This is a genomic window from Chitinophaga sp. LS1, from assembly GCF_034274695.1.
In the GTDB taxonomy this organism is placed as follows: domain Bacteria; phylum Bacteroidota; class Bacteroidia; order Chitinophagales; family Chitinophagaceae; genus Chitinophaga.
The window spans coordinates 4,695,299-4,752,969 of sequence record NZ_CP128362.1; the positions used below are offsets into that span (position 1 = coordinate 4,695,299).

The following is a 57,671-nucleotide window of genomic DNA, read 5'->3' on the forward strand; positions in this document are numbered from 1 at the left end:
TATTAATCTCGAATTGGCAATGTCAGCTACTACAACAAAGCATCAGCGCCGGATGACGCGCAGTCTGTATTTATTCGTATTATTATTCAGCAACCAGGTCTGGGCACAAGCAGTCAACAAATCTTCTCCACCGTTCACTGCCAGATTGATGAACATCGAGGCCGCGGCCAACACCACGTTTAACTACAATACCAAACTAAAAAACGTTGCGCCCGTATCCAGGGTATTCCAGCTCTTCGCAGGATTGCCTCCCGGATGGAACGCGAATTTTAAGGTGGAAGGAATGTCGGTGACTTCTGTAAACATTGATTCTAACAGAACCGCAGATGTTTCCATCGAAATCGTTCCTACACTGGATACCAAACCAGGTAAGTACGAAATCCCTATAACCGCACTGGTCGGCTCAGATTCCCTGAAACTAAACCTGGAAGCGGTGATCAAAGGTACCTATGGCGTTACCCTGACCACCCCCAGCGGCAAACTGAGTGAAGATGTAACGGAAGGCAGTACGAAAGAACTGCAACTGGTCATTAAAAACACAGGCACCATCGCACTGGACAACCTGGATCTCTCTGCACAGAATCCGTCTCAATGGCAACTCACCTTTGCGCCTGCTAAGATCCTCCACCTGGAAGCCGGTGCCGACACCACTATCGTAGCGACCCTGCAGGTGCCAGACAAAACACTGGCCGGCGACTACATGACCAACGTTACCGTAAGGAATAACAATGCCAATGCGAAAGCAGATTTTCGTATCACCGTCAAAACTTCTGTATTGACAGGCTGGCTGGGTCTGGTCATTATCCTGATCGCCCTGGGCGCTGTTTATTTCCTTATCCGTAAATATGGCAGGCGATAGTACATTATGGAACAACCAATCATAGAGATACATGGGTTATCCAAAACCTATGGGTCTTTGAAAGCCGTTGATAATCTCAACCTCACCATTCAGCAGGGAGAGATCTTCGGACTGCTGGGACCTAATGGCGCCGGAAAATCTACCACTATATTAATGCTGCTGGGGCTCACAGAGCCTACAGCTGGTACCGCACATATCTGCGGATTGAATGCTTCCCGCAATCCAATTCCCGTAAAGCGAAAGGTGGGTTACATGCCGGACAACGTTGGGTTTTACAACGAACTCTCTGCTCTGGAAAACCTGAAATACATCGGCCGGTTGAATGGCATTCCCGAAGATGAAGTGGAAACTGCTGCCCGGGAAATGCTCATTTCCGTGGGCCTGGAAGCCGCCATTCACAAGAAAGCCGGCACCTTTTCCCGGGGTATGAAACAGCGACTGGGACTGGCAGATGTATTGATCAAACGCCCGGAAGTGATCATTCTCGATGAACCTACTTTGGGAATTGATCCCGCAGGTGTAAAAGATTTTCTGGAACTGATCAGAAGGCTGAACCAGGAGCAGGGCATCACCATCCTCTTATCTTCTCATCACCTGCACCAGGTACAACAGGTATGCAGCAGAGTAGGCATTTTCGTAGGAGGACACCTGTTAGCCGACGGAAGTGTGGAAACACTGGCCGCTAACCTGTTCAAAGCAGATCCGCATGTAGTACAGGTCACGCTGCAAACCGCAGCAGGAGTTTCGGAACAGGACCTGCTGCAATTGCCGGGTGTAACAAAAGTAAACATCGTGGATGCCGCTGTGGAAATTTCCGGGCAGGCAGACATTACCCCCGACATTGTACGATACTTTGTACATAAAGGGTATGATGTAACCGGCGTGCAAAAACGGACGTATGGTCTGGATGAGATTTATCAACGTTATTTTGAAAATAATTTAAAGGAAAACGAGGTACAAAATGAAAAGTCTACTGGCTTATTCCAAAGGTCATTCCTTGGCAGGTTCAAAAAGCGTTAGTCCTTTTTGGGTCATGGTAAAAAAGGAGGTGGCTGACCAGGTGCATAGCTGGCGGTTCATCATTATGGCCCTGTTGATCCTGCTCACCTGGATAGGATCGATGTATGTTTCGTTGTCCAATATCAGGGCGGCGATGGAGAATGTACGGGAGCATGATACCGTGTATTTTTACCTGAAATTACTGACTACAACAGACCGGTCATTACCACCATTTCATGTATTCATCGGTTTCTTAGGACCTTTGCTGGGCATTGCATTAGGCTTTGATGCGATCAATGCTGAGCAGAGCAATGGTACGCTGATCCGGTTGATGGCGCAACCTGTTTACAGAGATTCGTTGTTGAATGCAAAATTCACCGCTTCACTGATCGTAGTGAGTATCCTGTTCTTTTCGCTGAACATGCTGATGGTAGGCGGGGGCATGCTGATCACCGGCGTACACATAGAAGGCGCTGAGTTTGTACGCATACTTTGCTTTGTAGTATTGAGTGTAATTTATGTGGCGTTCTGGCTGAACCTCTCCATTCTATTATCAGTGAAGTTTAGGCAATCGGCTACTTCGGCATTGACAGCGATTGCCATCTGGTTGTTCTTTACGGTGTTTTATCCTATCCTGGTACAGATTATCCTAAAAGGCATTTTGCCTGATCCGAATAGTCTGAGTCCGGAGCAAATGGTGATCTACAACCAGATCAGGCACAACTTCCTGCTTGTGGTACCAGGTCAGATGTATGCAGATGGAACGACAACGTTGTTAATGCCGGTGGTAAGGAGTATGGGACCTTTGTCGATGGAACAGATGGCGATGGCGGTGCCGTCACCCTTGCCATTGAGAGAGAGTCTGTTGATCACATGGCCGCAGGTAAGTGGGCTGATAGCGGCTACCGTGGCTTGCTTTGCCGTGTCTTACTGGTTGTTTATGAGAAGAGAAATCAGAACTTAATGGTTGTCATTGTTTTGCATCAACCTTCTATAAGCTTCCTTCGACTGTTGTTCGATTGTTGTTCGACCGTTGTTCGACGCTTCTTCGACGCTTCTTCGACTGTTCTATAACCTACTACTGATTTCCAAACTGTTATAATAAAAAAAAGAGAATGTATCATAAGTAACAGGGAGGCCATGAGAATGGCATGTATGAGAATTCTCTCCATCTGGTACCCGAAAAAAAGGGGCCGTATCTTATTTTGAGGCGGCCCCTTTTCTCTGAAAATGGTTTTCATCCCCCGTTGGTGAATTCCCTCTTTCATGACTTTTTTATTGTATATTTCATTTGAATACCTAATATTCATTTATCTCTCAAAATTAACCGGCATGAAAAGAACCCTTCTGCTACTTGGCCTATCCGTGCTCACACTCCTGCACGGCTGTACAAAGCCAGAATCTGAGCAAAGACTATCAGGTTCCTCCACGTTTAAAGCTGTCACCGCCGCCAGCACTTCGGTCATCTTTACAAATCCTTTACCATCACTCGACAACGGTAGTTACTACGATCCATGGGTGATTAACATCGGCGGGTATTTTTATTATTGTGGTTCCGACGGCGGGCGTTTATGGATTACAAAGTCGGCTACACTCGAAAACCTTTTACAGCAGACAAAGACTTACATTTTCACACCACCATCCGGCACGGGATATAGCGGGGAGCTCTGGGCGCCTGAGCTGCATTACCTGAATGGCAAATGGTATGTATACTTTGCTGCAGATGATGGTACAAATGCCAACCACCGTATGTATGTACTGGAAGGTGGTACGGATGCCAGCAATCCATTGAACGGCACCTACAGCTACAAGACGAAGCTGAATGCCACTACTGATCGTTGGGCAATAGACGGCCATCCGTTTGTATACAACAGTCAGTTGTATTTTGTATGGTCAGGATGGGAAGGTACGACGAACGTATCCCAGTACCTCTACATCGCGAAGATGAGTAACCCTTATACCATCGATGGGGAGAGGGTGGAAATATCCCGACCAGATTATTCATGGGAGCAGGTAGGCACACCTACGGTGAATGAAGGGCCTACTTCCCTGATCAGCGGCAGCACGGTGAACATTATTTATTCTGCAAGTGGCAGCTGGACGAATGATTATTGTTTGGGACGGATCACCTGTACAAACGGGAACCTGTTGTCCAAAGCTTCCTGGACAAAAAATTCAACGGCTGTATTTTCTAAGTTCGGGAATGTGTATGGTCCGGGTCATGCTTCTTTTGTGAAGTCACCGGATAATATCCAGAACTGGATCGTGTACCATGCGGCAAACAGTGATGGCAGTGGATGGGATAGAAGAGTGATGGCGCAGCAGTTTAGCTGGATAGGAGATGTACCTTTCTTTGGGTATCCGATAGAAAAAGGGATACCGGTACCTGCGCCTTCAATCGGACCTGCTTATGCAATGCCCATTGCGAATGGCACTTACCGGATCAAATCAAAAGTGACTTCACAGTGTGTGGATGTACCGAATGCCGCTTCTACAGCTGGTTTACAGATCCAGGAGTATACGGATAACGGAACGAATGCACAGAAGTGGGTGTTTACCTCATTGGGCAATGGGTATTATACTATTACAAGTGTGGCGTCAGGGTTGAACCTGGATAATGCAGGTGCGTCTACAGCTGCGGGGAATATTCTGATACAGTGGACGGACAATGGGAATGAGGCGCAGCATTGGAGAGTACAGGATATGGGTGGTGGATATTATAAACTCATCAATCAAAGGAGTTTGCTGGCGCTAAATGTACCGTATAGTAACCAGACCCCGGGTACGAAATTGGAGCAGTGGTATGAGAATCAGTATGACGCGGAGTTGTGGCAGATCATACCATAAAGTGATTTATGTAGGGAAAGGGATGTATCATTAGTACCAGGAAGACAATGAGAATTACATGTACGAAAATTCTCTCCTTCAGGTGTACCCAAATAAAAAGGGGGCGTCTCGAAGTTTTGAGACGCCCCTTCCTTTTTGTAAAAAAGATCGTCCCATAATAACTAATGTCTTTTTAATTGAATAGTAGTTACTTATAAATCCTGTAGTCGTTTTGTAGTCGCGCTTGTAGTCCTACTGTGACCATGGTTATTTGGAAAGATACCCTTGCTCCCGGACATTTGTGCCTACAAATTCTTTATATGAAATACCGATTACTAGCCAGCTGTTTGTTACTCCTTACCGGAAGCATTAGGGCACAGCAAAAATACGAAGGCGGCTCCCTCTTTGTGCAGGGGTTTGCCAGAGTAATAGACCATGGACAATCTATTTATATCGACAGCACTGGCAAAATAGCTTTTGACACCATTTATAATGATAGAAGTCTCTCAGATGGTTGGGTAGACATCGACACCGTATACCTGCCACAAGACATTCTGCAGGTAGGCTTAAAAGGTAAACAGGGGGTGATGACAGTGTTGGGCAAATGGATATTGCCTCCCGAATATGATACCATTGACACGCAATCCGCTGAACAATGGACTGTAAAAAAAGATAATAAAGTAAGTCTGTATACCGCTAAAGGCTTTATACTCCCCTTCCGTTTTGAAGACAGTAATCAACTGGACAGCGCCTGGTTTGCCGTAAAGGAAAACGGGAAATGGGGCGTATACTATAAGGAAAAGGATCAATTGACCGTCCCTTATACTTACGAGGACATAGATTACTGTTATGGTTGCAACACCAAAGGCAATTACGTATTTGCCCAAAAAGATGGCAAATGGGGGGTGGTGAGTTTCAAAAACGAGATATTAGTGCCCTTTGAATATGATCACGAGCATATCAATATGCGGAGTGATGAATGGATAGAATCCCTCTATAAGGATTCCCGGAAGTACAGCATCAATCTCAAAACAAAGAAAGCAGAGGTAGATACCTGCGAATGTCTGCCAACAGAAGATCAGTCAAGTCTGGATACAGAGCTGGGCACCTACACCGGACAGCGTAGAAATGGCAAATGGGGGTTGGTGAATGCACAGGGCAAATTGATCCTCGACCATGTATATGACGACATTAACAATTTCGGTGACAGCAGCGGGGTAGTGGGTATCGTCCGTAATGAAAAATATGGGGTGGCAGATAGTACCGGTAAGATCATTATTCCACTGGCGTATGATTATTGGGTGGAACCTCAATGTAATGGAGCTGTATTTTTAGGAGAAAAAAACGGGAAAGGCATTGCATTTGACAAAACCGGGAAACAGATCTTAACCCAATACAGCCATTTTAATACAATGACCCTGGAAGATGGGACTAAGTTGCTTGGGATTGTGCAGGGTAAGTTAATGGGCTTTTATAACCCCGCCAGCGGCAAACTGATAGCTCCTAAGTACACCACCCTCAGTTATTATGGTGATGCACATTACCTCACAATCGGGATAGGTGACAAATATGGATATATCGACAAAGAAGGTAAAACTATCGTACCACCTATCTACGATTACACAGATCTTCATTTCACAACAGGGAATGACCTGCTGGTAAAAGTGAACCTGAAAGATAAAATGGGCGTGTTTGATATCAAACAACAGAAAGTGATCATCCCGCTCGTGTACGATTACATTGCCAACTATACAGACAGCACAATCCTGCAGGTGACCAAAAACGGGTTACATGGATTGTATGATATTTCAGGCAAGCTGCTTTGTCCGGTGAAATATAAAGACATCATTGCTTTTGATACCGTGTATTCCTATTTAAAGGCGAAGGATACATCAAAAGTAGAACTATTTAACAAGCGTACACATGAGCTGACAAAACTGCCATGGGATACCGCGTTTGTAGCATATGAAGGCCATTTGATGCTGGTATGGGAGCATGGAAAGAGTTTCATCTATGATATAGAGAAAAAGCAGCGGGTAGAAGGCGCTTATTCAAAAGGAGGTTACCCTGAATACCTGGGGTATTTTGCAAATCACCGTGCGAATATCCTGAAGAACAAAAAGTTTGGTTATATCGATCCGAAAGGAGATTTCGTGATCCAGCCTAAGTATGATTATATTTCTAATTTCCACAAAGGGGTAGCAGCGGTGTATGAATGTCTGGATACGGCAAATCGCATTTACAAATACGGCTATGTAGATTCAACAGGCCGGGAAATCGTACCGCTTATTTATGATGTACCGCAGGAGATCGTGCAGCGATTTACAGAAGAAGCTTTCTTTGGCGAGGAAGATGCAGAAACGCTGGTGCTGATGAAAAACGATGGCCGGAGAGGTCTGGCAGGGTTAAATGGCAGGATTATATTGCCGGTGAACTACGATAACATCTCTCCTGAAAAACATGGCAAAGGTTACCTGGTTCAACAGGGAGATAAATTTGGTATCCTGGATACGAATGGCAACGAAATATTGAAAACCCAATATGTAAATATCATGCTCAATGAACTGGCAGGGTATGATGGCAGGGTATCATTTAGTTTTCCGGTAATGGCGAGAGAAGGTAATGATGATAACTGGATGTATATAAACGAGCATGGCAAATCGATTGGTGTGGATGTAGCAGCTTATGTAGATCTGAGATCATTGGATTGGGGAGAGTTACCGATGATAGACCCTCCGGTCGTGCCGGCGCCACCCGTGACAGGCGAAGATAAAGAGCCACAATAAAAAAATAGCACCTGGGAAGTGCTTAAATGACAACTGTGACCCGAATAAAAGGGAGTGTATCAAAAGTATGATACACTCCCTTTTATTTTTACCTTTGATCCGTTATGAAAAAGATACTCCTTTTCATCTGCTTATCCATCAGTATGGTGAGCCATGCACAGCAGGCCACTTACTGCAATCCTATCAATATTGACTATGGATATACACCTATTCCCGACTTTACGGAGTGGGGGAAACATAGGGCCACAGCAGACCCTGTCATTGTGAATTACAAAGGAACCTATTATTTGTTTTCGACAAATCAATGGGGCTATTGGTACAGCGCCGATATGGTGAACTGGACCTTTGTATCCAGGAAATTTCTGCGGCCCTGGAATAAAGGATACGATGAATTGTGTGCACCGGCAGTAGGTGTAGTGGGAGATACGATGATTGTATTCGGGTCTACTTATACAAGGAACTTTACTTTATGGATGAGCACTTCGCCGAAGGAGAATGTCTGGAAACCATTGGTGGATTCATTTGAAATAGGCGGTTGGGATCCTGCATTCTTTACTGATGATGATGGTCGCTTGTATATGTATAATGGGAGTAGTAACAGGTATCCTTTGTATGGCGTAGAACTGGATCGTACAAGTTTTAAACCGATCGGAACACGGCAGGAAATGTATTTGTTGGAGCCCTGGAGATATGGTTGGCAGCGGTTTGGAGAGCATATGGATAATACCTTCCTGGATCCGTTTATTGAAGGTGCCTGGATGACGAAACATCATGGTAAATATTATCTGCAATATGGCGCACCGGGTACAGAAATGAGCGGGTATGCAGATGGGGTGATTGCAGGCCCTGCACCACTGGGAAATATCTTCACACCCCAATCAGATCCATTGTCATTCAAAGCAGGTGGCTTTGCAAGAGGTGCAGGGCATGGTGCTACATTTACAGATAACAAAGGTGCATACTGGCATGTGAGCACAATGGGCATCAGTGTGAAAAATAATTTTGAACGCAGGATCGGGATCTGGCCTGCGGGATTTGATCAGGATGATGTGATGTATTGTAATACAGCCTTTGGCGATTACCCGCATTATACAAATGGTGATTTTACCGGGTGGATGTTGTTGAATTATAACAAGCCGGTAACGGTATCTTCTACATTAGGGCGTTATACTGCCAACAATGCGGTAGATGAGGATATTAAAACCTATTGGAGTGCTGCCAGTGGCGATGCCGGAGAGTGGATACAAACTGATTTGGGCGCTGTGGCTATGGTCAATGCAGTGCAGATAAACTATGCGGACCAGGATGCCACTTTTTTAGGGAAGCAGACGGATATTTATCATCAGTATAAATTGATGTATTCATTAGATGGAAAGAAATGGGTGTCATTAATCGATAAAAGTAAAAATAAAACGGATGTGCCGCATGATTATGTCGCATTCGTCACGCCCCTAAAAGCCAGGTATATCAGGCTGGAAAATGTACATATGCCAACCGGCAAGTTTGCCATCAGTGGTTTGCGGGTATTTGGAAATGCTTTAGGACGCAAACCCGCTCAACCGGAAAACCTTATCGTGCTGCGTACAGAAAAAGATAAACGGAGTGCATGGGTAAAATGGAAGCCAGCTACGGATGCTTATGCCTATAATATATACTATGGTACATCACCTGGTAAGTTGTATACAAATATCATGGTATACAATGCAAATGAATACTGGTTAAAAACGCTGGATACGGAAAAGATTTATTATTTTACAATAGAAGCCATTAATGAAAATGGGGTATCGGACAAGACCAATGTGCTGAAGGTCGAATAATCACCACAGGATGAGATGCTGAAGAACGCTCTTAAGTATATAAATACCCATTAAGAATGATACATCTCAGCTCCCTGCCAACCTTACATCATACATAATAGGTTGCTAACGATTTTGGACCGATTATCCTATTAATACGCCGTTTATTACAAGCTGAAAAACCATTTGAATTTCATCTTTGCATTGTTAAACAACACAATTGAAGATGAAACGAGCCTTCTTGTGTATCCTCGCGTTTTTTCCACTACTCATCTATGCGCAGGATACCATCAAAAAACGGCCTGCTCCGAAATTCTTACCACTGAATTACGAAGAAGATTACCACTATCTCTCCAATAAGGAGCTAAGAACCGGACTATGGGCAAAACTGAAATACATTCCTCTATGGAAGAACGGATACATTACTATCGGTGGTGAAATCCGTCCCAGGGTGGAATACAGAGAACATTTAAAATATGGTAAAGGCAATGAAGACCAGGGCTTCGACTGGCAACAACGCTCCCGCTTATGGGCCGATATCCATATCTTACCTAACCTCCGCGTATTTGGTGAAGTACAATCCGGTACTACCTACGAACTGGATTATAATCCCTCTCTGACGGACTATAACCCCGGCGAACTCCACCAGGCATTTGCTGAATATACGGTGAACTTAGGCGTTGCCAGTAAAGTCTATTTCAGAGCTGGTAGGCAGGAGATCCTATTTAACAAAGCACGTTTGTTTGATGTAAGACAGCCACCCAATAACCGTCACTCCTTTGATGCAGGCAGGATCGGTGTGAAATCAGGCGCGTGGAATTTCGGTGTGATCGGTGGTGAGGAAGTGCAGGACAAAGCTGGTTACTTCAACGACCCTTCTAACAAGAACCTGAAATTTGGTGCTGCACATGTATCCCGTAAATTAGGTGGTGTACTGCCAAATTCTACCGCAGAACTGCTGTATATCTATACGGATAAAAAAGGTGCTGCCAATGCCATGTACAACGGCACAAGAAATACCTTGTCCGCCCGCATCGGTGGTGTAGAAGGGGGCTGGAACTACGATGTAGAACTGGTAGGACAGACTGGTAAAAGCAATGCAGGAAAACAGATCCATGCATGGTATGTGGCGACAGAAAGTTCCTATACCTTCAAGGCAAAATGGAAACCATTCGTCGGTACCCGTATCGATATCGCTTCAGGTGATAAAGACTCTACCGACAACAAGAGTAACAGCTATGACTATCTCTGGTCAAAAGGTATGAGCTGGGTGCCGGATCTGGGGTATACCAACATCGCAGCAGTAGGTCCGATCTTCGGTTGTAAGCCAACAGCAAAACTGAGCATTGACTTTACCGTGCAGGAACTGTGGCGTACTTCCAAAGAAGATGGTATCTATGCTATGTCAGGTATACAAATCAGAAGTGCCAGTGCTGGTACCTCCAGTGTAATTGGTACACGCTGTGTAGCAAAAGCAGAATACCAGCTGAATCCGTTCCTGCTGTTTGGTGCATATGTGAACGAAACCTTCAAAGGAGAATACTTAAAACAGGCAGGTAGTAGCCAGAACATGGTGTACGCTCACCTGTATAGTGTATTCAGATTCTAATTTAACCATTACCTAAAAGCCGCTGCTTATCCTGCAGGGAAAAGCAGCGGCTTTTAAAATGATTTCAATCCTGTTCTATTTTAGCCAGCGGAATTTGTTTGCGATACTCATTAGGTGTTAGCCCGGTATGTTTTTTAAAGAGCCTGGTAAAATAAGAAGGATCATCAAAACCCAATTCATAAGCAATCTCAGAAATATTGGAATTGAAATGATACAAATGTGCCTTTGCTTTTAGTATCAGTTCCACCTGTACCACCTGTAGTGCCGACATTTGTTTGAGTGAGCGGCAGATTCGGTTCAGGTGTTTGGCGGTAATGTGCAGGTGATCTGCATACACCTGTAAACTCATGAACGGACTCCTGGAAACCTTAATGAGGTGCTGAAATTTCTTGAAATAATACAAGTTATTATTGTGCCCGGATTTGAGCGAAGGCTGTTCGTTGGAGTAACGATAGAATTGCAATACTAATAAGTAGAGCATGTGTTCCAGGATAATCTCTTTCCCTACTTTAGACTCATTGAATTCATTATGAATTTTATTGAATGCCTCCCTGAATGGAGGCAATGCATCTCCTTTCAATACAAAGATGGTTTCCAGTGCATGCAGAATATTCGGATACCTTTCATGCAGTGTCTCTGTATAAAAATCAGAGAAGGTGAGAATACGGCCATCTATATGTGCCCCGAAATGAAAACCGTGAATACTCAGTGGAGGAATGAAACACATAAAAGGTGCTTCTAAACAGATTTGCTCATCGGCAGTATAAAAAGTAGCGTATCCACTTTCGACAAAAAATACCTGGTACAATGAACTGTGAAAATGTGCATCTACTTCCCAGTTGAAATCCTTACTTCTGTTTTCAATTGTTTCACAAAAAATATAATTCTCTTTGTGCGTGTTCTTTTCCCTGTATAGCCCGGAGTAATTGATGAACTCATGGTGTTGAATGCTGTTCGCGTGCATAGCATACGTTTGAAATTCAAAATTAAGTGCCTCATGCGCCTTCCATCCTGACCACGGACAGTCAATGGACTGATTTTAATCCGGTTCGAATTGTCCTATTTAATAAGTCAATAGTGCAAGCATGGCGATTTTTGATGGCTGACCTTTGTTTTATAAAACAATAACACAATGAGTCAGGAAAACAAACCAATAGCAATTGACGACTTGCGGAGTGCATTGGAATTACTGAAAACAATTCCACAGCAATATCATGAAACAGATGTACTGATCGATCCAAATGCCGATATGGCAGGTGTATACAAACAAATAGGTGCAGGTGGTACCGTACAGCGTCCTACCCGCCTTGGCCCTGCCATGATGTTCACGAATGTAAAGGGTTATCCTGGTGCGAAAGTACTGGTGGGTCTGCTGGCTAGCAGAGACAGAGTAGCGGCTATGCTGGGTGCGCCAAGCGTAGAACTCGGTAAATACATGGGTCAGGCAGTCAAGAATTACATCGCCCCGGTAGTGGTAACCAATGCAGGTGCTCCCTGCCAGGAAGTAGTGTACAAAGCTACCGACAAGGATTTTGACCTGAGAAAGATCCTGCCTGCTCCAACCAATACACCTGAAGATGCGGGTCCTTATTTCTGCGAAGGACTGGTATTAGGCTCAGATCCTGAAACAGGCCACAGTGATGTAACTATTCACCGCCTCTGCGTACAGGGCAAAGATTCCATCTCCATCTATTTTGCACCAGGCAGACACATTGATGCCTTCCGTGAAAAAGCAGAGAAAGCTGGCAAACCACTGCCTATTACCATCAACATGGGACTTGATCCTGCTATCATGATCGGCTCCTGTTTTGAAGCACCTACCACACCATTTGGCTTTGACGAACTGTCCATCGCCGGTGGTCTGCGCAAGAAACCAGTAGAACTGGTAAAATCCCTTACCATCAACCAACATTCTATCGCGAAGGCCGAAATCGTAATCGAAGGTGAAATTCTGCCAAACGTAAGAGTCGTAGAAGACCAGAACACCAACACGGGTCACGCTATGCCTGAATTCCCAGGTTATAACGGTCCTGCGAACCAATCACTGCCACTGATCAGGGTAACAGCGATCACCACCCGCAAAAACCCGATTATGCAAACGTTGATCGGTCCTGGTGAAGAACATACCAGCCTGGCAGGCATTCCAACAGAAGCCAGCATTTACAACGCTGTAGAAGCTGCATTGCCTGGTCTGCTGAAAAACGTGTATGCACATACCTCCGGTGGTGGTAAATTTATGAGCATATTGCAAATTCAGAAAACCAAACCAACAGACCAGGGCCGTGAAAGACAAGCTGCGCTGGTAGCCTTTGCTGCTTATTATGAATTGAAACAGGTGATCCTGGTGGATGACGATGTAGACATCTTTGACAGCAACGACGTATTTTGGGCAATGACTACCCGTTACCAGGGCGATATCAGCACCATCTTTATTCCAGGTGTTCGTTGTCACCCACTGGATCCTTCACAGGACCCTTCATTCGATCCTAAGATTCTTGGTAAGGGTATTTCAACCAAGACTATCTTTGACTGTACCGTTCCATGGAATTTGAAAGACAGATTCAAACGTGCGCAGTTCAAAGAAGTAGATGCAACGCCTTATTTACCTGAGTGGTTTAAATAAACGGATGAAAAAAACCGGGCTGGCTGAAGGTGATCCTTTGGCCAGCTCACTAAAAAAAATTATATGCTAACCGGACCAATTATAAATTCCGTCGCAACATTAACCGGCTCCATCATCGGGGCTACCATGGGAAACAAAATTCCTGAACGTCTCCGTCTTGCACTTCCTATGACATTTGGTGCTGCTTCTATGGCATTGGGTATTAATTCAGTGGTCAAGGTGAGCATGCTGCCACCAGTGATCCTGGCGCTGCTGGTAGGTAGTGCGATCGGTGAACTGCTGAAAATTGAAAAGGGGATTGAATGGGCGGCTATCCGTGTCAACGGACCAATTCAGAAGATCTTCCCAAGACAAAAAACAGATGAAGATCCGCAGGCTTTCCTGCAGAACTTTGTGGCTGTACTGGTACTCTTCAGTGCAAGTGGTACAGGTATATTTGGGGCATTGAATGAAGGTATTACACATGATCCAACCGTATTGATATCCAAAGCGATGCTGGACTTCTTCACATCCGCCATATTTGCTACTTCTCTGGGCTTTATAGTGACCACCACTGTCATTCCGCAATTCATCATTCTCTGCGGACTTTACCTGCTGGCTGGTGTGATCCTGCCTTTGACCACTCCACAGCTGATTGCTGACTTCTCTGCCTGCGGCGGCATTATCATGTTCGTAACAGGTTTCAGGATCTGCGGTATTAAGAAATTCCCTATAGCTAATATGTTGCCCGCGTTATTGCTGGTAATGATATTCTCACATTACTGGAGGTTACTCTTCCATTAATTTTATTTATGAGGGTGTATCATACATAAATGAAACTCCTGAGAAACGCATAAAATAGAATCTGGCTCCATATCAGGTATCCGAATTAAAGAAGGGTGTATCTCACTTCTGATACACCCTCTTAAAAAAGAAAGCATAATGAAAAAGAGAATCATAATAGGTATCAGTGGCGCTACCGGTCTGCAATACGGTATCCGTGCACTGGAACTGCTCAAAGAACAGGATGTGGAAACACACCTGGTGGTAAGCAAAGCGTCGGAACTGGTAAGAACCTACGAAACCGATATGAAGCATGAAGAACTCATGTCTATGGCCGATGTAATTTATCCTACAGCCGATGTGGGAGCCGCTATTGCCAGTGGCTCTTTCAAAACCCTGGGAATGCTCATAGCCCCCTGTTCTGTAAAAACGATGTCAGAAATTGCCAGCGGTATTACCAGCTCCCTCTTATCCAGAGCGGCCGATGTGGTACTGAAAGAAAGAAGAAGACTGGTATTGTTATTCAGAGAAACTCCTTTACACCTCGGCCACCTGAGGAGCATGACCCAGGTAACAGAGATGGGAGGAATTATTATGCCTCCTGTGCCGGCCTTTTATCTGCGACCACAATCGGTCGATGAAATTGTAACCCATACAGTCGCAAGAGCACTGGATCTTTTTGGATTTGATATTGATGTGCCAAGATGGAATCATGATCATAAGGCACAACTTCATTAAATTTGCTGCATCAATAAATGCAGAACATATGTCGAAATTGAATTTTCTGTTGCTGGGAATGTTCCTGGCAGCGTGCAACAGTGGACAAACGAATAAAAATACCACCGATACAATTGCTACTTCATCCGCACTGCCACAATTGGAAGAAGTATTCGCTGACTCCGCTTACCAGCTTACTGGCGTAGCGGTGGCCAAAGATGGCCGGTTATTTACCAATTATCCTTACTGGACCGAACAACACGCTTATTCCGTGGTAGAAGTGGTGAATGGTAAGCTCGTACCTTATCCTGATACCACCTGGAATAGTTTTAAGAAAGGAGAGGATGGGCAGAACAAATTTGTCTGTGTACAGTCCGTCGTAACAGATGATCAGGGGTTTTTGTGGGTCGTAGATGCCGCAGGTATCAATTTAGGACCTGTCTATCAGGGAGCCAATAAAGTGTTGAAAATAAACCTGGCTACAAATAAGATAGATAGGATCTATCATTTCCCCGAATCAGTGGCTGGTAAGGATAGTTACCTGAATGATATCAGGATTGACAATGTGAATGGTTATGCATATATGACTACATCTACCAATGGTGGAATTGTAGTGCTGAATACGAAAACAGGAGATTCCAGGCTGGTATTGCATGATCATTATTCTGTGCTGGCAGAAAAAGGGTATCACTTTGAAATGAATGGTAGAACGATGGTTGTGAATTCAGATGGTATCGCCCTTACCGCAGATCAGCAATGGTTATACTACAAACCATTGACGGATGATAAACTGTACCGTATTAATACCAGTCTGCTGCGGAACTTTAAGACATCTATGAAGACCTTGCAGGACAGTGTAAAGGACCTGGGTAAGTTTGTAACCACAGATGGAATGATCTTAGACAAAGCCGGCAATCTCTACATGGGTGACCTGGAAAAGAGCGCCATCGTGAAAATCACACCAGATCTGCAGATGCATTATATCGCACAGGACAAAAAGCAGTTATTATGGCCGGATAGTTATAGTATCTCTGATGATGGTTATTTATATATTTCCTGTTCTCAGATCACTTATCCTCCCACATTACCATATAAAATATTTCGGTTGAAATTATAAAGAGATTTTCCCACTCTTAGCCAGATAGCTTATGCCGCTTGTAGGTGTAAGCTATCATAAAAAAGAGGCCGTATCATAAGTGACCCGATGGCGCTGAGAATTTCTTATACAAAAATTTTCTCCATCAGGTACCCGGGTAAATTGGGGTGAAAGTTATTTATGAGTGGTTATGTTTGAAAAAGGAAACATGGCTTCGGGATGAAATGTAACTTTAACTACAAAATCTCTGAGCCATGTTTACAGCCTCCTTTTTATTCGGAAACCTGATGGAGATAGTCAATCCCTGCAGTAATTCTGAGGAGGTTTATTTATTTTTTATACAACTACTTTTTATGATAGCTTTGCTTTGAAAAAATCTATCGTTCGCTTCCACGCCAACTCTGCCGCAGCCTTGTCATACCTCGGCGTCGTATCATTATGGAACCCATGATTCACCCCCGGATATACATAAGCCGTATACTCTTTCTTTTCCTCTTTCAGTGCTGCCTCATAAGCCGGCCATCCTTCATTCACATGAGTATCTAACTCACCAAAATGCAATAAAAGCGGCGCCTTGATCTGCGCTACCTGATCGCGTGAGGGCTGTGCACCATAAAAAGGTACAGCAGCTGCCAGGTCGGGTACCTTCACCGCCATCATATTCGCAATCCATCCCCCAAAACAGAACCCTACCACACCCACTTTGCCATTACAATCTTTATCGCTCTTCAAATACGCAAAGGCAGCAATAAAGTCTTCCAGCATTTCATTCTTATCTCTCTTCGCCTGCAGTTCACGTCCTTTATCATCAGCGCCCGGATATCCGCCTAATGGCGTCAATGCATCCGGTGCAATAGTAATAAACCCTGCCAATGCGGCACGCCTCGCAACATCTTCAATGTAAGGATTCAATCCCCTGTTCTCATGCACGATAACTATACCACCCAATGGCTTTTTTGCATCTGCTGGTCTGGACAAAAGAGCTTTGATACTACCGCCTCCCTTAGGAGAGTTGTAAGTAATATACTCCGTCTTTAGTCGCGGATCATCTGGTTTTACCTGTATATTATCCTGGTAGTTAGGCATCAGAAAGCTCATCAGTGCAGGCACTGTGATGCTCCCTACTGCAAATACAGAAAGCTTGTCGATAAAGTCCCGTCTGCTCAGGCGATTATGGGCATAGTCGTCATACAGATCAAAGACTTCCTGTTGAATATCCTCTTTCTTGATGTTATTGCTCATATGGATGAAGGTTTATCCTTTAAATTTAAGATATTATCTGAACTTAAAGGCGACCGTCGTACTGAATCTGCGTGGCATCATCTGACTTACATAGCTACCCCAGTATACTTCATTGGTGAGGTTGTCCATTTTCAGGCTGATACGGTAAGCAGAACGCTCATAACTTAATACGGCATTTAGTACAGTATAAGCAGGAAGATAGAACTCACCGGAAGAACGGGACTGCGTTATATACGCCTTACCGTTATAGTTACCGCCGATCCCTAATCCAAGGCCGCGTATTGCTGTGTTTAAAAAATGATAGCTTACCCACAGATTCGCCATCTGAGCAGGACCAGTCCATTGATGAAGGCCATCTACATCAGCATTTGTATTGATGGTATAGATATCATTGTACGCATACCCGGCAATGATGTTCAGTCCTTTGACCGGATTGGCAATCACTTCCGCTTCGTATCCCTTACTCAGTTGACCACCATCCTGTACAGAATAGCTATCAGCATTCGTACGGATCACGTCATCCACCTTGATGTGGTAGTAGCTGAAGGTGCCATTCAGTTTGCCATTAAAGAACTCCATTTTTACACCGGTTTCCCATTGGTTTGCATGACTTGGTTTGAAAGAACTGAATTTACCATCAGGTTGTTGAGTGGGTGCATTATTGCTGAAGCCGTTCATATAATTACCAAATACTGACAGGTGTTTAGGCACCAGCTGATATACCAGCCCTAACTTGGGAGAGAGTGCAGTCTGGTTATATTTGCCGGTAGTGGTATCGTTATTGGCATCGTAGGTACCATTGTTTACAAAGTGGTCTACGCGCAGACTGGCCATTACCAGCAGTGCATCAGTAATGTTCAGTACATCGGATGCGTACGCGCTGTAGATGCTTTGTTCACTCCTGCTTTTAGAGCTCGGAACGGTTGCCAGTGCCGCCTGTAACGCAGGTACGGTCAGCTCATTATACCTTGGATCATGACCTGCAATTGTCACCTGGTCAAAACCATATACGCTGGCAGAAGTAGCGTTCGTGACACCATTCAGGAAGTCCAGCCCTATTACGAGGCGGTTGCGGAGTTTACCTATTTTAAAATCACCATTAAAGTTTTGCTGTACTTCGGTATAATTATATTGGCTGTGCTCATAACCTGGATTGCGGGAAACGGCGGTATCACCTAAAATACTGTTCCAGCTCCAATAGCCCTCTACTTCAGAATTGGTATGAGAGAAGTTCGTCTGTGAGGTCCACTGATCATTGATCTTGTAGTTTACCCCACCATTTAAACTTACAGAAGGCGTTTTCCCATAGATGTCGTTGCTGCTGTAAGATCTTTTCCAGTTTACACTCAGCAGTCGTGGATTGGTTTTGGTAAAGGAGGCCTGCGGAAACAAACGGTTGAAGTCGTTTGCTTTCTGGTTATATATTTCTGCATCCAGTGTTACAGTAAGTCTGTCACTGGCTTTATATACAAGGGATGGCGCAATGAACAGGCGCTTTGTAAAGCCTGCATCCTGAAAACTACCTTCATCGTGGTAAGCGATATTGGTGCGGAGTAGCAGGTCTTTTTCCTTGTTCAGTGGCGTGTTGAAATCGGCTGTTACCCTGCTCAGACCAAAGCCGCCGAGGGTATAAGTGATTTCCCCATTAAAGGTCTCATACGGCTTCTTTGTCACCCTGTTCAGCAGACCGCCAAAAGAAGTAAGGGAACTACCAAACAAAGTAGCGGAAGGACCTTTCAGTACTTCGATACGTTCGATGTTGGCAATTTCAATACTGTTAGCTTTGTAATCCTGCAAGCCGTTGCGCAGGTAACTGGTGGTAAAGAACCCTCTCAGGTTAAAGGAGTTGGAACCATTGACCAATGCCTGGCTCACGCCGGTTACATTTTTCAACACATCATTGTAGCTCACGATCACCTGGTCCTGTAGTAATTCCTTTGGTACTACATTGTACACCTGCGGATTCTCCAGGTTCTTCAGGGGCATACGGGCGATGTTTTCAGTTTCCTTCTTTGCAAATTTATTATAGCCTGAAGAGACGGTGACTTCCTGCAGTGTGTGATTATCTTCTGAAAGAGAGAAGTTGATCGTCACGGTTTGATCATTGGCTACTTCTACCTGTTGGAATTGTGCTTTCAGTCCTGTAAAACTGGCCACTATTGTATACTTACCGGTTTTGATATTATTCAGCTGATAATGTCCCTGCCGGTCAGCAGAGGTGCCGGTATTACCGGGTTGGAGGGTGATGTCGACGAAAGGGGCGGGCTTACCGTCGGCAGTTTTTACTTCACCTGTGATGGTGCCATGTTGGGCCATGACAGTGAGACTGCAGACAGAAAGTACTGCCACAATAATTGTGCTTTTAAGCATGGATGTAGTATTATAGATAATGGTATATAATGCGCTCAAAATTAGGTTGGTCAGAATAGTTGCATACAAATCTGGCGGTGCCAAAATTAGGCAATAGGGTGTCTGCCGGTTTACGCATTCCGGAAAAATTAAGGAGAAGAATAAATCGCTTTTGAGCGAAGAAATTTGTAGAAATTGATTAATGCTCTTTTAATTTATTTTCTATTCTCCTGTCAGGGATGAACCAGATAACGGCTATGAGCACATAAAAGAAGATACTGATAATGGGGTAGAACCAGGCTACAGTGATACCAGAAATATACAGCGCAATAGAGAGATAGGTTTTGTAATCGCTTTTATAGGCATCTTTGAGCCGGGAATCAGGTCCTTCATGTTTGATAATAATAATTGTCAGCAACTTCCACGAGGCGCCACACATCAAGAGAATAAATCCATAGAATGCTACAGGTAGCGAGGCAAAATGGTTCTCATCTATCCATCCGGTAGCAAAAGGTAGCAGGGAGATCCAGAAGAGCAGATGTAGATTACCCCAAAGGATAGCACCATTTACTTCTTTAACAATGTGGAAGAGATGGTGGTGGTTATTCCAATAGATGCCTACATAAATAAAACTGAATAAGTAAGAGAGCGCGATGGGGAGGAGGGGAATAATGGCGGCGAGGTTGGTGCCGTGGGGGATCTTGATTTCCAGTACCATGATGGTGATGATGATGGCGAGGACACCGTCACTGAATGCTTCAAGCCTGCTTTTATTCATTGTGGTTTCTTACTAAATTACAGATATTTATCCTAATACCGGTTTACCGGGCAGATACAATATGCTTACCAGCCAAATAATCCTGTTGTATCATATACGCACCCAGATTAAACCATGCCGTACATTCATTCAATACAAATGCATCGGCACTACATGCCCACACCTTGTTGTCAATCAGGCATTGATCGGGATGTTGATGCAGTATAATCTCCCAGTGAAATTCATGTTGTGCCGCCAGCTCATAACAATACGTTTTTAATTTTCCACTATTGGATACGGGTGAGTCAAAAACCCACACTACCTTTCTTCACGAGTTCATACCGGTTGCCTACCAATGCAACAGCTGCCTTGGCAGGGTAATATCTTGCAAAAGAGCCAGGTGGCTGCGGATGCGATGATGGAATTATTATTAAAAAGTTGTAGTATCAAAAATAAATAAACCTTCTTAGAATTACTTCAAGGATTAACTATCTCCATCATGTAGCCGAATAAAACATTCATGAAAGAGGAAATTTACCAACGGGGAATGAAAACCATTTTCGGATACAAAGAGGTCGTATCATCTACTTATGATACGATCTTTTTTTATTGCGGCAGATCTTTTGTATATTCTATGAAGGGGGTAAAAAAGGGTTTGCAGAATATCCAACTATGGATAAAAACTGTATCTTTTCAGAGTAATGAAATTTTTAAACAGCATATTACGTCTTCCATTCTTCACAGCGTATTATTATTATTATTATATTCCTCTTCGGGAGAGGTATGCGTTGATGCAACAATCAGTTCTTTGAAAATATTGTCATCATCTTCTTGTTTAAAAAATAATTTTCATGACGAATTGTCCTTAAATGTCTCTTGTTTGACAATAAAGTACGATGAATTTTATATTGTATATGCCGATCCGTTATGTAAAAAAATAAGTGTAGAAATTTCAACATTTATTTTTAAGTTTATTGGTAAGTTCAAATGATAAGTGCAACAGGTCCTATACATCGACCATGAGAGTTTGTTTTCCTATTGCCAAGAGCGAAAAATTAATATCAACCATTTTTAATAAATATGTTTTGCCGCAGATTACGTATAGTTATTGTAATTCTATTTTTCTTTCATGTTAGCTTATCATATGCACAAATTACACTTAAAGGAAGGATTTTAGATAGTTCAAGTAATGCAAAAATTGAATTGGTAACTGTGAAGCTAAAGTCTGCTAAAAGTGCTACAGCCATTATTTCAAGTGATAGTATGGGCAATTATTCATTTTATCAGCTAGTTGCTGGTAATTATATGCTTACATGTTCATTCCTCAATTATACAGAAAAAACCATTGCTTTATCATTATCCAGGGATACGGTGATCGATATTACATTGACACAGGTTTTAAAGCAATTGAAGACTGTGAATATTAATGGTAGGAAACCGATTGTAGAAAGAAGAATAGACAGACTTGTATTTAATGTAAGCGACAATATGAATGCTATAGGGTCGGACGTTCTTGAATTATTATCAAAGACTCCTCAAGTGAAAGTGGAGGGGAATCTCATTTCAATTATTGGTAAAGATGGCGTTACGGTAATGATCAATGATCGTCCTTTGCAGATGTCCGCAGAGGTGCTGGCTGCTTATCTAAAATCCTTATCGGCGGAATCCGTGGAGAGTATTGAAATAATGACAAATCCTCCATCTATTTATAGTGCAGAAGGTAGCAGTGGAATCATCAATATTATTTTAAAAAAGAAAAAGGAAATAGGATATACGGGTGTAATGAATGGAAATTTCCGGAAAGGTAGATCAGAAGGAGGGCGTATAGGGCTTAATATGAACTACAACCGGTCAAAATTTAGATACTTTGGGAATTTTAGTCTTTCCAGGGGAGCTCAGGTATCCATTAGTACCAGTGCAACTTATTATTCGGCTTTAACAGAGAAGGATAGCAATAAAATAAAAGAGTTGTCACAATATGTAAATACCCAGATTGGTTTTGATACTGATTTATCTCCTAATGATCAATTGGGAGCTTCTGCTGGAATGTTTTTTTCTTTCCCTTATCAAACGAGTGTTGCGAGATCTGTTTTTTATAATAATGAAAGTTTTAAAACGGATTCAGTTAGTAATCAATACAATAGTAGCAAGGTGAGTTATAAATCTTTTTTAGCCAATATTCATTATGTAAGAATACTGGATACCATTCATCATAGCAAAATAGTAATTGATTGGGATTGGAATAAGACTATTTTTGATAGGCCCAATATTATAGATAATACGATGTATGATTCTACTGGTGAACAAATGTCTGATCGATATTCCAGAACTATCTCCAATAATAATGAGTCGTCAGATTTTTATTCTCTTAATGGGGTAGTATTTTTTCCTGGAGATGGGCGAGAGCTTTCATTGGGAAGCAGGTTGAATTTTATCAATAATAACAATGATGTTTTATTAATCATTAGCCATCCATCATTCAATACTAGTGATATTTTTAGTTTTACTGAGAATACGCAGGCGTTATTTATCAATTACAGGAAGAAGATTAGTGAACATTGGACAATACAATCAGGTTTGAGGGGAGAGAATACGCAAACGAAGGGGCATTCTTATGGAACAATTGATAGCATAAATACCAATCATTATTTTAAGCTTTTCCCAACTTTATATATTCAGTATACGGTTAATGATAAGAATGTTATTACCGTTGATTATGGCAGGAGAATAAGCAGGCCTTCCTTTAGTGCATTGAATCCATATTTGCGATACTTTACCCAATATGAAGCGATAGAAGGTAATCCCTTACTAAAGCCTTCCATTTCCAATAATTTTTCTCTGTCTGAGACTTTTAATAATAACCTTATACTAACGGTACAATATAGTTATACAAATAGCAAGTATGACATGATAAACATTGTACAGGAAGATACAAGGTATAAAGTTGGCAAGTTTTATAATTATTTATCAAAACGATATTTTCAGGTAAGTGCTAGTTATTCTGTTGATATGATAAAATGGTTACAAAATCAGAATGAGATGAATGTTTATTATGAACATTCAATATCTCATCTGGCACTTACTGCACCAATAACAGCGGGATGGGGTGCTACATTCAATAGCCATAATACTGCTTTTTTAAATGGCAAAAGGACTATATCTGGCGGCTTTGATTTTACTTATCAGTTTAAGGATGTGAGTGGAATTGACAGGAGTGGCAGTTATTATTTTTTCAATGTCTCAGCGAGATATTTGTTGTTGAAGAGTAAGTTACAATTGGCACTTGATATATACGATCTGTTTAAAACAAAAATTGTTACATATAGTGAGATCGTGAACGGAATTTTGACCACCAATAAGATAAATAGTGATAGCCGGAGGGTCGGAATAAATGTGAGATACAATTTCGGCAATAATAAACTAAAGAGGGGCCAGGCACATTCGGAGGAAAATAATAGCGGTAGGATCGGGGGATAGGCCTTAAAAAATACACACTTAATCAACCAAATTATTTGACCTGCTGTCATGTCATATTTTTATTATGACGTATATTGAAAAGGATAAAATAGTTACGTTTACATTGCCAGCTAAAGATTATCATTTACAAAAGCAATACCGGCAGGCATTAACCGATATTAAGTGTGAATTGATTGTAATAGAGAGAGCAGGAAGTGCTGTGTACTTTACAGTCGTTGGCCGGACCTTGAATTGCATGAAAAACTTACTATCGTTGAAGCAATTACAGATGAAATAGTGGTAGGAGAGGAGGATTTTTATGTTAAATTGGCATACTTACCAAAGCATTCTTTTTTTGATAAAAGCGGAACAAGGCAACACAATCACATGAATGCGTTGCCTTGTTCCACATTTTCCAAAATTGTACCTAAGCCATTTGGAGACAAATATTTAGAGAGTCCTAAGACTTTAAATGAGAAAATTCTTAATAAGCGGTTGGAAAAGAGGATGTTACAAAGGGAAGTTGCCAATTTTATAGGAGTAACAGAAGATTGTGTAACACTGTGGGAGAATAATCGGTCAAATCCTATGGTAAAATACTATCCCAAAATCATAGAATTCTTAGGCTATTTTCCATTTCAAATTGATATTTCCAGTCTTGCTGGTAAGATTAAATATTATCGTTATATCAAAGGGGTTACCCAGGAAGATCTTGCTAAAAATTTGGGAGTTAATGAGTCAACAGTTTTCCATTATGAGAAAGGAACCCATAAACCTAAAGGAAGGCTGCGCCAGGTTTTGTCTTTATTGCTTTCGGACATAGATGACATATAAAAAGGTTAATAAAATGAGTTTGCAGTGATGAACGAGCTTGTCAAGCCGGAAAGTTTGCAATACGAACCAGCCACGGCCGAATACATATCAACACTCCTACCTACCTCTATGTTGAAAGATTAAAGGACATTCTTGATGCTATGACCAGATGAAGGAAATCACATAAAACAGTGCAGTCTCATTTATAGTGTAAAAGAATTCGTGATAGAAGTCTCTTCCTGAAACAACACTTTCACTTAGCTAGGCTTTATCCACTAATATGTATAACAAGATAAATTAATATAAAGGATTGCCAGCTTTGACGTTTGATTTCATATTAGCTCGGTTATAAATTCTCGAAAAATACCTTAACATCCGTTAGAGGTGTAACGTTGTTAAAGTTAATAACTACGGCTCCCTGAATAGACCCCTCCCTTACCTCTATGTTTCTGGTATCATGGTTATATGCGAAGCATAAAGTTCTATCACCTACTTGGAGCCACAATATGTTTTTCATTTCACCTTCACGGGACATTACACGAATATTGTCTGTTGTTCTCCAAATTATTCCTCCTGCAATAGCAAGTGCAATTTCATTGACATTTTGGGCATGGTGGTTTGCTCTGTCCAACACCCCCGAAAGGTATGTTCTGAGAATTTCAATATTATGAATAGTTGTTGCCATATTAATTATTTAAGTATTTTGATAGTCCTTGATTAATCTCTCTCTCATTTTTGGAAGTTACATTCTGCTGGTACATCTAGTTGGCCTATATAAAATTACAGCAAAAGTTCATCCGAGACCTTGTTCTTTGTGTAAAGTCCGCGTTGGGATGAAAATACCAACTAGTGGGTATTTGCCGTATATAAAATTTGCTATAAATTAGATTTAAACAGCTTATGCTATTGTCTGAGTCCTCAAGCCTGATGTTATATCACTAAAACTCCTTAGCCTCAATGTATGAAGAAAGTCATTGCCTTTACAATTGTGATGTTATTCTTACTAAAGATTGGCTATGCACAGAAAGCGTATGCCTTTACGCTGGAATCCAAAATTTGGCATAAAAAAAATATCAGTGTCATCTGGGGTAATCCCGAAACGGGAAACCTGCAGAAAATGGGTTGAGGAAGATATAAAGGGCACATGGCAAGACAACTCAGCCTTAAGATTACTGGATTGGTAGCAAATAAAGCCAACCGGCAGACGTTCATATATGATGATATAGTCAGAGAAGTCATTTTTACTGAATTGCGTCAGGTAATTCTATTGAATAAAAGTCATGTAATCTTGGTTAATTTATTTCAGCTATCGACTCATTAGTAAAAAATTAATCGGTAATAAGATGTTGGATCGTTTTCAGCTATCAGAAAAGTATCAATTTTTTAAAGTAGTACGCACTTTGCCCAAAGTAGCCATTAGGAACTGCTTACGAGAAGCATCGGTTGGTAAAACCGGAAATGCGCTTGACCAGGATATACGCTTAGAAAGGAAGATAGGTAAGAAATCTTTCTATGCCTCTTTTATTGTGTTTCGTGTCGAACAGCCGCCGACTTTCCTTTCGAAAGGAAAAGAACGCGATGTGAAACATTGTTATGCGCTAATAATTGAATATGGCGATTACTTAGTCGTTACCAGAACAGGGGGAAAGAATTTTCAGGAGTGCCTAGACGATTATGTAGAGAAGGTAAATTCCGACATCCTCAATAGAGCGTTTATGGAAGCTAAATCTACTGTAAAGAAAGCCAATACCCAAAATACCTCCCCTAGCACTACGGCCATGCATAAAGTAACCTACGAAGGCAACAACGTCGAAGCCGTTATGCCTGTGCATCAGATAACCGGTAAGATGCTTAATTCATTTAAGCACGAAACTAATGGTGAGCTATTTACAGTAACTGGCAACCAAGCAAAAGTAAATATTTCAAATAGTAAAGTAGCCGTTCAGCAATACTTGGCCAGAATTTTAGTTTCTATAGACAATTTTAGTAAAAAGCGTAAGTTGAATCCTTTTCTTGCGAATTTCGCAAAGTCTTTATCCTTTAAGCAGTATTCTGCCAAACTCACACCGGTTGAAATTTTGTTGTTAACGAGTGAGATGCGTGATTATGTAGAAAGTAAAGATGATTCGCTGCCTAAGTTAGTTTATAAAGTAGGCAAAGTAGAACGCCCAATAAAATCTTCATTTCAAACATTCTTGCAGTCTTTTGAGAATTCATTTGAAATTAATAAGTACGGAACAGGCACTGGCCGGCAATTTTTCATCAACAATACCTTGGACGCTGGACTTGAGCTTGAGGTTACTGCCAACGGATATAAGCTGAACTCTGAAAAATTTAAAAAACTATGGATAAAATATTACAATGGCGATAGTGAAAATCTGCAGGCATTGATTAATAGGAAGAACTGGTTCTCTGTTTCTTTCAAAAACGCAGATATCAACTATTCGAAAGGTCAACTTTGGCAGGATAGTAAGCTGCTGGGCAGTATCAATGGATTTCTAGAAATGTTTAAACCGGAACCGGCAATGAACGCCATCACTAGCGAGAAAGGTATCATCACTGCTACATCCACCAGTTTCCCGGCCGGCTCTACATTTGCGTACGTCGAAGCTACAATGGGGCCTACCCTTGATCATTTGCTATTGGAGGATCTTAACTATGAGTATTCAGATTACATAGGCGTGAAGAATATGGCACATGTTCAATTGATACACTGCAAAGCCAGCGACAAAGTGTTCTCTGCAACCGCCTTTCAGGAAATAGTGGGGCAGGTCTTAAAGAACCTTTACTTTTTCGCTCATCCGGAACAGATGGAAGATAGAAAGGCATATTGGTCGGGTATGTATTCCACCAGTAATATCGATCGCAACCGGACCGGGAAAAAGAACTTTCTACAAGATCTTAAGGCTACCATGAATGCCACTAATAGTATAAAAGAGGTTCACCTGATCGTCAACTTCATTTCCAAACAGGATCTTACCGATAATTTGAAAAAAGTGGTAACCAAGCAGAAAGCCCCGAAAGCAACCTTGCCAATTTTATGGCTCCTAAATGCTTTACGCAACACCTGTTTGGAAAGAAATGTACGAGTGTTCATTACCTGTAAGCCATAGAAAGCCAGTTCGGGGGAATGCCTTCAATATATACACATTTTGAAAGCATATGGTCTAATTATGGACAAAATTTAATGAAATATGGGGATGAGGGAGGGGCAGTCCCCACTAATAAGCATCTTGTTGCCCTTTTTATAGGAGAACCTTAATTGTTCTGTTAAGTCCGCCAGCTTACCTATTATATATCATACGTATGATAACATTAAAATTAATTTTGTTAGTTGGGCTGCAGTGCAGATGGCACAGCGGCCTTATATTCATCAGACGAGGAAACTATTAAATATGCAACACCACACATCGTTCAGTTTTTCCTGGACATTAAAGCAAGGACTGGCGGTTAAAAAGTTAAATGTTATCGCTAACAGTATGGGCAGCCGGGGCTTGGTTGATGCTCTAGAAGGGTTGAAAATCAATGAGTTTTACGAAGAATTTGTTTTTAATCAGATAATTCTTGCTGCGCCTGATATTGATGCTCAGATATTTGTTGAGCAAATAGCACCCCAACTTCTTAACTGCTCCAATAGGTTAACTTTATATGCTTCATCAAGAGACACATTATTGGCTTCGAAAGTTAAGCGGCTTTCAAGCGTACCTCGCGCAGGCGATTCGCACGAGTCCAAGTTTACACCCGTTAGTTGCCTCGGGGTTGATACTATAGACGTATCAGATTTGCCAACTAGCAGTTATTGTTTCAGCTTAGGATATAGTTACTATGCGGAATTAAGAGACTTGATAAATGACATTTACAATTTGATCAGGTTCGGTCATGAGCCGAAGGATCGAAATCTGATTGCAAATACAAAGGGACCTTCTCTATTTTGGAAATTTAGAAGGTAATCTTGCATTTGCCACTTAACATTTATTTTAAAGTATAAATTCATACCGTGACATCACGACATGTCTTTTATCACGCAGATCGAAGAGGATTATTAAATGAAGGTCAGGAGTTAACATTGGATCAAGGCGGCTTATCTCCCTTTGGAGCGGTTTACGTTCCATGCATATATCAAACCGCCTTTGAACTACTCACTGATACACAACGGCGCGAATACCTTCTAGAGCATGTCAGATCACAGCCAGAATATTCTTCGCTTCCATGCAGATTCCAATCCATTTTCGCTGCTAATTCGATTCAAGAGGCTGTCATTTTTGCACAAGAAATAGTTCCAAAACCTACGCAGCCGGTAAGGATTTTTGAGATATTTTCGGATAACTTTCGAACATTTGACTCGAATTGGTTAGACCTTATTTCTTCATCAACGTCTATAGACAATTACTATAGGTACTGGTCTGGATTCATTACAAATCACCGCCCAGCTGAAGGTAAGCGGCGTCCACCTAGACTTGAAGTGATAATTCCCTTACCCGCGGTAGTAGGGAAGGTAGTCGAAACAGTTGGTGTTGACAATTAACGGCTGAAAGGGTTGATTTCCATTGATGCCGGATATACGCAATCAACAGTTACTAAATGTGACGGCTCATTGCATTGCTTTGGATATGTCTATTTCACGAAGCCGATCCGGTCTAAAAAATACAGATCATGACCCGTTTGCAATTTGCTTCGTCAGTGTGACACACGACTCCTTTACCTCATTTTCAACTGCGAGATAGTTGCCTCCAGCCGAAATATCAGATTATCATAGGTGATAATGTCAAATACGTTTTTGAATTTTCGTTTTATAACCTCAAAATCCTTCTTTTGACTAGTAGTCAGGTTGTGCTCGCGTCCCATTATAATTATGCCCCCTGGATTGACAATTTTAATCTCAACGCCAGCAGGCAATGAGTCTTTATATTTCTCATTTAGGGCTTTTTCTGTGCTAGCGCCCCATCTGTTTAAACCTAGGAGATATTTTTCCAATTGCATGATTGCACCTGACAGTTCGTGAAGGGGAATATGATTTTCACGGTACGTTCGGCTAGAAACTATACAGTTATCAAAAGGCTTTTTTATCTCAATGACATCAGCATAGCCATTAACATCAACAAGTAGGTAATCCAGATACCGTTTTTCTTCATCGATACCCTTAATTGGTACGTTTTCGAAGACACGAATGTAACGTGTGTACATTAGAAGAATAATCTGCAAAATTTGAACTTGCCAATGTTTTTCGTTGTATGACTTTTCATTGGCGAGCATCAGTCTCAGCCTGATTAGAATGGCGTGATATTTTTCTATTTCTATTTCCTTAAACTCCTCAAGTAAATTGGGATCTTTCCTTGAGATCTTCTTGTTTAAATACTTTTCGTAATCGGCTTTTGCATCCCTGGTAGTTGTAAAGAACTCGCCCAAAATTGCTGATGCTCTCGCACTAACATACTTTTTCTTCTCTATGCGATTGGGTAGTTTACTAACGATGTTGAGGAATTCGGACTAAGAAATGGCTGTGATGTGAGGGCCACCAACATAAATATCCTCACTTATCAAGTCTTCTATAATGCGAAAAATAGAGATGTTCTCATCAATTATAAAATGCGTTCTTGATAGCTTGACTGAAGGGTGGAAGAATAGTTTAATTCGTCTAGTAATAACTCCGGGAATTACCTGGTAATATTCACCCACAAGTTTGCCAAGTTGAAACTCGGCCCAAATTTCCTCGCTGTTTTCTTCGAATCCCTCGACTCCTGTTAGAAGTTGGTCGAAGCCAAAGGTAAACGTTTTTCTGAGCGTAACGGTGTGTTCTGGTTCATCCAAGTTATCAGCAAACGATGCAAGCAAATAGTTCCGAGTATAGTCGCGTTCGTCTTGGTAATGCAGTATAAGGCTTGCGCCGGTAGCAGTAAACATAATCATATTATGAAAGTCAGGTTGAAGCTATTAAGATACCAACTACTACGAATTTAATAAGCGAAAATGGGAAAAGAATCGTTTTTGAACTTTACAGGATGCAGGAGACTCCAATAACTTGAAATTCTTGGGGACTATTTCATTAAGCGTGTAAGTTTAAAAACCGAGGCTACTAAATAATTAGATCTTTACTCTAGGACCAAATATAGTTAAGAACTGATTAAGGATCATGTCCCAATTTCTAATGGGCATGGTCAATTTCCTTGATGATTCTCTCAGTGCCAAGTATACGAATTTCATCACAGCATCATCGGTAACGAGAGTTTGTTTTTTGTATACTTTCTTATATTACCTTTTTGATTCTCACTAAGATTGGTGGTATAAATCAAAATAAACCTCGTGGACAAGGACGATCAGCTGAAATAGTATTAGGTTTTCGCCAAGCAACATAATTAGGCCTGAACAAGGCAACGCATCATTTCGTTACAATTAAAATAATTAACATCTGATCTATGGTGAGTTCAGGTTATTTTCTCAGTGGATTTCGGGTTTGTACATTGTTACACATTTTCACCCATGTGTGCTTTCACATAACCATATAATACCGTAACCTACACCAATAAATACTTCAAACTACCCCAATAATAAGATTTTTACCTATATTTACCCCCATGAAATTCTTGCTGGTTTTCATACTATCTCTCATCGTTCTCTGCGAAACCATCATACCTTGCTGTGTATGGGATAGCTGTGCGCAGGAAACCACCACCACCAGCAACTCAAAAAAAGACAAAGGCGAATGCTCGCCATTCACCGCTTCCTGCTCCTCCTGCACATCAGGTGTCATATTAGCAAAAGTAACCACACCGGAATTCTCCATCACCATACCTCTCGTTAAGCACATCGCTGCTTACCAGTCTATGCGGGCTACTCCTTACACCCGTTCATTATTACAACCTCCCCGGCTGGCATAATCACCCTCCCACAGTACACAATTTAATGCTGCATGGCACCCTGCCATGAGACAAACTATTTATTATGTTAGATAAAGTCATCAGGTTTAGTATACACAATAAACTGGTGATTGGATGCCTCACGGTCATACTCATTGTATGGGGTGTGTGGAGCGCACTGCGCCTGCCCATCGATGCCGTACCGGACATTACCAATAACCAGGTTCAGATTATTACAAATGCTCCTACGCTCGCCACCCAGGAGGTAGAGCAATTCGTATCATATCCCGTTGAACAAAGCATTGCCAACCTTCCCGATCTGATCGAAATCCGTTCTATTTCAAGATTTGGTTTATCGGTCGTGACCGCCGTGTTCGACGATAAAGTAGATGTGTATTTTGCCAGGCAACTCATCAATGAGCGCCTCCAGGAAGTAAGGAACCAGATACCCGAAGGTGTCGCCATGCCCGGGCTGGCGCCTGTAAGCACCGGTCTGGGACAAATTTATGAATATGTATTACGCCCTAAAAAAGGGAGTGAACATAAATACAATGCCGCAGACCTCCGTTCTATGCAGGACTGGATTGTAGCCCGCCAACTCTATGGCACACCGGGCATTGCAGAGGTCAATAGCTTTGGCGGTATGCTCAAGCAATATGAAGTAGCTGTAGATCCTGCCCGCCTAAAGGCCATGAATGTAAGTATCTCCGAAATCTTTACCGCCCTGCACCAGAATAACCAGAATACCGGTGGTGCTTATATTGATAAAAAGCCCAATGCCTATTTCATCAGGGGTATTGGGTTGGTGACTTCGCTGGAAGACATCGGCAATATTGTAATTAAGAATCCCGCAGGCATTCCTGTCTATATGAAGGATGTGGCGAATGTGAGATTTGGCAGTGCGATCCGCTATGGGGCCATGACCCTGAATGGAGAGGAAGAAGTAGTAGGCGGCATTATCATGATGCTGAAAGGAGCAAATAGTGCAGAGGTAGTAAAGCGGGTAAAAGCAAGAATGGAGCAGATTAAAATGGCCCTCCCCGAAGATGTGATCATTGAACCTTATCTCGATCGTACGAGTCTGGTCAACCGCGCTATCAGCACCGTAGAACGCAACCTCGTTGAAGGTGCTTTGATTGTGATCTTTGTACTGGTATTGTTTTTAGGAAATATACGTGCAGGTATCATCGTCGCATCTGCCATTCCATTATCTATGCTTTTTGCATTGGGATTGATGAATGTATTCCATGTATCTGCAAACCTTCTAAGTTTGGGTGCCATTGATTTTGGATTGATTGTAGACGGTTCGGTCATCATTGTTGAAGCGACCCTGCATCACCTGGCCCGGCGCACCAGCCAACAAAAACTGACACAGGCAGAGATGAATGAAGAGGTATTTATTTCTGCTTCTAAGATCAGGAACAGTGCCGCTTTTGGAGAGATCATCATTTTGGTAGTATATATCCCTATCCTGACACTGGTAGGCATTGAAGGCAAAATGTTCCGTCCTATGGCACAGACTGTCGGCTTTGCGATATTAGGTGCCTTGCTGCTTTCACTGACTTATATTCCTATGATGTCGGCGTTGTTTTTGCCGAAACAAATTTCACAGAAGGTCACCTTTGCCGATAAGATGATCGGGTACTTTCAGCGGATTTATAGCAGGGCATTGGACAAGGCTATCCGGTTTAAGTATGTAGTGGTGAGTGTGGCAGTAGCGCTGACAGTGATGGCGGTGATCTTATTTGCCAGAATGGGCGGGGAGTTCATTCCGCAATTGCAGGAAGGCGACTATGCTTTCCATTGTATCTTACCACCGGGATCTTCTTTGAGTCAGAGTATTGAAACCTCTATGCAGGCCTCCCGGCTATTGAAAACGTTTCCCGAAGTAAAAGAGGTGATCGGTCGTACCGGGAGTGCGGAGATCCCTACCGATCCAATGCCCCCAGAAGCGACTGACCTGATCGTAGTGCTGAAAGAAAAATCAGCATGGACCACCACGAAAGATTACAATGAACTGGCCCACATGATGGAAGAAAAGTTAGCACAGATACCCGGTGTGTTTTTCGAAGCCAACCAGCCTATTCAAATGCGTTTTAATGAGCTGATGACGGGCATCCGGCAGGATGTAGCGGTGAAGATATTTGGTGAAAATATAGACACCCTTGCTGCAATTGCACCTAGAGTAGCTGGTGTGATACAGGGCGTGAAAGGTGTGTCCACCCCGCAGATAGAGCAAACGACAGGTTTGCCGCAGATCACCATTGAATATGACAGGATCCGTATTGCCAATTATGGGTTAAACATCGCTGATATCAACAGGATAGTCAGTGCTGCCTTTGCAGGTGAAGTAGCTGGTTCTGTATTTGAAAATGAGCGGCGGTTTGATCTGGTTGTAAGACTGGATAGTGCACACCGAAGCAGCATTGATGATGTGGCCAATCTCTTTATTCCATTGCCCAATGGCAACCAGATCTTATTGAGTCAGGTCGCAACTGTATCATTCAAAGATGGTCCGGCCCAGATAAGCAGAGAGGCGGCAAGACGCAGGGTCGTGATTGGTTTCAATGTAGTAGGCAGAGATGTGGAATCTGTAGTGGAAGAGATACAGGACAAACTCGCAAAGTATCAATTGCCTACAGGGTATTACTTTACCTATGGCGGTACTTTTGAAAACCTGCAACAGGCATCTGCCAGATTAAGCATAGCAGTGCCTGCGGCGTTGCTGCTGATATTTGTATTACTCTACTTTACATTCCATTCTTTCAAGCAGGCAGGATTGATCTTTACCGCCATCCCGATGTCTGCCATTGGTGGTGTACTGGCCTTGTTGACACGGGGAATGCCATTTTCTATATCAGCAGGTGTAGGTTTCATTGCCCTGTTTGGCGTAGCCGTATTGAATGGAATTGTATTGATCGGCACCTTTAATCAGCTGGAAAAAGAGGGGGTGACAAATGTATTGGAACGAATAAAGAGAGGCACTATGGAACGATTACGACCTGTGTTGATGACAGCCACCGTAGCCTCTTTAGGTTTTCTGCCAATGGCATTATCATCCGGCGCAGGAGCGGAAGTACAGAAACCACTGGCCACCGTGGTGATTGGAGGATTGCTCTCTGCGACAATATTGACCCTGATCGTATTGCCTTTGTTGTATATGATCACTATGAAGAAAAAGGCCCTGACCATATTGCTGTTAATAGGTTGTACATTTTCGATGAAAGTAAATGCGCAATCACCAATGAAAGTAAATACGCCATTAGGGATCACCCTCCATGATGCGTATAACAAAGCATTACAGCAAAACCTGCAAATCAGATCTGCTGACCTGCAACTGCAAAAAAGCCTTACGCTGAATGCCACCGCTGCGACCATCCCGAATACGGGCATCTTTGCAGAGAATGAAGACCTGCGTCCTACCGATTCAAAAGGGATCCTGAAGATAGGGCTTTCTCAAACCCTGGATTGGCCAGGGCTGTATAAAGCAAAAAAGCAGTTGCTGAATGAACAGTCTAAATCAGTTGCATATAATCGCACGATTAAAGCACTGGAAATAAAAAGAGAAGTACAAAGTACCTGGTACGCGCTCTGGTATTATCAAAGCAAACAGGCACTGTGGACAAGGCTGGATAGTATTTATACATCGTTGTCAGCCGCCGCTGTATTAAGAGTAAAGACGGGTGAAAGTGCCGGATTAGATAGTATTGCGGCCATTGCAAAAGCAAGAGAAACCACTGTACAGTTACAACTCATAGATCGTGATCTGAAAGTACAGCAGGCGGTATTAAAAAAGCTGTTGAATACAGATACCGCTTATGTAGCAAAAAGTACCGGCATTGAAAAGGTCGCTGTCGATTATGGTGACAGTCTGGATGTAACTCATCCTTTTATTCAACAACAGGAACAGAATATTGCCATTGCCAATGCAGAGATCAGGGTAGCCCGTCAAAACCGTATGCCTGATTTTCAGGGACGTTTCTTCACACAACGCCTGTATGGCATGCGTGATCCTTATTCAGGTTTTTCATTTACTGTCGGTATTCCTTTGTTTGGAAGAGGTGCGTATCATAACAGCATCAAAGCGGCACAGGTAGAAAAACAATACCAGCAATCCGTACTCGACTATCAGCAACAGGCATTGCAAACAGAGCGTCAGCAGGATGTACAGCAGTTGCAAAAGAATAAAGAGCTACTGGATTATTATGAATCCACTGGTTTGAAACAGGCGGATCTGATCATCAAAGCCGCCAACCTGAGTTATCGGGCCGGTGAAATCAGTTTTGCAGAGCTATCGCAATTCCTGACACAGGCCATCGATATACAAAGAAATTACCTGGATGTATTGAATCAATACAATCAGTCCGCAATTCAATTAAACTTCTATTTAAACAGATAAAATGAAGAAAGTATTTTTCTTAATCATATTGACGATATCCGCCTGTGTCCAGCCAAAAGCAACGCATGAAGAGGAGGACGCCGCTGAAACGGAAACCAATGTAGCGGCCATCACTCAGGAACAAATGAAAGCCGTCGGCATTGAATTGGATACTGTCAGCCAGAAAAGCCTGGTAGATGCGATCAAGTTAAGCGGCATGCTCTCTGTGCCTAATCAGAACAAAGCATTAGTAACCGCACTGACCAGCGGCATTGTGAAAACGCTGACCGTACTACCCGGTGATTATGTAAAGAAAGGACAGGTGATTGCAACACTCGTCAACCCTGAATTGACAAAGGTGCAACAGGAATTACAATCCACCATTGCCCAATTGAACCTCGCAAAAATAGAACAACAACGCCAGCAGGAATTAGTAGCCGGCAATGCAGCGCCATTAAAAAACCTGCAAAGGGTAGAGACAGAAATCGCGACCCTCACTGCTACGCGAAATGCCTTGCAGCAACAGCTGTCTGCATTAGGGATCTCTGCCTCCGCAGTGTCTGCCGGCAAGATCACCACAATTATCGCCATTACAGCACCTATCAGTGGCACCATCAGCAATGTGAAGGCAGAGATAGGAGCGAATGTAGATGCAGCTACCCCTGTAGCGCAAATAGTCAATAACTCTGAATTACACCTCGACCTGTTTGTGTATGAGAAGGACCTGTCTAAATTGAAACCCAAACAGGATATTACCTTCACATTGACAAATAATCCCGGCAAGACGTACGAAGCAGCGGTGTTTTCCATAGGCACTGCATTTGAAAATGACACCAAGACAATTCCTGTACATGCTGTGGTGAATGGAGATAAATCAGGATTGATAGAAGGTATGAATGTAACAGCAGTAGTCAGTACTGGCGCCGTTAAAGGCCCTGCAGTACCTACTGCCGCTATTGTAAGCCATGCAGGAGAGGATTATATTTTTGTGATGATAAAAGAAACAAAAGAAGGCTATGAGTTTGAAAAGTGGCCGGTAGCAAAAGGTGTTTCGGATGTGGGATATTCCGCTATCACTCCTGTCAGAGAATTGCCTGCGCATGCAAAAGTGGTGACCAAAGGGGCTTTCTTTGTGTTGGCAAAACTGACGAATAAAGGGGAAGAATAGTATGTTGTAAAATTTTTAGCATGTAGCCCATGCTAAAAAATTACCCTATTATTATGCTGCACCGATGCTTCTTTAAGAAAAGCAATATATGCCCCGCCTCCCGCTGGTTTGCAGACACTCAGCTGGCAAACCGGCGGTGACTGGGCGGATCACCCCGGAACAAATCTCACTACTGGATAAAAGAATAAGTTGTCAATTGGTAATACAGGTTGTCTCTCCTTACCCTAACTTTGCAGGAATGGAACCACTCATTACGTACCTGCTTCAATTTGGGTACCTGACTGAACAACAGATCGCGCAAATCAAAAGTAAAGCACAATGGAAAAAGCTCCCCAAAGGAGCCAGTTTCTCCGAAGCCGGGAAAGTATCCGAAGAAATAGGTTATGTAACCGAAGGGGTCTGCCGTATTTGTTATTATAACAAAGCAGGAGAGGGGTTCACCCGATATTTTGTATATGAAGACCGTTTTGCGGCCGACTTCAGTAGCTTTCGCGATGAACTGCCTGCCTCAGAATATATAGAGGCTGTGACCGATTGTGAATTGCTCGTGTTCTCAAAAGCAGATTTCAATTACCTCGACAAAGTGGTTCCCGGCTGGAAAGATATCTTTGCAAGGATCACAGCATCCGTGTTGGAAAGTAAGATGAAAGCCGCCGGCAATATGCTGGTACAGGATGCGCAATCCCGTTATTTACATTTTATAGAATACTACCCGGGGTTAGCGAACAGGGTGCCACAGGCAATGCTCGCATCTTATCTGGGTATTACTCCCTCGTCGTTAAGCCGTATCAGAAAATCCCTCCTTTGATCATGACCGCCAGTAATAGTTTCAGATGGACCACGGCAGTAACCAGCCTTGCTTTCGTAGTTGCACAATTAGATGTTTCCATCGTAAATATCGCCTTACCCGAAATCGCAAAGACATTCAAAGCTGATATGAGCATACTGCAATGGGTGATTGATGCCTATGCATTGGCCTTTGCGGTATTGATGTTGTCAGCCGGGAACCTGAGTGATTTGTTTGGCGCCAAACATGTATTTCAGTGGGGGATGTTCATATTTTGCGCCGCCTCTGTAGGCTGTGGATTTGCAGGTACAGCAGGAATGCTGATCGTATGGAGAGTATTGCAGGGCGTTGGCGCAGCTACCATGATACCCAGTTCGCTGGCCATTCTGAATCAGAGCTTTGCCCATATGCCGGATATTCGTGCAAGGGCGGTCGGTTTGTGGACGGCAGGGAGTGCCATCCTGCATGCGATCTCACTGAGTGTGTATGTGGCAGTGGCGGGTACATTTGTTTTAATCGCCCTTATTTACCTGAAGCTGAAAGCGCGTCATTAAACCTTACCCATTACCTGTATTCTGTGGGTATTGCCCCAGTGAGATAATTCTTTGATCACAGTTTCCAGGGTAAGACCATATTCAGTAATGAATCTCCTTTTTCATGGATGTTTTATTACAGATTATTCAGTAATTCCCTCGCCTGGTTCAACTCCCAATCCAATTCCTCCGCCTCCTCATCTGTCAGGATCGCTTCTATCGCACGTTCCAGGTTCTTGCCGGCAGCTTCCTCATCACCTATATTGAAGAAATATTCACCCAATACCACACTGCTCCTGACCACATGTACCTGATCATCATTTTGCATACTGTTCAACAGTACTTTTTCCAGCAGTTGCAGGGCTTCTTCTTCCCGGCCCTCATCCAGCAGCCGTATGGCTTTGTTATATTCTAAATTTAGTTCCATGGCACAATTTTACTTAATTTTTATGAAATGAAAATGCCCGGTTCCCCCTTCATTTTGTCTAACCCAGGGGAATGATCCTTTCCTTCCGTCACTCTTTGCCCACCTTTGGATCATAAAACAATAACGACATGAATCATAAAGTAGTAAACGCCATCTATTGGACAGGTATCGCCCTCACATCATTATGGTTTGGCACCAGTGGTATTTGTGAACTCACAAACAATCCGCTGGTATGGAATATCACCTTACAACTGGGCTATCCACCACATTTTATTTATATACCGGGTGTAGCAAAATTATCTGGTATTGCGGTGCTCCTCATTCCCAATAAGTTGAACAGGTTGAAAGAATGGGTTTTTGCAGGTATGTTTTTCGATATCATTTTCGCCTTCGGATCTAAATTAGCTGTGTTGGGGGCGGCTGCTACTGTGGATGCCGTCATCGCATATATAATGGTCGGGGTCACGTACCTCATGTTTCGTAAAAGATGAGGGGGGATCAAAAGTTAGATACACCCTTCTTTAATTCGGATACCTGTTGGAGCCAGATTCTATTTTATGCGTTTCTCAGGAGTTTCATTTATTTATAATACACCCTCTTTTTTTATACCTTTAAACTATGAAAGCATATATCACAGATAGTCATTTAGGACAGGAATTGCAGACAGGGAATGGCATCAGTTATATCAATAATCCTACGGCGCATACAAAGAACTTTAAGATGATTTTAGATGATGTAGCAGAAAGAGGAATTAAAGAGATTGTATTTGGAGGGGATATCGGGTCCCTTGAAATGAATAAATGGTTCTTTGATGTAATTGCGCAGAGAGGATTTTCATTGTGGATGGTATTGGGCAACCATGATACCTCTGCAGCAGTGAGTCAATATTATCCTGAGCCTGCAAATTATATCAAAGAGGATGCAGCTGTCAGGTATATTATCTTAGATACTTCTGATAATAAAATTGATGTGGAGCGTTTGAGCTGGTTAAAAGAAATGTTAAATACAGACAAAGAAATAGTTCTTTTTGTACACCATCCTGTGTTAGCGATCAATACGCCCATAGAAGGATTAGGTGCTGCGCTGAAAGGTCGGGATGAATTGAAGGATTTACTAAAAGGGTCGCCTAAAAAAATAACAATTTTCTGTGGCCACTACCATATGATAGACGAAACTGAAGAAGATAATATTTACCAATATACAACACTAGCCGCCTCTTACCAGATAGGAAAAGAAACGGCTGATGTAGAGATTGATCAAAGTGTATGTGGATATAGAATAATAGATACGACTGGTGGAAATATTACTACAGAGATGGTGTTACTTTTGACACAGCCGTAATCTCACCCGTAGGTGGGTTTTGGACCATGGATGATTACTACAGAGATGGTGTTACTTTTGACACTTCCGTAATCTCACCCGTAGATGGGTTTTGGACCACGGATGATTACTACAGAGATGGTGTTACTTTTGACACAGCGGTAATCTCACCCGTAGATGGGTTTTGGACCATGGATGATTACTACAGAGATGGTGTTACTTTTGACACTTCCATAATCTTACCCATAGAGGAAATGGAGTGGTCAATTGGGCATACCGTGAAGTGATCAGTTAGACATACAATAAAGTGGTCAATTGAACATACCATGAACTGGCCAATTGGAAATATTAATGAAATAGTCAGTCAGACATATTAAAAAAGCAGGGATCATCTAACCCCTGCTTTCCTTTTTAACCATTTCCATGTCAATACCGCCCCTGTCACACTGACCATTGTTCCACCCAGCATTAATATCCACACGACTACATCCCACAATGGTCTTTTATAAACCAAAAAACTAAAATCAAGACTGTGTAAACCATGATACAACCACCGCTCCACCCTTGCGCCATTATCCTGTTGCAGCACCAGCTGGCCGTTGCTGAGGTCTATATAAGACCAAATCTCACCATCTTTGACCCTTAAAACAGGAAGTCGCTTTTCATATTTACGTGAATAGTAATAGTCATCGTAAGTAGTCAATATTTCCTTCTTACCTTTTATATGAAAGATACTGCTATCGAATCGTTCAAATGGTCTGCTATCCGTTTTGCCAGCATCCAGCAGCTGTGTATGCTGGCCATCTTTCCAGCCAAGGTAATAAGGTTTTCCTTCCACCTCTATGAGCTGGATTTCTTTTACATCCGAAAATTTTCGGGGCAATACAACAAAATTATCCTGGATAGTAGTCTTTGGTTTTGTGTTCTTTCCCAAAGGCAGCGGACTCATTGAAAACAACCCACTCAATACCCATGTAAATACAAACAACCCAAAGATAAATCCAGTATAATGATGATACTTAAACCATACCTTTTTATAAGGACTGAATTGCATACCCCGCTTCTTTTTATACCTCACAAAGCCCATGATAATGCCTGCCAGACACATAATGGTGCCCATCAATGATACCCATATCACCACCTGACTCCATAGCGGCCTGTTCCTGATCAGTAGAGTCGGATAGATCCAGTGAGGAATAGGTCCCAGCCATGCCAGTAGTCTTTGTCTGGCATTCACCATCTGTACCACTTCGGCGGTATGCATAGATACATATACATAATTGCCGGCAGCATCATCCATTCTAAATTTATATACATCAGGCAGATAACCCTGCGAACGATGCGCTGCCATCCACTGATCTATTTCATGTAAGACCTCTACAGATGCCGGTTTGCTATGCGCAAAGGCAGTGGCGATCAGGCTGGCTAATGCCGTATCTACTCCCGGTAGGGTATCGCCATTATCAGCATAGATCACCTGCTGGTCGATCCTGTAAACAGGTCTGTCCAGCAGCATGCCCAGTCTTACACGCTTTGCATTTTTGATCTGAGGCGGAATAATATGACATTGCTCCAATTTAAGCACCGGCAACCGTTGTAAGCGCTGTTCATATTTCATCGTCGGATAAGTAACATACATCATCATCATCCCGGATAAAAACCAAATGACAAACATCACACTCAGCGCGAACCCCAGGTACCGGTGTATGAGCAATATTGCTTTGAACTTCATCTTATAAAGCATACTTCAGTGTCAGCAAATAATTGCGGGTAGCACCCGGATAAAACTGGTTGGAATAAATGGCGTTGGCAAAGTATTTCTCATTCGCCAGATTGTTTACATTCAGACGCAGTCCTAGCTTGCCAAACTGGTAACCCAGTGCGGCATCGATGGTGGTGTAAGCATGTAATACATAGGTGTTGGCACTATTGGTATAGGTATCGCTCATATAGTTGGCACCTGCACCAACGCTCCAGCCTTTCAGCTGATAGTTCGCCCACAGATTCGCCATATGTTTAGGTGCCAGTGCTACGATATTGCCAGCTACACTATTGGTCAGTGACTTGTCAGCATAAGGAAGGTATTTGGCAAGAGTAAAGGTATAGCCGGCATTCACGTCCAGTCCTGCCAGCGGACTACCCTGCAATTCAATTTCGTATCCTTTTGATTCAGCAGCACCTACACGTTTGTAACCACCACCGGCAATGCTTTCTACCTGGTTGTTCTTTCTCATATAGTAAAGGGAACCATTCACAGACCAGTTACGTGTAATGTCATAACGGGTACCTACTTCACCCTGGTAACCGTCTTCCGGTTCGAAGGTTTCGCCATTGTTGGCAATCCTTCTGCTTGGCTTGAAATAAGTAGAGTAGGAGCCGTAGACAGACCATGCTTTCAATGGCTGGTACACCAGACCTGCACGGTAAGTGAGCGCAGTGGTAGGGATCTTTGTCTCCGCACCTCTCTCTGTTACATTCCTGTTTTTATCTACCTTGTTGGTGAAATATGTACCCCGGAAGATATCGTAACGTAAGCCAACAAGACCTTTCAGTTTGTCGGAAAGTTTTATCCACTCCTGGACATACAGCCCATGAACAGTTTCTTCTGAAGCCTTGTATTGATAAGGCGTATAGTTGATGTAGCCCTGGTTTAAGATAGGATCCTGTACAGCAACAGTGGCGTACAGACCATCTCCATATATGTTGGCACTATACGTTTTGCGATCTAAATTACTGTAAGAGTAGCCTGCGAGAATTTTATGTTCAACCTGACCGGTATGCGTGTTGTAAGTCAGCTCCAGCTGATTTTGCAAAGGCCTGGTCAGGTGATTGAAATACAGTGGAGAAGTACGTGTCAGTGAGTCGAGAGTCTCATTGAAGGTCAGTTCTTCAGTAGATAAATAGTCGATATTATCATCGGAATAGGAGAGTTGATCCGAGAGCACCAATGCATCGCTGAACTGGTGAGTATAGCGCAGCTGATAGCTGGTGGTGGTGTTCTTTAGAAAATCGGCCGGATCGTTGTAGCGGGTATTTACATTTATACCGGGAGCTGGTTTGCTACCTGTCAGCATAGGGATACCGGCGTCAGTAGCGTAATGATCTTTGTTGGCGCCAACGGTGAGGTAGAAGTTATCGTGTGTAGTAGGTGTGTATTCCAATGCTAGGTATGCATTGTTGGTATTCACACCGGCATTGCGATAACCATCCGTAGCAGATAATCCTGCATCAACGCGGTATAAGAGGTTTTTGCTCAGCGCACCACCGGCACCTACGCGCATTCTGCGGGTATTAAAGCTGCCATAGGAGGCGGAGAAGTCTGCTTTTTGCTCCGTAGTAGGGCGTTTGCGCACCATGTTGATAATACCGCCTAATGCAGAGTGGCCGAAGAGTACAGAGGCAGGGCCTTTCAGCACTTCGATCCTTTCAATATTCGCGAGATTGGTACTCGGCGCACTGGTGCTGATGTTGTGACGTTCGTCTCTGACACCGTCTATCAGCAATACAAAGTTGTTAAAACCACGGATGGTGAAGTGCTGGAAACCGCCGTAGGTGTTGTTTGCACGTACCCCGGTCACGTTTTTCATAGCTTCGCCCAGGTCGTCAGTACCTCTTTGTTCGATGGTTTTGGAAGAGACAGCAGTCGTGGTCAATGGCAGATCCCGGAGAGGGACATTGATCTTGTTGATGCTGGAACGTTGGGCATGATTGATGGTGACTTCAGATAATTGTTTGACAGTACTGTCAGAAACAGATTGTGCCTGAATGGTGGCGACGGACAGTGTACATGACAGCAGAATACCGGCGAAGGCGATGGTAGATGTTTGCATTGATAGAGTTGATGAAGAAATAATAATTCTCCTTGACTTTACCATGCTTTGGTGGGAAAGGGATGGAGGTGTGGTGTAAGCACACGGTGGTCCGTAAGTGAATACACTCCGGATCTAAAACTCCAAACCTTGACGTTGCTTCAGTCCACGAAAGCATTGCCAGCGTAAAAAAGGCAGGTCTCCTGACTTGTAACATTGCTGCCGTCCTTCCCAATCATATCGATCAGTGGACATTGGTGGCAGCAACTGTGATTGTTACTTACAGTTGCGGGACAGTTCGTGATTTTCACACGATTCCCTATTAATCTGCTGTTAAACAGAACCTTTTTTAGGTGGGGGGAAAGAAAAGAACTTAAAAACGGGGCGAAGATAGGGATTTGATTTAAAATAGGAAGGAAATAGTGGTTGAGGTGAATGATGGTTTGAAGGAACTTTCGGAAGGGGGGATATTGGTTGGAGGGAATTATTGGTTTGGGGGAATGATGGTTTGGAGGAACTTTCGGTAGGGGGATACTGGTTGGAAGGAATTATTGGTTTGAGGGGAATGATGGTTTGAAGGAACTTTGGTAAGGGGGATACTGGTTAGAAGGAATTAGTGGATTGGGGGGAATGATGGTTTGAAGGAACTTTCGGTAGGGAGGATATTGGTTTGAATGAATTATTGGTTTGGTAGGGATTTTCGTTTGAAGGAACTTTGGTTTGGTAGGAATACAGACTTGAAAGAATTACCGGTTTTTTAGGAATGCCTGTTGAAAGAAACCTCTCAGTTTTGCAGGAAATATTACCCCATTTTTCAGGGGTAATACCATTATTTTTTTGTAGCAGCATCAAATACACGGCAGAAATTACCACCACCTATTTTACCTATTTCTTCTTCATTAAAACCTGTTTTGAGCATTGCATCCACCACTGCGTAATAGAAGCCTACATTTTGATCAGCCCATGCAAGATTGGTGCGTTCGCCAACACGTGGTTTTTGCGGGCCATTATCTTTAGGTTTGTTTTGATCACTATCAGGGCCACCTTTGTGCTCGCTATCTGGTCCGCTTTTATGATCCCCATCGGGGTCGCCTTTGTGCTTGCTATCTGGTCCGCTTTTATGATCGCCATCAGGACCTCCTTTGTGCTCACCACCGGGTCCTCCGCCAAATCCAGATTGAGCACCGGGCTTGTGATAGGGAGGCGTCATCTTCGTATCCGTACCGATACACACATGATCCACTCCTACAATATCCACTAATGCCCTGATATTCTGTGCATACTCCAACGGCGTATCCGCCAGATGCGTCCACACGCCAATCACGCCACCTGCATTTGCCACTACCTTCGCATTCTCCTTGCTGATGAGCCTTTTGTACATCATCTTCGCCATCCCGGGATTATTCCCCAACTGTGTATTCAACCCTGTATGAGATATAAACACCGGTTGTGCAGCCACCTTCAATGCCATAGCCACCGTGTTCCCATCGCAATGCGCGAGGTCCACCAGTATACCTAACCTGTTACATTCCCTGATCACATCTGCACCAAACTTAGTCAGCCCACCAAACGCAGGTTCATTTGTATACACATCACCCAAAGGTACAGATGCATCGCTGTCGTGTAATAAAGTAAGATGACGTAATCCGCGTTTATAACCTACTTCCACTCTTTCCACCTTTCCTTCCAGCCAGTGTGCGCCTTCAACAGACTGAATCACAATCGGCTGTTTTTTCTTCTTCGCTTTGCGCAGGTCCTCCATGTTCAGGGCCCGTTTCATCTTGTTCTTAGCCAGTTCAGCATCCATAGCTGTCAGGCCATTCAGAAAGCGATCATACGCTTCTCCGTTAGGATCTAATTTCTTGTAGTCAACCGCAAAGGTCATGCAGATAGCCGATAAACCAGAGCGTTTCATTTCTCCTGCCAGGTCAATATCGGGGCCAGGAATATCTTCTTTGATCAAAGGAACGTCTACGTGATTATGTGTGTCAATTCCGTAAGTAGCTGCTACGATAGCTGCTACACGAGGATCTATGTCACCGATAGCCCATGATGATAAAGGGTTTAGCATCATGGCTGCCCCTGTCCCGGATATGGCGGTTAGGAACTCCCGCCGGGACCATGCTGAAAGAGATTTCATTGTCATTGCCAGTTAAGGGGACTAATTTATAGAAAAGGAGGTAGTATAGAATGGTAAAACAGAAGATCGGCAAATGCCTTATTTTACTGGTATTTCCATAATTATTCAGGATGTGACATGCGGATACTTTTCAAACTTTTATGTGTACAATTTAATCATTGGTGGTTTTCGCTGCCAGAATCCGGGGGAGTTTTTCTTATGAAAGCGCTTTGCGTAAGCGTTGAGTGCATCTCGAACTGATTCTAATATGTAGCCAGCTTGTAATTGCATGTTTTCTATTACGTAGGTTTAGATGGGGTCAGCAATATTGGCAGAGTTACGGGGAATAGGTTGATAGCCATTGGCCGGATCAAAACAATTTGTTGCAGTTCCAGTAAAGATGTTAATGAGTGCTTGCCTCACTTCTTCATGTGCACTAAAAACAGAGTACCAAACAGAAAAGAAGCCCTTTTGAGATGCAAACTCAGCAACTTCAACTGGCGACAATTCCCCACTTTCAAATTTGGGTAAATACTTGACTGCCCACTCCCAAGCGACTCTCCTATGTTTCCATCTTGTGTCGTTTTGATTAAGATTTGGGTATTTAGGATTGCCTGGTATCTTATCTAACCCGACCAAATTCAGCATATTTTCTGCATGAGTAAAAGAAGCTGTACCATCTAAGTCTGGGTTGACTTTGACATAACCTCCTTCTTCATACTTGAATGAAAGAAAGGTGTTATTCCGATGAGGGAAATGCATAATTGTTAAGTCAACATTCCTATTTGACTTATTGTCCTTTCCATTACATCTTCCACATGCCACCAAAAAATTATTCCAATCGTGTGAAAGTGTGTTATCCAGATCTCTGGAAATTACATGCTCAACCTCAAGGTCTGAACTAAAAACTTCGCAATAACTACAATAGCAACCCAAATGACCTTCAAGGTCTGTTTTAGCTTTTGTGTGTGGATTATATGATTTAGGATTGCCACCTTCCTGAGGCCATCCAATTTTAGTTACTGGTCTCATAAATCGTTAGCTTGTCTTTCTATTCGTAATGATGCGACAAAGGCAGGGTCATTCGAGAAACGTTCCTCCAATTCATTCAATTTGTTTCTCAAAATCGCTGTTTCTTTATCTGTTATGCTTGTCTTACCTTGTTTTATTAAGGCATAGTATTCTTCAGCAACCTTCTGCATTTCTAAAAATGCTTCGCTACGTGGCACATCTTCAACACCCATTTCATTTGCCGCAACATCCTCTATCCCTTTCATGTCAGGGTCTCCATCCTTTTTAATTTGCTCATCAAGAATTATTAATTCTTCAGACTTCAGCGATTGAACAATAAAAGGTGAATGTGTGGTTACAACAAATTGGATATTGGGGAAAGCTGTTTTCAAGTCATTGACTACATGGCGTTGCCACTTGGGGTGAAGATGCAAGTCCAATTCATCAATCATGACTATGCCAGTTGCTTCATCAATCGCTTTTTCTTCTTTAAATCCATTCAAGACAATACAACGATAAGCCAATTCTGCTACCATTTCCGTGAAATAATGAACACCATCACTATGCAAGCTAAGCGGTAAAAGATTGCTTTCTTCGTCATCTATTTTCACTTTTACCCACAATTCTCCGGCACTAAACTCAAGCTGGCTTATGTATGGGTTTGCTTTCCTTATTGCAGTAAAAAAGGCACCTTTTGTACCTGTGTATTCCTTCTGCTGCTTTAACAGCATATCATAACGACCCAGCCATTCCGGGTAATGAAATTTAACGGCTCTCATCTCATCCCAATCCTGATAACCTTCACGGAAAATAACCCGACCTAATTTTTGAATGCGACTCTGTGGGGTAACACGACCTGCACCAACGGCACGAGAAATGCCCAAAAAAGCAATTAGAGGCAAAGGGATTTTATCGTTACCTTCTTTGGTTACTTCATGATAATTGGACATTGCTATATCCTTAATACTCCCAACATCTGAATGCTTGGTTGTTGAGGAAGATTTACCTTCCAACCATTGCCTCCGCCATGTTATAGGATTATCACTGCCTGGGAATGTTCCTGTTGCTTCTACTTTGACCGGGAACTGAGGTACAAGTTGATAATCTGATTCAGTGAAACGAATTTCATCTTTGTGAATATGCCGTGACTTTACCTCTGAGTTTGGGATGCCTAAAAAATAAGAACCACTCGCCACACGCAAGGCATTGAGAATGGTTGATTTGCCTTTACCGTTAATACCGATAAAAGCTGTAAAATGCCTGTTCAGGAAAAAGGTTCGTTCCTTTCCAATATTCCTGAAGTTTTGTATAGTGATGCTTTCTATATTCATCGTTTAAGCAATTTAATAACAGGTTTGGCTTCTCTCCAGCAAAGCATCCAACCTGCGTAATACCGTGAACGGAAGTATAATGTCTCTGTATTTGCTCCGTGTATAAACATCTCGAAGCACATCATCGGCAATACCCCAGATAAAATTGACTATTTGATTATGTTGGATATAGTTCATTTCTTCTTTTTAATCTTTCGTGAAACAGATTTTAGAGCCTCATCAGCCATGTTCTCATCTTTGATAACATCAAAAACCTGATCTGCAAGCCAAAGGGTAATGAGTTCATCCTTATCAGCTTTCAGAATTTCCGCAAGCAAAGGGATCTGCTCTTTCTTCAAATGGCGTTGCCCTTTTTCAATTTTACTAAGCTGGGCGGTATCCATTTCAAGTAAGGGAGCAACCTGCCGCAAGTACAGTTTCTGCTTTTCCCTCAAGGCTCTAACCCTATTACCAAATTGGCTTTCCATTGTATTTTTTTGACTTGTCAATAATTGGCTAATATAGAAAAAAAAAGAGAATCCCTGACAACAATAGGGAAATACAGCTAAAATGAAGGATTTTCAGGTAATAGTCTTACTTCCCCCTAAGTATCAGCGCCCGTTTGCAGAAGTCGGCCCCTGCCTTCGTTGTCGAACAACAATTGGAATAGTCCCGTTGTGCTTTTGTTGGCGGCGGTGAACAACATTTTCTCAGGCGGCTTATTGGGCTTCTCTGCACTTGCATCTTTGCCTTTCTTTCCGTTTTACTCCATCATTTCCAATTCATGCTGCTGCTTTATCAATTCTGCTTGCTCTCTCAAATACTTATGAATTGGCTTGGCCAAATGCTTACAGTGTAACAATCTGCTTGCCTTTAGGCAACGTTGGTTTTTGAAGTCATAGTTTTCATCAATTAATTTCTCCTCAAAACGTAAAAATCTACTTGGGTCTTTGATTATTTCAATGTAAAGAATAATTCCCTTTTTTCCTGTACGGAAATCAAATGCTTTAACCTTAAAATGTGCTTCATTTAGTTTGTCAGTAACCTGCGAAGCAGGTGCCGGCGTATTAATTTTTTAGCCGGGACAAGAAAATATTCTTGTGGTAATGGGTCGTTGAATTAGATTTCATTTAGTTCAGCTGCTATGGTTTTCGCTGCCAGAATCCGGGAGCGTTCTTCTTATGAAAGATGCGGTATTCATTTTAATCATTCATCCCTTTGCCCGCCAGAATCCGGGAGCGTTATTCTTCTGAAAGATGCCGTATCCAATTTAATCATTCATCCCTTTGCCCGCCAGAATCTGCGGAATGTATTTCTCTATCCTTGCCTCCCTCGTTTTAGATTGTTTAGCCCCTGAAAAGAAAAACACATATGCCTTTTGTCTGCCGGGAGTGAGTGCCTCAAATGCTTTTTTAAATTTCGGTTGTTTTTCGAATTGTTGTTGCAGCTCTTCAGGAATATTAACCGGCGTCTTCTTTGTATCCACTTTCAACCCTGCTTTCTCCACTTCTATAGCTTCGTAAATACAAGCCTTTAGAATAGCTGCCACCTGCGTGATCTCTTTCACATTCGTAAATCGTGCCTGACGGCCTACCTGTGTATTCTCGCCGGTTTTGACGAGTATTCCATCAGGATCGGTAAGCAATGCACCCTTGAAAAAAAGAACGGCGCAATAGTCTTTAAATCCCTGTATGATCACTATGTTTTTACCTTCGTAATCAAAGCAGGGCTTACCCCATTTAATGGCTTCATTAAGGCCACAATCATGTATGATCTTTCTTAGTTTTTCAGTTTCTTTCTCCCACATCATTGGTTGTAATATTTAAAAGTAAAATATCTCCAATCAGTTATAATGTAAATATAGTAATTAACCTCTCTAACACTGCTGTGTTATAAAAAGGAAGTGATACCGGATTGATCTGCTTTAAACTTGATGGCGGCAGATAATTTAGCTTTAATCCAAAGTCTGCATTGTGATGTATGTAATTTATCCGGTATGGATAATAACCTTTTTCCAACGGTACGATATACGTATACGTGAACTCGCTGTAAGACCCTTTCCAGCAGATCAGTTCCTGACCATTCAAATAGAATTGTGAATCTGTATCAGCATTGAATACAAATACATAATAACCGGCTTCTTTCGCTTCCATCCAGCCGTTTACTTCTAAGTTAAAATCATTCTTACGTGGGAGGGTTAATTTATCTTTGATGATCCCTTCCAGTTTTGGTTTTTTCTGATCCTCCTCATAATACTTATAACTCGTCTCTGCTCCTCCTTTGGCCGTTGCTTTCAGGGGTTTGCCAGTTGTGAATACACCTGATTTTACTTTATCATAGCGTGCTCGGTTAGTAAATTGCCTGACCGTCAGCTTCGCTGCATCATCAATATTCACTATCCCTTTCATAGCAGGAGAGGAGATCGCAGGGGTTGTACCATCCAATGTATACCGCATATTCGTTGTATCGCCAAAAGACCAGACATTGATAGGTTGTCCTTTTACGACCATCCCATTCATCGGATGAAAATCAATATTGTTTTTATTCCAGCCGAAAGTGAATTTCAATCCATCATAGGTACTCTTTAACCGGATAGAACTATGTGTCTCATCCGTATATTGAATCACCTTCCATGTCAATCCTGCAGGTGCTTTTTGATGGAGTATCGTATCTATATCGGTTACCTTCATAGCTTCCGCTTCTTTACCCAGTCTGCCACTGATGAATAAGGTATGATTGGAACCCGCTAATGCCGTCAGTTTCTCCGGGGCTATTTTAGGTATATAGCCATGGTCCCACCACAGGCTGGGATCAGCAGCAATGTATGATTTGAATACCTCTGGTGCTGTCAGTAATGCATTGATCACAAATAGTCCGCCCAGTGAATGCCCCCATAGGGTATTATCTCCATTAGATGGATAATTCTTATTGATATAAGGAATCAATTCATCTTTGAAAAAATGCAGGAAGTTGTTGCCACCACCCGAAGTAGGCCAGTCTTCCACATGTGTGGGTGTAAGATCTTTGTTTCGATCAATGCCTAATACACTTACCACGATGGTCGGTGGTACACTCCCTTCACCTTCTATAAAACGTTGTACATTGTTGATTAGACCGGTATTCCAGTTGCCTCCGTCTAAAACATATAATACGTCGTACTGCGTATTGCTTCCCGGCTTGTAATCTTGTGGTGTAAATACCTGGATCAATCTTTCCTGTTGTAAGATGGTGGAATAAATAGAGTCTATTCTATTACCTGTATATATTCTTCTTACGGTATCCTGTGCCTGTACCCCGCCGGCAATAATGAGGATAGCAAAAATGAGAATCCTTACTTTCATGGTGGTTTAGGTTAATCTTCCCTAAGATATGTACATTTGTATATATGGAGAAATACCTGGCGTCATTTAATTTACTGTCAGCCGCTGAGATCAATTACCTCGCGGGCAGAGGGCAGACTAAGACACTGAAGAAAGGAGCGTACTTTATCAAAGAGGGCAGTGTATGTCAGGAAGTCGCTTTTGTACAATCCGGTTTTTTCAGGTCATTTTATCATAACTCTGAAGGGGAGGAGATCACCTATTGCTTTACGTTTGCTGATTCGTTTGTGACAGCGTATTCTTCTTTCATTAGTCAAACTAAGACCTTTGAGAATATTGAAGCATTAACCACCACTACGATATTTACCATTCCACGGGCAGACATTATTCAGCTGGAACAAACCAGTATTAACTGGGCCCGACTATTTAAAATGATGGCGGAGCAGGAGTATATGAAGTTAGAGCAACGGTTTATTTTATTCCTGAAAGAGAGTGCTGAATACCGGTATAAAGACCTGCTTCATAAATATCCTGAATACCTGCAGTTGATCCCATTGGGATATTTATCTTCTTACCTGGGTATTACCCAGCGACATCTTAGCAGAATACGAAAGTCAGTCATGAATTAGACAAATGTCCTTTTTATTGTTTGCCGCTGGCACCTTTGTAATATGAAAAATGTATTATCAACAATGGGGCACCCTGACCCGCTTAGCAGAATACGAAAGTCAGTCATGAATTAGACAAATGTCCTTTTTATTGTTTGCCGCTGGTTACACCTTTGCCTTATGAAAAAGGTATTAATCATCAATGGGCACCCTGACCCGCTTAGTTACAATCAGGCGCTATTCAATGCATATAAAGAAGGAGCTGCCAGCGCAAATGCGATCATTTCATCCATCCATATTGGCGCTTTACAATTTGACCCTAATCTTCGATACGGTTACCGGCAGCGAATGGAGTTGGAACCAGATCTGTTGGATGCGATTGAAAAAATAAAAGCAGCGGATCATATTGTATGGGTGTTTCCTATGTGGTGGTATGGTTATCCTGCAATCATGAAAGGTTTTATTGACAGAACATTTTTGCCGGGTATCACCTTTCAGGCAGTACCAGGAAAACCATTCCCCCGGAAATTATTAAAAGGTAAAACGGGCCGCATTATTATAACGGCAGATACACCGGGATGGTATAATCGGTTATTCATGCATAGCCCTGCATTGAACCAATTTAAAAAAGGGACATTGCAGTTTTGTGGTATCAATCCGGTAAAGGTGCATTACATCGCCCCGGTGAAAGACGCGACTCCTGCATTCCTGCAAAAACATATTGATAAAGTATTCAGATTGGGAGCAGCGCTTAAATAGCATGTTGCAAAAAGATCACTTAGAAAATCGCAAGAATGTTTTCAGGTAAACAGATAGATGGTCTGCCAGTTTGCGATAAGGATCTTTCTCTTCCTGTGGTGGACTGTATTGGTATACAGGCGGGTCATTTCCTTCATCGAGTCTGAAAAACCAGAACTGCCCGGTTACACCCGAACCACTGAAAGGGAATTGGTTTTTATCCTGCATAAAGTCAGTACCATCTTCTTCCGCGTTTTCCCTTGCCATATCATGTAGTGCCTGCATACCATCATACGAGCCATCACTGAAAGCGACGATGTTGAACGCAGCCGAAGGGCCCACAATGCGGATGAGTTCTCTGAATGCTTCAGGAAAGGGTGCACCGTAAAGGGTTTCTAATTTTTTAATAGTTTTTTCGTTGGATTTGGTCGTCTGGTAATAGTCGGCTACAAAGCCGAGGTATTGATACTTCATAGAATAGGTTGCGCTACAAGTTAATAAAAAAAACGAACAGTAAAGACCGCTGCCATTGGCCTGGCTTTTGAGGTCACAATCGTATGGAAAACAAAACGATCGTAATAACAGGAGCATCCAGTGGCGCAGGTAAAGCGACTGCCCTTGAGCTGGCTCCGGAAAGAGTAAACCTTGTGCTGGCCGCCAGAAATGAAGTAGCCTTATTGGAACTGGGAGATGAATGCCGGGAGTTAGGCGCTGATGTACTGGTCCTGCCTACTGATGTGGGAGATCGCACTGCGATGCTGGAACTGGCGCAGAAAGCCTTTGAATGGAAGGGGCGTATCGATGTATGGGTGAATAACGCCGGTGTACTGGCAGCAGGAACTTTTGACGAAACACCGTGGGAAACTCATCAGCAGGTCATCACTACTAACCTGCTTGGTTATATGAGCGGTACCCATGCTGTACTGCCATTTTTCAAAAGACAGGGTGCGGGTATCCTGATTAATAATATTTCCATTGGTGGTTATATTCCCGTTCCTTATGGCAGTGCTTATACCGCCAGTAAATATGCACTCAGGGGATTTTTTGAATCTATCAAAGGGGAGCTGGCAGCATGGTTTTAAACAGCCACTACCACCCCGACCTTGTTTTAATCGTCGCCTGATCATTCATATTAAACTGCTGTAGCTGCCGCTCTATAATCCCCTCCACCACGGCCATCACATTTTCCTTCATCGTTGCGCCACTTTGTACCGTAGTCATATGCCGCATCTCCAGTACCGGCGTTTTACGTTCCGGTGAAGCATCCAGCTCCACAATAAATTCCGACACATCATCATTAATACTGGAATCTTTATCATTATCCACACTTTCACCAGAAGCAATCGTCGTCGCAATATTTCCTCCATTCATCAGTGTCTCAAATGCCCCTGATATAGTAAGATGATTTCCCAATCTTCCAGCTGGTCCGCTTTGTAGTTTATACTTATTATCGAGGGTCGATTCAATCAGCTCGTTTACCTTCGTATACCAGGCTATTGGATCCACATCCTTCTGGTCCTCTGGAAATTGCTCCTGCAGCTCTTCCCACAATTCTTTAAAAGTACCTTTCAGCATAAATGGCACTTCATTCTTTTCAGTCTCAGTAATATTATGACCTGCTCTTATGCCTTTAAAATAACTAAGCAATACATCCAGCACGCCCTGTAAACAATTCAACAGACGGTTTCCAGGCATGACCGTCCCCTCAATAGGAATGAGCCTGGCCTTATTAATAATCGCTGCAATTTCAGTATTTACATCTTCGGCTTCTCCTATTCCCCAGAAATGTCCATTGGTTAAAGTAGGACCCATAGGATTACTAAATAATCCACTCAATCCGCCTAGGTCTATCCCGATATTCACCTGTGGAGAATACCCATTATTAAGCATAGCATCTCTAAAACTAACCGGCCAGTGATTATCAACACCTGCCAGCTGCGTACCTAAAGGAGTGAGTCCAGGTTGTTCCAGCGCATTTATCTGCGTATTGATCTCATCCAGGTGATTGCTCAGGTTTTGTTTTCCATTATCCCCAAGCTCATCCACCAACCCCTGTTTGCTGGTAACCACTTCAATAATACTGGCTTTACCAAAATTTTTCGGTATCCCATTTACCTTCCCTTGTATTTTATCCTCAAAATACTGCTTGCGTGGCGAACCAAATACCTGCCCTCCACTATCCGCATGTAATTCCACCCCGTTTATATTCCCGCGGGTATCCCGTGAATAAGGTACACCATTATAGATCAATCCAAAAAGGTTAGGGTCATTCTCTTTTGTATCCCCCAGATAGGTTTCAAAAACAGGGATACCTGTTTCCACTTCTATTCCCACCCGCCGCTGTATCGGTGCCGGCTGACTCGCTGTATTTGTCATTGCCTGTACAACAGGAGCAGGCCTTACTGCCGGATAAGAACGGGCATTAATTCCTATACTACTTCCTGATGATTGAGGGCTCTGCTGTAGTGGAGTGATACGGGGTTCCTTGGAAGTCATAGTCAGAGGGATTATTGTAGTAAATTATATTACCAGTTAAATTACCTCTTTTTTGTCAAATTCTAATAAATAATAATTTCTTCATTTTTTTGCAATCTGGTGGCTGTTTTGCAACAATGTCCACCATTATATTTTCCAGGGTTCTTAGTGTCATTTTGAAAATGGAGCTTACTAGTAATATTATGTCTTGAGACGATAACCAGACTTTTTCATTTTGATAATGAAGTTGTTTAAACTTTTAATTTTCTACAGAACAATGTTATAAAAGCGAGCCAGTGTAATCCTAACCATGTGAATGTCTTTGTTTCATAGCGCACCAATAGTTCTTTAAATGCATCGATCCATGCATTGGCATGCTCGATTTTTATTCTCCTTTTATACAATTCATCATCGAAATAACGATATTGGTCAGTGCTGAATTTGCTGTTACGCTTGTTGGGCTTCACATTTAACGCTATATCCTTTTGATCACATACCAGCCGAAACTCCTCACTATCAAAGCCTGGATCGGCATTCAAAAAAACACCTTTACAAGTAATATCGGCTTCCTCCAAAACGCTTATCATTTCTTCAAAAATGCTGGTGATTTCATACAAGTCATTATGTTCCCCACTTTGCGGGCGGCCTACCGATAACAGTTGTCCTTTGTTATCACTCAAATATAAGCTGTTGGTTGTTTTGCACCCCTTTCTACCCTGATATCCCACCTGCTCCCCTCCCCGTTTGGAAGGCGTATGACTACCGTCAAATTGCGCGCTGCACAAGTCTAATTCACCCTTGTGCCCTGACAATAGCGCGATCCACACCTGCCTGGATGAACCATCTTTACTCCATTTATTAAAGTAATAATATATCAGTTGCCAGCTTACCTTATACTCAAAGTATTCTTTAACGCTTACTTCCCGCCATTGACAGCCTGTTTTCATCCGCTTTAAGATTAACTGAACCACCTTTATTAAACATATTCTGGGTGCAAAGCCTCGTTTCCCCTTACTTAAATAAGGTATTATCCAATCTCTTATTTTATCTTCGTCTATGAGTCCCAGATTTATTCGTTTTTTTTCGCAAAACAAAAATCTATAATCTCTGGGACTCTTCCTTTTTTTACATAAGTTTAAACAACTTCAACTAAAAAAGCTCATTGATTAGTTGTAACTTATATTTTTAATTTCATAAATTTTACCTTATTGAAAAATACAATTAAAGACTCTCCGATAGTCATTTTGACTGGGTTTTCAACATCAGGAAAGTCCACATTAGTAAGGAAGCTACATTCACGTTTAGGTGACACCTTTATTGATATAGATACTGACAATAAAATTTGCGATAAGGCTGGCGTAAAGCATATTTACGATATATATGTCAACCATGGACCTGATGAGGCAATAAAGTATATTGAATATACAGAAAGCGCGGTACTCAATGATATTGTAAATATCAATAATAAACCAGTGGTTGTTGCCGCAGGTCCCTTTGTTGTACTGCGTGAAGGTTGGCTGGAGCTTATCGAGAAAAGAAACCCCTACATAATTTACTTAGAAGTAAGACCTGAAGTTGTATATGATGGATTGATGAATCGAAAGTTAGAACAAATGCGAGATGCCAATGCTAAGAAATCTCAATACTTCCGATCTTGGGATAACAATTTTACTGTTCAACTAACAACTCAAGGTTATACTGATCTTCCCCGGAATGAATCTATTGAAAATATCACTCAGCATTTAGAAAGTATAGATTCTTTATATAGAAGGTTTCGCCATACAATCTATAATGTTGATCAGCTAAGGGCAGATCCAAATACTGAGGACCATTTTTTTAGTCATGTAATTAAAAAACTGGACTTGTAACATTTTATTAGATGTTACACATATATATTAACAGTATTGAAAGAAGAGAAACATTATTTTATTTCAGAACTCAGAAAAACAATATGTCTGTGGATACTTACAATTTACTTATGGATATATGAATAAGGTAATAAATTATTACCATAAGGCTAACCATTTAAAATCAAATTCACTGAAGTGTACCAATCTGCTACATCATTTACCTCAAGTTTCCGCCAAACTATTTTCATAAAAGCGGCATTATTTATTCTTGAAG

General features: G+C 42.3%; 49 protein-coding genes and 1 riboswitch. Of the genes, 28 read left to right on the forward strand and 21 right to left on the reverse strand.

Annotation, left to right across the window (positions count from 1 at the left end):
• The first annotated feature begins 19 nt into the window (after nt 1–19).
• From QQL36_RS19465 to QQL36_RS19495, 7 genes are all read left to right on the forward strand, one after another.
• The gene (locus QQL36_RS19465) at nt 20–859 is read left to right on the forward strand and encodes an NEW3 domain-containing protein (RefSeq protein WP_083727059.1); all 840 of its coding nucleotides are present in this window, start codon (nt 20–22) and stop codon (nt 857–859) included.
• A 6-nt stretch (nt 860–865) separates the two neighbouring features.
• Complete coding sequence (locus QQL36_RS19470; RefSeq protein ID WP_321566486.1) at nt 866–1,879, forward strand: ABC transporter ATP-binding protein; 1,014 nt, start codon at nt 866–868, stop codon at nt 1,877–1,879.
• A 13-nt stretch (nt 1,880–1,892) separates the two neighbouring features.
• The gene (locus QQL36_RS19475; protein ID WP_143709012.1) at nt 1,893–2,822 is read left to right on the forward strand and encodes an ABC transporter permease; all 930 of its coding nucleotides are present in this window, start codon (nt 1,893–1,895) and stop codon (nt 2,820–2,822) included.
• Between the two features lie 368 nt (nt 2,823–3,190).
• On the forward strand, nt 3,191–4,705 hold the full coding sequence (locus tag QQL36_RS19480; protein WP_321566487.1) for a family 43 glycosylhydrolase: 1,515 nt from the start codon (nt 3,191–3,193) through the stop codon (nt 4,703–4,705).
• Between the two features lie 299 nt (nt 4,706–5,004).
• A complete protein-coding gene (locus QQL36_RS19485; protein ID WP_321566488.1) occupies nt 5,005–7,470 on the forward strand; it encodes a WG repeat-containing protein in 2,466 nt (821 codons plus the stop codon).
• 104 nt (nt 7,471–7,574) lie between these two features.
• Nucleotides 7,575–9,287, forward strand: coding sequence for a discoidin domain-containing protein (locus tag QQL36_RS19490; RefSeq protein ID WP_321566489.1), 1,713 nt, complete (start codon nt 7,575–7,577; stop codon nt 9,285–9,287).
• A gap of 205 nt (nt 9,288–9,492) precedes the next feature.
• Nucleotides 9,493–10,875: an alginate export family protein gene (locus QQL36_RS19495; protein WP_321566490.1), complete on the forward strand. Its 1,383-nt coding sequence runs from the start codon at nt 9,493–9,495 to the stop codon at nt 10,873–10,875.
• Between the two features lie 64 nt (nt 10,876–10,939).
• On the opposite strand, the gene QQL36_RS19500 is transcribed toward QQL36_RS19495, so the two are convergent.
• Nucleotides 10,940–11,839 (reverse strand): AraC family transcriptional regulator, encoded by a 900-nt coding sequence (locus QQL36_RS19500; protein WP_083727498.1) that lies wholly within the window; start codon nt 11,837–11,839, stop codon nt 10,940–10,942.
• A gap of 168 nt (nt 11,840–12,007) precedes the next feature.
• Between QQL36_RS19500 and QQL36_RS19505 the strand changes: the two genes are divergently transcribed.
• The 4 genes from QQL36_RS19505 to QQL36_RS19520 all read left to right on the forward strand — a co-directional run bounded on the left by QQL36_RS19505 (nt 12,008) and on the right by QQL36_RS19520 (nt 16,094).
• Nucleotides 12,008–13,498, forward strand: coding sequence for a UbiD family decarboxylase (locus QQL36_RS19505; RefSeq protein WP_321566491.1), 1,491 nt, complete (start codon nt 12,008–12,010; stop codon nt 13,496–13,498).
• Nucleotides 13,499–13,561: 63 nt separating this feature from the next.
• On the forward strand, nt 13,562–14,281 hold the full coding sequence (locus QQL36_RS19510; protein ID WP_083727494.1) for a DUF554 domain-containing protein: 720 nt from the start codon (nt 13,562–13,564) through the stop codon (nt 14,279–14,281).
• A 138-nt stretch (nt 14,282–14,419) separates the two neighbouring features.
• Nucleotides 14,420–14,998 carry a UbiX family flavin prenyltransferase gene (locus QQL36_RS19515; RefSeq protein ID WP_083727492.1) on the forward strand — a complete coding sequence of 193 codons (579 nt, stop codon included), beginning with the start codon at nt 14,420–14,422 and terminating at the stop codon, nt 14,996–14,998.
• A gap of 28 nt (nt 14,999–15,026) precedes the next feature.
• Nucleotides 15,027–16,094 (forward strand): L-dopachrome tautomerase-related protein, encoded by a 1,068-nt coding sequence (locus QQL36_RS19520; RefSeq protein ID WP_321566492.1) that lies wholly within the window; start codon nt 15,027–15,029, stop codon nt 16,092–16,094.
• A gap of 330 nt (nt 16,095–16,424) precedes the next feature.
• On the opposite strand, the gene QQL36_RS19525 is transcribed toward QQL36_RS19520, so the two are convergent.
• The 4 genes from QQL36_RS19525 to QQL36_RS19540 all read right to left on the reverse strand — a co-directional run bounded on the left by QQL36_RS19525 (nt 16,425) and on the right by QQL36_RS19540 (nt 20,740).
• Nucleotides 16,425–17,315, reverse strand: a complete 891-nt coding sequence (locus QQL36_RS19525) for a dienelactone hydrolase family protein (RefSeq protein ID WP_321566493.1) — start codon at nt 17,313–17,315, stop codon at nt 16,425–16,427.
• A gap of 33 nt (nt 17,316–17,348) precedes the next feature.
• Nucleotides 17,349–19,685, reverse strand: coding sequence for a TonB-dependent receptor (locus QQL36_RS19530; protein WP_321566494.1), 2,337 nt, complete (start codon nt 19,683–19,685; stop codon nt 17,349–17,351).
• A 178-nt stretch (nt 19,686–19,863) separates the two neighbouring features.
• A complete protein-coding gene (locus tag QQL36_RS19535) occupies nt 19,864–20,442 on the reverse strand; it encodes a TMEM175 family protein (RefSeq protein WP_321566495.1) in 579 nt (192 codons plus the stop codon).
• Nucleotides 20,443–20,485: 43 nt separating this feature from the next.
• The gene (locus QQL36_RS19540) at nt 20,486–20,740 is read right to left on the reverse strand and encodes a DUF5616 domain-containing protein (protein ID WP_321566496.1); all 255 of its coding nucleotides are present in this window, start codon (nt 20,738–20,740) and stop codon (nt 20,486–20,488) included.
• Nucleotides 20,741–21,501: 761 nt separating this feature from the next.
• Here QQL36_RS19540 and QQL36_RS19545 point away from each other — a divergent pair.
• Nucleotides 21,502–23,898: an outer membrane beta-barrel family protein gene (locus QQL36_RS19545; RefSeq protein ID WP_321566497.1), complete on the forward strand. Its 2,397-nt coding sequence runs from the start codon at nt 21,502–21,504 to the stop codon at nt 23,896–23,898.
• Nucleotides 23,899–24,129: 231 nt separating this feature from the next.
• Entirely contained in the window at nt 24,130–24,711 is a 582-nt protein-coding gene (locus QQL36_RS19550; RefSeq protein WP_321566498.1) for a helix-turn-helix transcriptional regulator, read from the forward strand.
• Between the two features lie 325 nt (nt 24,712–25,036).
• Here the strand turns inward: QQL36_RS19550 and QQL36_RS19555 are convergent, their stop codons facing one another.
• A complete protein-coding gene (locus QQL36_RS19555; RefSeq protein WP_116854051.1) occupies nt 25,037–25,375 on the reverse strand; it encodes a hypothetical protein in 339 nt (112 codons plus the stop codon).
• 276 nt (nt 25,376–25,651) lie between these two features.
• Between QQL36_RS19555 and QQL36_RS19560 the strand changes: the two genes are divergently transcribed.
• The 3 genes from QQL36_RS19560 (at nt 25,652) to QQL36_RS19570 (ending at nt 28,640) form a co-directional block, all read left to right on the forward strand.
• A complete protein-coding gene (locus QQL36_RS19560) occupies nt 25,652–25,816 on the forward strand; it encodes a hypothetical protein (RefSeq protein ID WP_321566499.1) in 165 nt (54 codons plus the stop codon).
• 217 nt (nt 25,817–26,033) lie between these two features.
• Entirely contained in the window at nt 26,034–27,803 is a 1,770-nt protein-coding gene (locus QQL36_RS19565) for a hypothetical protein (protein WP_321566500.1), read from the forward strand.
• Nucleotides 27,804–28,085: 282 nt separating this feature from the next.
• On the forward strand, nt 28,086–28,640 hold the full coding sequence (locus tag QQL36_RS19570; RefSeq protein ID WP_321566501.1) for an alpha/beta hydrolase: 555 nt from the start codon (nt 28,086–28,088) through the stop codon (nt 28,638–28,640).
• A gap of 748 nt (nt 28,641–29,388) precedes the next feature.
• Here the strand turns inward: QQL36_RS19570 and QQL36_RS19575 are convergent.
• A complete protein-coding gene (locus QQL36_RS19575) occupies nt 29,389–30,096 on the reverse strand; it encodes a Shedu immune nuclease family protein (protein WP_321566502.1) in 708 nt (235 codons plus the stop codon).
• An 81-nt stretch (nt 30,097–30,177) separates the two neighbouring features.
• Nucleotides 30,178–30,591, reverse strand: coding sequence for a hypothetical protein (locus QQL36_RS19580; protein ID WP_321566503.1), 414 nt, complete (start codon nt 30,589–30,591; stop codon nt 30,178–30,180).
• Between the two features lie 671 nt (nt 30,592–31,262).
• Between QQL36_RS19580 and QQL36_RS19585 the strand changes: the two genes are divergently transcribed.
• The 5 genes from QQL36_RS19585 to QQL36_RS19605 all read left to right on the forward strand — a co-directional run bounded on the left by QQL36_RS19585 (nt 31,263) and on the right by QQL36_RS19605 (nt 38,431).
• On the forward strand, nt 31,263–31,565 hold the full coding sequence (locus QQL36_RS19585) for a hypothetical protein (protein WP_143709031.1): 303 nt from the start codon (nt 31,263–31,265) through the stop codon (nt 31,563–31,565).
• 64 nt (nt 31,566–31,629) lie between these two features.
• Complete coding sequence (locus tag QQL36_RS19590; RefSeq protein WP_321566504.1) at nt 31,630–35,943, forward strand: CusA/CzcA family heavy metal efflux RND transporter; 4,314 nt, start codon at nt 31,630–31,632, stop codon at nt 35,941–35,943.
• A 1-nt stretch (nt 35,944) separates the two neighbouring features.
• Nucleotides 35,945–37,090, forward strand: coding sequence for an efflux RND transporter periplasmic adaptor subunit (locus tag QQL36_RS19595; RefSeq protein ID WP_321566505.1), 1,146 nt, complete (start codon nt 35,945–35,947; stop codon nt 37,088–37,090).
• Nucleotides 37,091–37,328: 238 nt separating this feature from the next.
• Nucleotides 37,329–37,898 (forward strand): Crp/Fnr family transcriptional regulator, encoded by a 570-nt coding sequence (locus QQL36_RS19600; RefSeq protein WP_321566506.1) that lies wholly within the window; start codon nt 37,329–37,331, stop codon nt 37,896–37,898.
• A 2-nt stretch (nt 37,899–37,900) separates the two neighbouring features.
• On the forward strand, nt 37,901–38,431 hold the full coding sequence (locus tag QQL36_RS19605; protein WP_321566507.1) for an MFS transporter: 531 nt from the start codon (nt 37,901–37,903) through the stop codon (nt 38,429–38,431).
• Between the two features lie 115 nt (nt 38,432–38,546).
• On the opposite strand, the gene QQL36_RS19610 is transcribed toward QQL36_RS19605, so the two are convergent.
• Entirely contained in the window at nt 38,547–38,837 is a 291-nt protein-coding gene (locus QQL36_RS19610; protein ID WP_083727465.1) for a hypothetical protein, read from the reverse strand.
• Between the two features lie 128 nt (nt 38,838–38,965).
• Between QQL36_RS19610 and QQL36_RS19615 the strand changes: the two genes are divergently transcribed.
• From QQL36_RS19615 to QQL36_RS19625, 3 genes are all read left to right on the forward strand, one after another.
• Nucleotides 38,966–39,328, forward strand: a complete 363-nt coding sequence (locus QQL36_RS19615; RefSeq protein WP_321566508.1) for a DoxX family protein — start codon at nt 38,966–38,968, stop codon at nt 39,326–39,328.
• Nucleotides 39,329–39,455: 127 nt separating this feature from the next.
• Entirely contained in the window at nt 39,456–40,178 is a 723-nt protein-coding gene (locus tag QQL36_RS19620; protein ID WP_321566509.1) for a metallophosphoesterase family protein, read from the forward strand.
• 26 nt (nt 40,179–40,204) lie between these two features.
• Nucleotides 40,205–40,444 carry a hypothetical protein gene (locus QQL36_RS19625; RefSeq protein ID WP_321566510.1) on the forward strand — a complete coding sequence of 80 codons (240 nt, stop codon included), beginning with the start codon at nt 40,205–40,207 and terminating at the stop codon, nt 40,442–40,444.
• A 101-nt stretch (nt 40,445–40,545) separates the two neighbouring features.
• On the opposite strand, the gene QQL36_RS19630 is transcribed toward QQL36_RS19625, so the two are convergent.
• The 9 genes from QQL36_RS19630 to QQL36_RS19665 all read right to left on the reverse strand — a co-directional run bounded on the left by QQL36_RS19630 (nt 40,546) and on the right by QQL36_RS19665 (nt 51,747).
• Nucleotides 40,546–41,889 carry a PepSY domain-containing protein gene (locus tag QQL36_RS19630; RefSeq protein WP_321566511.1) on the reverse strand — a complete coding sequence of 448 codons (1,344 nt, stop codon included), beginning with the start codon at nt 41,887–41,889 and terminating at the stop codon, nt 40,546–40,548.
• A gap of 1 nt (nt 41,890) precedes the next feature.
• Nucleotides 41,891–43,987 (reverse strand): TonB-dependent siderophore receptor, encoded by a 2,097-nt coding sequence (locus tag QQL36_RS19635; protein WP_321566512.1) that lies wholly within the window; start codon nt 43,985–43,987, stop codon nt 41,891–41,893.
• Between the two features lie 154 nt (nt 43,988–44,141).
• A riboswitch (cobalamin riboswitch) is annotated at nt 44,142–44,329 on the reverse strand.
• Nucleotides 44,330–44,795: 466 nt separating this feature from the next.
• Entirely contained in the window at nt 44,796–46,106 is a 1,311-nt protein-coding gene (locus QQL36_RS19640; RefSeq protein ID WP_321566513.1) for a dipeptidase, read from the reverse strand.
• A gap of 288 nt (nt 46,107–46,394) precedes the next feature.
• On the reverse strand, nt 46,395–47,117 hold the full coding sequence (locus tag QQL36_RS19645) for an HNH endonuclease (protein WP_083727448.1): 723 nt from the start codon (nt 47,115–47,117) through the stop codon (nt 46,395–46,397).
• Nucleotides 47,114–48,427: an AAA family ATPase gene (locus QQL36_RS19650; RefSeq protein ID WP_083727446.1), complete on the reverse strand. Its 1,314-nt coding sequence runs from the start codon at nt 48,425–48,427 to the stop codon at nt 47,114–47,116. The genes QQL36_RS19645 and QQL36_RS19650 overlap by 4 nt, the downstream gene beginning before the upstream one ends.
• 12 nt (nt 48,428–48,439) lie before the next feature.
• Nucleotides 48,440–48,604 (reverse strand): type I restriction-modification system subunit M N-terminal domain-containing protein, encoded by a 165-nt coding sequence (locus tag QQL36_RS35710; RefSeq protein WP_415751031.1) that lies wholly within the window; start codon nt 48,602–48,604, stop codon nt 48,440–48,442.
• Nucleotides 48,601–48,894: a helix-turn-helix domain-containing protein gene (locus QQL36_RS19655; RefSeq protein WP_083727442.1), complete on the reverse strand. Its 294-nt coding sequence runs from the start codon at nt 48,892–48,894 to the stop codon at nt 48,601–48,603. The genes QQL36_RS35710 and QQL36_RS19655 overlap by 4 nt, the downstream gene beginning before the upstream one ends.
• A gap of 782 nt (nt 48,895–49,676) precedes the next feature.
• Nucleotides 49,677–50,216 carry a YdeI/OmpD-associated family protein gene (locus QQL36_RS19660; protein ID WP_321566514.1) on the reverse strand — a complete coding sequence of 180 codons (540 nt, stop codon included), beginning with the start codon at nt 50,214–50,216 and terminating at the stop codon, nt 49,677–49,679.
• Nucleotides 50,217–50,253: 37 nt separating this feature from the next.
• Nucleotides 50,254–51,747 carry an alpha/beta hydrolase-fold protein gene (locus QQL36_RS19665; protein ID WP_321566515.1) on the reverse strand — a complete coding sequence of 498 codons (1,494 nt, stop codon included), beginning with the start codon at nt 51,745–51,747 and terminating at the stop codon, nt 50,254–50,256.
• A gap of 44 nt (nt 51,748–51,791) precedes the next feature.
• Between QQL36_RS19665 and QQL36_RS19670 the strand changes: the two genes are divergently transcribed.
• Together QQL36_RS19670 and QQL36_RS19675 are read left to right on the forward strand one after the other, a co-directional pair.
• On the forward strand, nt 51,792–52,355 hold the full coding sequence (locus tag QQL36_RS19670; RefSeq protein WP_321566516.1) for a Crp/Fnr family transcriptional regulator: 564 nt from the start codon (nt 51,792–51,794) through the stop codon (nt 52,353–52,355).
• Nucleotides 52,356–52,514: 159 nt separating this feature from the next.
• Nucleotides 52,515–53,093: an NAD(P)H-dependent oxidoreductase gene (locus QQL36_RS19675; RefSeq protein WP_321566517.1), complete on the forward strand. Its 579-nt coding sequence runs from the start codon at nt 52,515–52,517 to the stop codon at nt 53,091–53,093.
• A 15-nt stretch (nt 53,094–53,108) separates the two neighbouring features.
• Here the strand turns inward: QQL36_RS19675 and QQL36_RS19680 are convergent, their stop codons facing one another.
• Entirely contained in the window at nt 53,109–53,546 is a 438-nt protein-coding gene (locus QQL36_RS19680) for an SMI1/KNR4 family protein (protein WP_321566518.1), read from the reverse strand.
• Between the two features lie 83 nt (nt 53,547–53,629).
• On the opposite strand from QQL36_RS19680, the gene QQL36_RS19685 reads away from it, so the two are divergent.
• Nucleotides 53,630–54,154, forward strand: a complete 525-nt coding sequence (locus QQL36_RS19685; protein ID WP_321566519.1) for an SDR family NAD(P)-dependent oxidoreductase — start codon at nt 53,630–53,632, stop codon at nt 54,152–54,154.
• Nucleotides 54,155–54,161: 7 nt separating this feature from the next.
• Here QQL36_RS19685 and QQL36_RS19690 read toward each other — a convergent pair whose 3' ends face one another.
• Both QQL36_RS19690 and QQL36_RS19695 read right to left on the reverse strand, forming a co-directional pair.
• Nucleotides 54,162–55,568: a hypothetical protein gene (locus QQL36_RS19690; RefSeq protein ID WP_321566520.1), complete on the reverse strand. Its 1,407-nt coding sequence runs from the start codon at nt 55,566–55,568 to the stop codon at nt 54,162–54,164.
• A gap of 230 nt (nt 55,569–55,798) precedes the next feature.
• On the reverse strand, nt 55,799–56,641 hold the full coding sequence (locus QQL36_RS19695; RefSeq protein WP_321566521.1) for a transposase: 843 nt from the start codon (nt 56,639–56,641) through the stop codon (nt 55,799–55,801).
• A 114-nt stretch (nt 56,642–56,755) separates the two neighbouring features.
• Between QQL36_RS19695 and QQL36_RS19700 the strand changes: the two genes are divergently transcribed.
• The gene (locus QQL36_RS19700) at nt 56,756–57,415 is read left to right on the forward strand and encodes a shikimate kinase (RefSeq protein WP_321566522.1); all 660 of its coding nucleotides are present in this window, start codon (nt 56,756–56,758) and stop codon (nt 57,413–57,415) included.
• Nucleotides 57,416–57,671: the final 256 nt, after the last annotated feature.

What these genes read in the sequence shown, in the direction of transcription:
- QQL36_RS19465 (WP_083727059.1), top strand. Translation starts at nt 20, where the DNA reads ATGTCAGCTACTACAACAAAGCATCAGCGCCGGATGACGCGCAGTCTG.
- QQL36_RS19470 (WP_321566486.1), top strand. Translation starts at nt 866, where the DNA reads ATGGAACAACCAATCATAGAGATACATGGGTTATCCAAAACCTATGGG.
- QQL36_RS19475 (WP_143709012.1), top strand. Translation starts at nt 1,893, where the DNA reads ATGGTAAAAAAGGAGGTGGCTGACCAGGTGCATAGCTGGCGGTTCATC.
- QQL36_RS19480 (WP_321566487.1), top strand. Translation starts at nt 3,191, where the DNA reads ATGAAAAGAACCCTTCTGCTACTTGGCCTATCCGTGCTCACACTCCTG.
- QQL36_RS19485 (WP_321566488.1), top strand. Translation starts at nt 5,005, where the DNA reads ATGAAATACCGATTACTAGCCAGCTGTTTGTTACTCCTTACCGGAAGC.
- QQL36_RS19490 (WP_321566489.1), top strand. Translation starts at nt 7,575, where the DNA reads ATGAAAAAGATACTCCTTTTCATCTGCTTATCCATCAGTATGGTGAGC.
- QQL36_RS19495 (WP_321566490.1), top strand. Translation starts at nt 9,493, where the DNA reads ATGAAACGAGCCTTCTTGTGTATCCTCGCGTTTTTTCCACTACTCATC.
- QQL36_RS19500 (WP_083727498.1), bottom strand. Translation starts at nt 11,839, where the DNA reads ATGCACGCGAACAGCATTCAACACCATGAGTTCATCAATTACTCCGGG.
- QQL36_RS19505 (WP_321566491.1), top strand. Translation starts at nt 12,008, where the DNA reads ATGAGTCAGGAAAACAAACCAATAGCAATTGACGACTTGCGGAGTGCA.
- QQL36_RS19510 (WP_083727494.1), top strand. Translation starts at nt 13,562, where the DNA reads ATGCTAACCGGACCAATTATAAATTCCGTCGCAACATTAACCGGCTCC.
- QQL36_RS19515 (WP_083727492.1), top strand. Translation starts at nt 14,420, where the DNA reads ATGAAAAAGAGAATCATAATAGGTATCAGTGGCGCTACCGGTCTGCAA.
- QQL36_RS19520 (WP_321566492.1), top strand. Translation starts at nt 15,027, where the DNA reads ATGTCGAAATTGAATTTTCTGTTGCTGGGAATGTTCCTGGCAGCGTGC.
- QQL36_RS19525 (WP_321566493.1), bottom strand. Translation starts at nt 17,315, where the DNA reads ATGAGCAATAACATCAAGAAAGAGGATATTCAACAGGAAGTCTTTGAT.
- QQL36_RS19530 (WP_321566494.1), bottom strand. Translation starts at nt 19,685, where the DNA reads ATGCTTAAAAGCACAATTATTGTGGCAGTACTTTCTGTCTGCAGTCTC.
- QQL36_RS19535 (WP_321566495.1), bottom strand. Translation starts at nt 20,442, where the DNA reads ATGAATAAAAGCAGGCTTGAAGCATTCAGTGACGGTGTCCTCGCCATC.
- QQL36_RS19545 (WP_321566497.1), top strand. Translation starts at nt 21,502, where the DNA reads ATGTTTTGCCGCAGATTACGTATAGTTATTGTAATTCTATTTTTCTTT.
- QQL36_RS19555 (WP_116854051.1), bottom strand. Translation starts at nt 25,375, where the DNA reads ATGGCAACAACTATTCATAATATTGAAATTCTCAGAACATACCTTTCG.
- QQL36_RS19560 (WP_321566499.1), top strand. Translation starts at nt 25,652, where the DNA reads ATGAAGAAAGTCATTGCCTTTACAATTGTGATGTTATTCTTACTAAAG.
- QQL36_RS19565 (WP_321566500.1), top strand. Translation starts at nt 26,034, where the DNA reads ATGTTGGATCGTTTTCAGCTATCAGAAAAGTATCAATTTTTTAAAGTA.
- QQL36_RS19570 (WP_321566501.1), top strand. Translation starts at nt 28,086, where the DNA reads ATGCAACACCACACATCGTTCAGTTTTTCCTGGACATTAAAGCAAGGA.
- QQL36_RS19580 (WP_321566503.1), bottom strand. Translation starts at nt 30,591, where the DNA reads ATGTTTACTGCTACCGGCGCAAGCCTTATACTGCATTACCAAGACGAA.
- QQL36_RS19585 (WP_143709031.1), top strand. Translation starts at nt 31,263, where the DNA reads ATGAAATTCTTGCTGGTTTTCATACTATCTCTCATCGTTCTCTGCGAA.
- QQL36_RS19590 (WP_321566504.1), top strand. Translation starts at nt 31,630, where the DNA reads ATGTTAGATAAAGTCATCAGGTTTAGTATACACAATAAACTGGTGATT.
- QQL36_RS19595 (WP_321566505.1), top strand. Translation starts at nt 35,945, where the DNA reads ATGAAGAAAGTATTTTTCTTAATCATATTGACGATATCCGCCTGTGTC.
- QQL36_RS19600 (WP_321566506.1), top strand. Translation starts at nt 37,329, where the DNA reads ATGGAACCACTCATTACGTACCTGCTTCAATTTGGGTACCTGACTGAA.
- QQL36_RS19605 (WP_321566507.1), top strand. Translation starts at nt 37,901, where the DNA reads ATGACCGCCAGTAATAGTTTCAGATGGACCACGGCAGTAACCAGCCTT.
- QQL36_RS19610 (WP_083727465.1), bottom strand. Translation starts at nt 38,837, where the DNA reads ATGGAACTAAATTTAGAATATAACAAAGCCATACGGCTGCTGGATGAG.
- QQL36_RS19615 (WP_321566508.1), top strand. Translation starts at nt 38,966, where the DNA reads ATGAATCATAAAGTAGTAAACGCCATCTATTGGACAGGTATCGCCCTC.
- QQL36_RS19620 (WP_321566509.1), top strand. Translation starts at nt 39,456, where the DNA reads ATGAAAGCATATATCACAGATAGTCATTTAGGACAGGAATTGCAGACA.
- QQL36_RS19625 (WP_321566510.1), top strand. Translation starts at nt 40,205, where the DNA reads ATGGATGATTACTACAGAGATGGTGTTACTTTTGACACTTCCGTAATC.
- QQL36_RS19630 (WP_321566511.1), bottom strand. Translation starts at nt 41,889, where the DNA reads ATGAAGTTCAAAGCAATATTGCTCATACACCGGTACCTGGGGTTCGCG.
- QQL36_RS19635 (WP_321566512.1), bottom strand. Translation starts at nt 43,987, where the DNA reads ATGCAAACATCTACCATCGCCTTCGCCGGTATTCTGCTGTCATGTACA.
- QQL36_RS19640 (WP_321566513.1), bottom strand. Translation starts at nt 46,106, where the DNA reads ATGAAATCTCTTTCAGCATGGTCCCGGCGGGAGTTCCTAACCGCCATA.
- QQL36_RS19645 (WP_083727448.1), bottom strand. Translation starts at nt 47,117, where the DNA reads ATGAGACCAGTAACTAAAATTGGATGGCCTCAGGAAGGTGGCAATCCT.
- QQL36_RS19650 (WP_083727446.1), bottom strand. Translation starts at nt 48,427, where the DNA reads ATGAATATAGAAAGCATCACTATACAAAACTTCAGGAATATTGGAAAG.
- QQL36_RS35710 (WP_415751031.1), bottom strand. Translation starts at nt 48,604, where the DNA reads ATGAACTATATCCAACATAATCAAATAGTCAATTTTATCTGGGGTATT.
- QQL36_RS19655 (WP_083727442.1), bottom strand. Translation starts at nt 48,894, where the DNA reads ATGGAAAGCCAATTTGGTAATAGGGTTAGAGCCTTGAGGGAAAAGCAG.
- QQL36_RS19660 (WP_321566514.1), bottom strand. Translation starts at nt 50,216, where the DNA reads ATGATGTGGGAGAAAGAAACTGAAAAACTAAGAAAGATCATACATGAT.
- QQL36_RS19665 (WP_321566515.1), bottom strand. Translation starts at nt 51,747, where the DNA reads ATGAAAGTAAGGATTCTCATTTTTGCTATCCTCATTATTGCCGGCGGG.
- QQL36_RS19670 (WP_321566516.1), top strand. Translation starts at nt 51,792, where the DNA reads ATGGAGAAATACCTGGCGTCATTTAATTTACTGTCAGCCGCTGAGATC.
- QQL36_RS19675 (WP_321566517.1), top strand. Translation starts at nt 52,515, where the DNA reads ATGAAAAAGGTATTAATCATCAATGGGCACCCTGACCCGCTTAGTTAC.
- QQL36_RS19680 (WP_321566518.1), bottom strand. Translation starts at nt 53,546, where the DNA reads ATGAAGTATCAATACCTCGGCTTTGTAGCCGACTATTACCAGACGACC.
- QQL36_RS19685 (WP_321566519.1), top strand. Translation starts at nt 53,630, where the DNA reads ATGGAAAACAAAACGATCGTAATAACAGGAGCATCCAGTGGCGCAGGT.
- QQL36_RS19690 (WP_321566520.1), bottom strand. Translation starts at nt 55,568, where the DNA reads ATGACTTCCAAGGAACCCCGTATCACTCCACTACAGCAGAGCCCTCAA.